Annotated in this window: 41 protein-coding genes and 1 other annotated feature; of the genes, 7 read left to right on the top strand and 34 right to left on the bottom strand. The window is 47.2% G+C overall.

Annotated elements, in window-relative coordinates:
• Positions 1–464: 464 nt before the first annotated feature.
• The 9 genes from ACIFQM_RS05110 to ACIFQM_RS05070 all read right to left on the bottom strand — a co-directional run bounded on the left by ACIFQM_RS05110 (position 465) and on the right by ACIFQM_RS05070 (position 11,611).
• A complete protein-coding gene (locus ACIFQM_RS05110) occupies positions 465–1,274 on the bottom strand; it encodes an SDR family oxidoreductase (protein ID WP_430065089.1) in 810 nt (269 codons plus the stop codon).
• Positions 1,275–1,523: 249 nt separating this feature from the next.
• The gene (locus tag ACIFQM_RS05105) at positions 1,524–2,360 is read right to left on the bottom strand and encodes a hypothetical protein (protein ID WP_430044406.1); all 837 of its coding nucleotides are present in this window, start codon (positions 2,358–2,360) and stop codon (positions 1,524–1,526) included.
• A 12-nt stretch (positions 2,361–2,372) separates the two neighbouring features.
• Positions 2,373–3,125, bottom strand: coding sequence for a vWA domain-containing protein (locus ACIFQM_RS05100; RefSeq protein WP_430044405.1), 753 nt, complete (start codon positions 3,123–3,125; stop codon positions 2,373–2,375).
• Positions 3,126–3,199: 74 nt separating this feature from the next.
• Positions 3,200–5,224: a hypothetical protein gene (locus tag ACIFQM_RS05095; protein ID WP_430044404.1), complete on the bottom strand. Its 2,025-nt coding sequence runs from the start codon at positions 5,222–5,224 to the stop codon at positions 3,200–3,202.
• 208 nt (positions 5,225–5,432) lie between these two features.
• On the bottom strand, positions 5,433–5,708 hold the full coding sequence (locus tag ACIFQM_RS05090) for a WXG100 family type VII secretion target (RefSeq protein WP_013309990.1): 276 nt from the start codon (positions 5,706–5,708) through the stop codon (positions 5,433–5,435).
• Between the two features lie 118 nt (positions 5,709–5,826).
• The gene (locus tag ACIFQM_RS05085; protein ID WP_430044402.1) at positions 5,827–6,363 is read right to left on the bottom strand and encodes a WXG100 family type VII secretion target; all 537 of its coding nucleotides are present in this window, start codon (positions 6,361–6,363) and stop codon (positions 5,827–5,829) included.
• Between the two features lie 5 nt (positions 6,364–6,368).
• The gene (locus ACIFQM_RS05080; protein WP_430044400.1) at positions 6,369–7,211 is read right to left on the bottom strand and encodes a hypothetical protein; all 843 of its coding nucleotides are present in this window, start codon (positions 7,209–7,211) and stop codon (positions 6,369–6,371) included.
• Between the two features lie 16 nt (positions 7,212–7,227).
• Positions 7,228–11,223: a type VII secretion protein EssC gene (gene essC, locus ACIFQM_RS05075; protein ID WP_430044399.1), complete on the bottom strand. Its 3,996-nt coding sequence runs from the start codon at positions 11,221–11,223 to the stop codon at positions 7,228–7,230.
• Positions 11,224–11,290: 67 nt separating this feature from the next.
• Positions 11,291–11,611: a hypothetical protein gene (locus ACIFQM_RS05070; RefSeq protein ID WP_430044398.1), complete on the bottom strand. Its 321-nt coding sequence runs from the start codon at positions 11,609–11,611 to the stop codon at positions 11,291–11,293.
• 393 nt (positions 11,612–12,004) lie between these two features.
• Here ACIFQM_RS05070 and ACIFQM_RS05065 point away from each other — a divergent pair, with 393 nt between their 5' ends.
• A complete protein-coding gene (locus tag ACIFQM_RS05065) occupies positions 12,005–12,244 on the top strand; it encodes a hypothetical protein (RefSeq protein WP_081473730.1) in 240 nt (79 codons plus the stop codon).
• Positions 12,245–12,356: 112 nt separating this feature from the next.
• Here ACIFQM_RS05065 and ACIFQM_RS05060 read toward each other — a convergent pair whose 3' ends face one another.
• The 4 genes from ACIFQM_RS05060 to ACIFQM_RS05045 form a co-directional block, all read right to left on the bottom strand.
• The gene (locus tag ACIFQM_RS05060) at positions 12,357–12,524 is read right to left on the bottom strand and encodes a hypothetical protein (protein WP_430044396.1); all 168 of its coding nucleotides are present in this window, start codon (positions 12,522–12,524) and stop codon (positions 12,357–12,359) included.
• 383 nt (positions 12,525–12,907) lie between these two features.
• On the bottom strand, positions 12,908–13,246 hold the full coding sequence (locus tag ACIFQM_RS05055; RefSeq protein ID WP_430065087.1) for a L,D-transpeptidase: 339 nt from the start codon (positions 13,244–13,246) through the stop codon (positions 12,908–12,910).
• A gap of 86 nt (positions 13,247–13,332) precedes the next feature.
• Positions 13,333–14,430, bottom strand: coding sequence for a ribosome small subunit-dependent GTPase A (gene rsgA / locus ACIFQM_RS05050; RefSeq protein WP_430044392.1), 1,098 nt, complete (start codon positions 14,428–14,430; stop codon positions 13,333–13,335).
• Between the two features lie 446 nt (positions 14,431–14,876).
• The gene (locus ACIFQM_RS05045) at positions 14,877–15,473 is read right to left on the bottom strand and encodes a metalloregulator ArsR/SmtB family transcription factor (RefSeq protein ID WP_430044389.1); all 597 of its coding nucleotides are present in this window, start codon (positions 15,471–15,473) and stop codon (positions 14,877–14,879) included.
• A gap of 320 nt (positions 15,474–15,793) precedes the next feature.
• Here ACIFQM_RS05045 and ACIFQM_RS05040 point away from each other — a divergent pair, with 320 nt between their 5' ends.
• From ACIFQM_RS05040 to ACIFQM_RS05030, 3 genes are all read left to right on the top strand, one after another.
• A complete protein-coding gene (locus ACIFQM_RS05040) occupies positions 15,794–16,765 on the top strand; it encodes a YpdA family putative bacillithiol disulfide reductase (protein WP_430065085.1) in 972 nt (323 codons plus the stop codon).
• Positions 16,766–16,787: 22 nt separating this feature from the next.
• Complete coding sequence (locus tag ACIFQM_RS05035) at positions 16,788–17,231, top strand: DUF441 domain-containing protein (RefSeq protein WP_430044385.1); 444 nt, start codon at positions 16,788–16,790, stop codon at positions 17,229–17,231.
• A 204-nt stretch (positions 17,232–17,435) separates the two neighbouring features.
• Complete coding sequence (locus ACIFQM_RS05030) at positions 17,436–17,948, top strand: ADP-heptose synthase (protein WP_430044383.1); 513 nt, start codon at positions 17,436–17,438, stop codon at positions 17,946–17,948.
• A 133-nt stretch (positions 17,949–18,081) separates the two neighbouring features.
• Here ACIFQM_RS05030 and ACIFQM_RS05025 read toward each other — a convergent pair whose 3' ends face one another.
• Positions 18,082–18,384, bottom strand: coding sequence for a HesB/YadR/YfhF family protein (locus ACIFQM_RS05025; protein ID WP_014281172.1), 303 nt, complete (start codon positions 18,382–18,384; stop codon positions 18,082–18,084).
• A gap of 590 nt (positions 18,385–18,974) precedes the next feature.
• On the opposite strand from ACIFQM_RS05025, the gene ACIFQM_RS05020 reads away from it, so the two are divergent.
• Together ACIFQM_RS05020 and ACIFQM_RS05015 are read left to right on the top strand one after the other, a co-directional pair.
• Entirely contained in the window at positions 18,975–20,732 is a 1,758-nt protein-coding gene (locus ACIFQM_RS05020; protein ID WP_430044381.1) for an ABC transporter ATP-binding protein, read from the top strand.
• Entirely contained in the window at positions 20,732–22,924 is a 2,193-nt protein-coding gene (locus ACIFQM_RS05015; RefSeq protein WP_430044380.1) for an ABC transporter ATP-binding protein, read from the top strand. The genes ACIFQM_RS05020 and ACIFQM_RS05015 overlap by 1 nt, the downstream gene beginning before the upstream one ends.
• A gap of 110 nt (positions 22,925–23,034) precedes the next feature.
• Here the strand turns inward: ACIFQM_RS05015 and ACIFQM_RS05010 are convergent, their stop codons facing one another.
• From ACIFQM_RS05010 to ACIFQM_RS05000, 3 genes are all read right to left on the bottom strand, one after another.
• Positions 23,035–24,003, bottom strand: coding sequence for an S-layer homology domain-containing protein (locus ACIFQM_RS05010; RefSeq protein WP_430044378.1), 969 nt, complete (start codon positions 24,001–24,003; stop codon positions 23,035–23,037).
• Positions 24,004–24,108: 105 nt separating this feature from the next.
• Entirely contained in the window at positions 24,109–25,833 is a 1,725-nt protein-coding gene (argS, locus tag ACIFQM_RS05005; protein ID WP_430044377.1) for an arginine--tRNA ligase, read from the bottom strand.
• A gap of 60 nt (positions 25,834–25,893) precedes the next feature.
• Positions 25,894–26,148, bottom strand: a binding site (T-box leader).
• Between the two features lie 78 nt (positions 26,149–26,226).
• On the bottom strand, positions 26,227–26,556 hold the full coding sequence (locus tag ACIFQM_RS05000) for a four-helix bundle copper-binding protein (RefSeq protein ID WP_283655681.1): 330 nt from the start codon (positions 26,554–26,556) through the stop codon (positions 26,227–26,229).
• A gap of 261 nt (positions 26,557–26,817) precedes the next feature.
• On the opposite strand from ACIFQM_RS05000, the gene ACIFQM_RS04995 reads away from it, so the two are divergent.
• Entirely contained in the window at positions 26,818–27,333 is a 516-nt protein-coding gene (locus ACIFQM_RS04995; RefSeq protein WP_430044375.1) for a MogA/MoaB family molybdenum cofactor biosynthesis protein, read from the top strand.
• Between the two features lie 70 nt (positions 27,334–27,403).
• On the opposite strand, the gene ACIFQM_RS04990 is transcribed toward ACIFQM_RS04995, so the two are convergent.
• From ACIFQM_RS04990 to ACIFQM_RS04910, 17 genes are all read right to left on the bottom strand, one after another.
• Positions 27,404–28,867 carry a nicotinate phosphoribosyltransferase gene (locus ACIFQM_RS04990; protein ID WP_430044414.1) on the bottom strand — a complete coding sequence of 488 codons (1,464 nt, stop codon included), beginning with the start codon at positions 28,865–28,867 and terminating at the stop codon, positions 27,404–27,406.
• A gap of 119 nt (positions 28,868–28,986) precedes the next feature.
• The gene (locus ACIFQM_RS04985; RefSeq protein ID WP_430044373.1) at positions 28,987–29,553 is read right to left on the bottom strand and encodes a cysteine hydrolase family protein; all 567 of its coding nucleotides are present in this window, start codon (positions 29,551–29,553) and stop codon (positions 28,987–28,989) included.
• 67 nt (positions 29,554–29,620) lie between these two features.
• Complete coding sequence (locus ACIFQM_RS04980; protein WP_430044372.1) at positions 29,621–30,409, bottom strand: NUDIX domain-containing protein; 789 nt, start codon at positions 30,407–30,409, stop codon at positions 29,621–29,623.
• A 65-nt stretch (positions 30,410–30,474) separates the two neighbouring features.
• On the bottom strand, positions 30,475–30,897 hold the full coding sequence (locus tag ACIFQM_RS04975) for a PaaI family thioesterase (protein ID WP_430044412.1): 423 nt from the start codon (positions 30,895–30,897) through the stop codon (positions 30,475–30,477).
• Between the two features lie 123 nt (positions 30,898–31,020).
• Entirely contained in the window at positions 31,021–31,473 is a 453-nt protein-coding gene (locus tag ACIFQM_RS04970) for a RicAFT regulatory complex protein RicA family protein (protein ID WP_044644809.1), read from the bottom strand.
• 83 nt (positions 31,474–31,556) lie between these two features.
• The gene (gene miaB, locus ACIFQM_RS04965) at positions 31,557–33,110 is read right to left on the bottom strand and encodes a tRNA (N6-isopentenyl adenosine(37)-C2)-methylthiotransferase MiaB (protein ID WP_430044370.1); all 1,554 of its coding nucleotides are present in this window, start codon (positions 33,108–33,110) and stop codon (positions 31,557–31,559) included.
• 295 nt (positions 33,111–33,405) lie between these two features.
• The gene (gene pduL / locus ACIFQM_RS04960; RefSeq protein ID WP_013309962.1) at positions 33,406–33,978 is read right to left on the bottom strand and encodes a phosphate propanoyltransferase; all 573 of its coding nucleotides are present in this window, start codon (positions 33,976–33,978) and stop codon (positions 33,406–33,408) included.
• Positions 33,979–34,089: 111 nt separating this feature from the next.
• On the bottom strand, positions 34,090–35,193 hold the full coding sequence (locus tag ACIFQM_RS04955) for a low temperature requirement protein A (RefSeq protein WP_430044368.1): 1,104 nt from the start codon (positions 35,191–35,193) through the stop codon (positions 34,090–34,092).
• 254 nt (positions 35,194–35,447) lie between these two features.
• Complete coding sequence (locus ACIFQM_RS04950) at positions 35,448–36,461, bottom strand: dipeptidase (protein ID WP_430044366.1); 1,014 nt, start codon at positions 36,459–36,461, stop codon at positions 35,448–35,450.
• 126 nt (positions 36,462–36,587) lie between these two features.
• Positions 36,588–36,848, bottom strand: coding sequence for a stage V sporulation protein S (locus tag ACIFQM_RS04945; RefSeq protein ID WP_007430104.1), 261 nt, complete (start codon positions 36,846–36,848; stop codon positions 36,588–36,590).
• Between the two features lie 130 nt (positions 36,849–36,978).
• Positions 36,979–37,773 carry a TIGR00282 family metallophosphoesterase gene (locus ACIFQM_RS04940; protein ID WP_043922434.1) on the bottom strand — a complete coding sequence of 265 codons (795 nt, stop codon included), beginning with the start codon at positions 37,771–37,773 and terminating at the stop codon, positions 36,979–36,981.
• A 76-nt stretch (positions 37,774–37,849) separates the two neighbouring features.
• Entirely contained in the window at positions 37,850–39,394 is a 1,545-nt protein-coding gene (gene rny, locus ACIFQM_RS04935; protein ID WP_430044410.1) for a ribonuclease Y, read from the bottom strand.
• 377 nt (positions 39,395–39,771) lie between these two features.
• Positions 39,772–40,521, bottom strand: a complete 750-nt coding sequence (locus tag ACIFQM_RS04930) for a regulatory protein RecX (protein WP_430044364.1) — start codon at positions 40,519–40,521, stop codon at positions 39,772–39,774.
• Between the two features lie 195 nt (positions 40,522–40,716).
• Positions 40,717–41,778: a recombinase RecA gene (gene recA, locus ACIFQM_RS04925; RefSeq protein WP_430044408.1), complete on the bottom strand. Its 1,062-nt coding sequence runs from the start codon at positions 41,776–41,778 to the stop codon at positions 40,717–40,719.
• Between the two features lie 246 nt (positions 41,779–42,024).
• Positions 42,025–43,293 (bottom strand): competence/damage-inducible protein A, encoded by a 1,269-nt coding sequence (locus tag ACIFQM_RS04920; RefSeq protein ID WP_430044362.1) that lies wholly within the window; start codon positions 43,291–43,293, stop codon positions 42,025–42,027.
• A 95-nt stretch (positions 43,294–43,388) separates the two neighbouring features.
• On the bottom strand, positions 43,389–43,976 hold the full coding sequence (gene pgsA / locus ACIFQM_RS04915; RefSeq protein ID WP_430044360.1) for a CDP-diacylglycerol--glycerol-3-phosphate 3-phosphatidyltransferase: 588 nt from the start codon (positions 43,974–43,976) through the stop codon (positions 43,389–43,391).
• Positions 43,977–44,184: 208 nt separating this feature from the next.
• Entirely contained in the window at positions 44,185–44,676 is a 492-nt protein-coding gene (locus ACIFQM_RS04910) for a YajQ family cyclic di-GMP-binding protein (RefSeq protein WP_430044357.1), read from the bottom strand.
• Positions 44,677–44,839: the final 163 nt, after the last annotated feature.

Below are 44,839 nucleotides of genomic sequence, written 5' to 3'. Positions count from 1 at the left end.
ACTCATATAGAGTGCGACGTACTGCTGTTTCGGGACTATCAGGCCAAGACAGCAGAGATTTCAATCCACGCACTCATATAGAGTGCGACGGAGACTCGCCAATGTCCTCCGGCTCGTCTGGACATTTCAATCCACGCACTCATATAGAGTGCGACTTTTATGTTATAATTAATAATAAAATTAGAAAAATTTCAATCCACGCACTCATATAGAGTGCGACAGCGAAAATACAGCAATTGATACTCTAATGATATCAATTCCATACATTTTAGCAAAAAACGATGCCAAAAAAGCTTGAATCAACCATTGACTTCTACCGAAGTAAGCTGGTTGAATACTTTTCGACAAATTTCGAGGTGCGAAGGACCCGGGGTTTTTATGTGAGCTTCACATTCGCACCTTAACCAAGACGTTACACTCAGGATACCACAAAATATTTTTCCCTCACAGAGAATTCTTTAGTGCTAAAACAATAAGGACTCTGCCCCATCAATCACAATTTGTGCACCGGTGATATGACGCGAATGATCGGAGGCCAGGAACGTTACCAAATCAGCTACCTGCTCGGGTTGCCCGGGACCATCAGCCAGCGGCTGCCCTCCTTCGGGAAACTGAACAGGGATGGTAATCTGCTTTAGCCTTTCGGATTTCTCCGTCGTTTCGTCAATATTGGTCGAGATAGCCCCCGGATAGATGACATTGACACGGATACGGAACTTGGCCAGCTCCAGCGCAGCCATTTTAGCAAATCCGGTTTGACCTGCCTTGGACGTACTGTAGGCTGACATTCCAAAGCTGGTAAAACGCTGATTTCCATTAATAGAGCTGGTAATGATAATGCTGCCGCCACCGTTTTTTTTCAAATGCGGTACGGTATACTTCACCGTCAGAAAAGTACCATCCAGATTCGTAGACAGCGTCTGCCGCCAATCCTCAATGCTCAAATCCTCAATCGGTCCGACAACCCCGTTAATCCCCGCATTGGCAAAAATGATATGCAGCCCGCCAAACAACTCAACCGCTTCCAAGACCGCTTTTTCCACACGCACCGGATCGGCAATATCCACGTCAAAAGCCCGAGCAGCCCCTTCACGTATAGCATTAATCTCTCTCTCCGTCTCTGCAATCCGTTCATTACTGACATCAAAAAGTGCGACATTCGCTCCCTCTCTGGCCATTTGAATAGCCGTTGCCTTGCCAATACCAGAACCAGCCCCCGTGATCAGAGCCGTTTTGCCTTCAAAGCGTGCGCCTCCTGCCAGTGTATAGCTCATATGATCGCTCCCTTTCAGTATCCTGTATAATCACAAGATTACCCAAAAAGGGTTACTTTATAATCACCACTTTTGCGCATTTTTTTGTTATTCCTTTGCGATATTTGAGAAAAAGACTAATAAAACATCAATTATCGCAGTATTTCTTCTGCTTTCTTGCTGACCGTTAGTTTCTTTCTATAGTATTCATCCAAAAAGGACGTTTTACAACCATCAGTATGGATGCATAACGTCCTTGTCTTTTTCCGTTTACCACTGCAATTCAATAAATGCAGCATCATCATCAAGCCCTCCGGTATGGGAGGCATCCAGCAAAACCTGTACCTGCTCATCTGGGACAGGCTCACGAATAGGGTCCAAATCGGATAATCCGTCACTATATACCTGTAATCTCATCGGCATATCTGCGGGTATGCTTCTTTCGTACCAATGAGGCTTACCTCCAATCGGCCCACGGCTTGTGGACCAGCGTTCCGCTGTGGAAAAGGTATGATTAAATAATTCGCTGATCTCCTCCGTCCCGTTCCACAGCCGCAATCGTGAATCTCCTTGCCAGGCAAGTCTGAGACGCCCACGGGTGCCGCGCTTTGGCAGTTCGATTTTACCGCAAATATACATCGACTGGCTTCCCTGACGACGTTTATCCTCCAACACCGAACGCATCAAGCCCGATTCATGCTGCAAAGGCTGCCGATCCAGTTCCTCCGCAGCTGTGCCTGCCAACCGTTCGAGGTATAGCCCCAGTTTATCCGCAGACAGCTCCTGCCCCTGTTCCATCCAATCCAGCAAAGAGGAACCCAAATAGCGGGCTGCAAAATCTCCCTGGTAACTAAGTCCGACACCATCACACAGAACAAAACAACAGACAGATTTATGAATACGCACTGCGGCGAAATCCTGTCCGCTTTCACCCATACTGGCAGATTCGGCAGATCTCCCGTAACCGTAACGGCACATAAAACGGCTATGATGAGTCGATAGTGGCTGATCACCCGTCTGAGAGCTGATGTAGGCAAAACGCTGCGCCAGCCGTGCATTTATTCCCTTCCTTTTGCTCGTGGGGAGCAGAGACAGCAGTGGATTCATGCGTTTTCCTCCTTACCGTACAGGCGTTGCGGCCGACATTTGAAAACCGATGGACACCAGTTCCGGACAGGTTCCAGGCAGCATCATAACTGCTCCCTCACCTAGCTGATAATCTGCCTCATACAGCATTTCCCGATAGCTTTCAGGAAGTACAGAAGACATATTACGCAATTTCACAGCATGTTCATCCTGTAACGGCGTATTATGCGTAAGACCTTTCCAGCGGCGGGGGTCCTGAATAGGCGTTTCCAGTAGTCTGTCCGATAAAAATATGTTTTCCACCAGTACATTGCCGTCCGGTACGCTCATACTCATAATACGCTTGGCAATCGGTTCTGGATCATCACCTGTAGAAACACCATCCGTCATATGACAAACCAAAGGCGCAGGGCAATCCTGCATCCCCGGCAGCTCCGTTTGTAAAATACGCTCGGCTTGCAAGAAAGCCTTTGCCGAATCTGAAAACCGTTTGGGCGTCAAATCGGGCAACGAACCCAGCGCCGCAATTTCATCAATCCCCTTCACACCGTTGAGCAGATCATATACGTCGTCACTATAAGCCAAAATCGCAATCCGATAGCGTGCAGTCAGCCGGTTCCCCTTAGTCGAACGGAAAACCATCTGCCGAATCGCCAGTGATATGGCTTCGTAGACGACATCAATTCGCCGCCGCCCGTCCATAAGCATGTTCATTGACGCGCTAATGTCAATCAGGTAAATGATCAGGGCGGGGGTACGCTGTGAAGCCTGTATGGTATAATTCATCGTTTGCACACGCTCCCCTCAGTTAGCTTCTATCAAACTTCTGCCATTCAATCCATATCTTAAATTATGAATAATTAAATTTTAGGTAGTCTGAAATTCGTATCGCCTAAAAAGTTATAGATAGAGGAAGCGCGATACCCGACTTCGCCTACCGAACGATAATAGGATGGATTACTATCATATAATGCTCTAAAACGATTGGCAAAACCCTTCGCCTTCGCCGTGCTCCCGCCCTCCTGAGAGGCATATGCCTTGTTATACAGGGAAATAAGCTGGAGAACATTTTGTTTGTTACTTGCATGAATGGATGTTTTTTGCTTTTTCTTCGCCTCTGCCGCCGCCTTACGTGCTGTCTCTTCCTGCGCTGCTCGGGCAGCCTGACCCTTTTTCCAAGCCAAATATTTTTCGTACTTTGCCTGCTGATCATACGCTTTTTGCTTTGCCAGTTTGGCGCTTGTCTGCTTGTTTTGTTCCTTTTGAGCGAGGTAGGCTTCATATTTTACCTGCTGAGCTACAAGGGCCTGTTGTTTTTTCTGCTCTTCCTGCTGCTTTTGGGCAGTAAGAGCCTGCTGTTTGGCCTGATGTTCAGCTTCCTGCCGTTGCTTCTCCGTCAGTGCCTTTTGAGCAGCCTCCTGTTCAGCAGCCAGCCTCGCTTCCGCCGCCTTTGCGGCTTCTTCCTGTTTGACTGCCTCGATTTGTCGCTGATTGGACTGATCCGCCAGAATATTCACGGCTGGAATGCCAACGGCCAACAGAACGACAGCCGCCGCCGTTGTGACAATGAACGTTTTGGAGCGAAACCAGGCTGCTGATTTTTCCGGCTGCTCAGGCGGCTTGGGGTTCAACTGCTCCTCCAGCCCCATAATGGCAGCCGATACCTCCACATGCAGAGGGCTGTCGTCTTCTACAAAATGATACAACGACCGATATACCTCCAGGGCCGCAGCAGGCTTGTTTTGCTTCTCCAGTTCACGCGCCTGCCGGAACAGCTTGTCCGTCACCCCACGCTCACCTTGCTCCTGGGCCACCTGGTTCAGTATCGCAGCTTGTTCCGCTTGGAGTGGTGCAACCAAGGAGGCTGCAGCTTCCCCGGACTCACCAGTAGCTAATGCTGCTGCCTCTGTCGCCTTGGTTTCCACCGTGTCTACTTCAACAGGAATCTCTTGCTCGGTAAGTGCATTGAGTACGACCAGCCATTCACCAAAGGTAGGGCAACTGCTCAAATCCTGACTGTCCCAGGCACGGCTAAACAGCTCCACCAGCTTGCTTCCCCAGCGTGATTCCAGCGACTTGCGCAAAATATAATAACGTTCGCAAGGCGTCTGCATTTCATGCTGGTCAAAATAACTTTCGCCCCACGCTTTATCGACCACCACACGGTCTGACCATCCCAGCATTTCACCGATAATAACGGCCCCTGCAAAACGATCCGCATACGCGCTCCATAACCCGCTGTGAACGGTACGGTGCGCAGCATACCCCGGCGATCCTGCTAATAGAGCATCCGGACGATCCATTTTGGTACTGTACATTTGCTCCACATCGACCCATTCTACAGCTGATGTGCCTTCAGGCAGTTCCACTTCAGAAAAAAACGGAAGCATGACATTCGGCGCAGATAAATCACAGTGCGCCAATCCTTTTTGCTCCATAGCTGAGCCGATCCCTGCCAGCGCTCTGGCCAAAGCCAGACTATCGGAAGCCTCAAGCTGCTGCTGAGCTATGAGGCAATCGAACCATGTTGTCCCATGAATCCATGGCATCAGCACTGCATATAGCAAATCAGGCTGCTCGGCGATCAGACTTCCGTTTCTTTCTGGAGTGAGCACAACACGCTTGCATACCTGCAACCCGGGGATATCCCCGTACGCTTCCATATGCTCTGATTGATAAACCATAGCCGGGATACGGAACTTTGGAAAAAACACTTTAAGGGCTTTAGCCTCATGTGGCACTCCGCTTTTAGCATTCAGCTGGTATACGATCCCCTGCCGCCCTGCTTGAGCATAAGCCAAACCGGGTGCAGCAGGATGCCGCCCAACCACATAGGCTGTGCCGTTTATGATCAATTCGTCTCCCGGATTCGGTTGAAAAGACATGGAACATCCCTCTCCTTACATCGTTCAGTATGCTAGTTTCCTCACCTTATTATATGCAATCTGTGGATGGCAAGAAAACCGGGTGTCCGAAGATCGCCCGGTTTTTTCCTGATAACCACTATACCAAATGTACAAACCACAAGAAATGGTTCATATATATTGCTTCTTCATGGAGTGGTATATTATAAGGTGATGCTTATCTCGCATCTTACTTCGTTTGGTCAACCGTACGGAATTTATTAGCGATAGCCGTCAGTTCTTGGCTGATGCTGTTCAAAGTCGTTACGAAAGCTTGCATTTGTTTGCTGGCTTCCTGAAACTCTTGAAAGAAGCGTTGTTTGGTCATACCTTCCCATTGACCTTCCATGCCTGAGATGGATTGTGTCAAGCTGGAAACGATCTGCTGGCTTTGTTCACCGCTTTGTTTAAATTGATTGGCTACCTGATCGACCTGTTCCGGGGTAATTAAAATACGTCCTGCCATATCATAAGTCCTCCTTGATGATAATAAATGTTTTGTTTAACTGGTTCAAATTGTACTATGTTTATTTAATTTTCCACAAAAGGCGAAGGTCCTAATTATAATAAGTCCCGAGAATCTACTAAGCGACAGGCTGATCCCTAACTATAGCCGGGTCAACAAAATACCATTCCTGCGGATTGCTGGAAGACGCCTGCTTCAAAATATCCTGATTCAGCGTAACTGCATCCGACGACTGTACACCAGCAATGGCATGCACGACAGACTGCGGGTCCGAAATCGGACCGCTTCCTTCTGAAGGTTGCCCGGGCAAAATAGACGGCGACTGCTGATTCGACCAATCCAGCATTGTGACGGGTCGTCCTAATGGCTGGCTCGCAAATGACAGAATTGTATGATGGTTGTGGTCAACAGACTGGAACTGTTCTGCCTTTTGGTTCAATTGTGCACCTGATGTATGGAGGTAAGCATGTATCTGCTCCGACATTCGCTTGGCCTGCATCCAATGATTCAAGACCGTCTCACGTGTAGATACATCCCAATCCATGGATTGTAACGCCTGCTCCAACCCTGCTGTTAACTGTTGAATTTGCTCCGCCGCATGCTGTAGCTGCCCGCTAAGCCCCCGAAGCACATCCGGTTCAACTCGAATGCGCATATCCATCACCCTTCTTCTGTCGCTTCTTCAGTTACTGCTGACTGTCGCAGCCAATTTAATAATAAATCCACAAACTGATCTCTTGATGCCATGGCTGCAATAAGCCAATCTCCGTTCCCATTAGAGCTCATACGAAATATCCAGTTCATCGTTGGACACAGGACAAACGCAACCCGCTGTGATTCCCACTCCCTGCCGTTCCAGACCAGCAATTGCAGTTCTCCTTCAGCTATACGGGAACTCAATGACTGGGCAAGTCTCACAGACCCCTCTGCATCTCCGCTCGCCTTGGTCAGTTTGCTTTTAATCTGAGCAACACTGTCTTCTGCAGATTGCTTGTAAATTTCATGAAATGCCTGCTTGGAGAACATAAGCGCGGGAGATTCAGGCACGAGCCGATCTCCCCAGCCCATTTTATCAATCACTGTCTCGCAAGCCTTCTCCACATTACCCAGATCATACAGGCGGTACTCATCGGGTTCATCAACGGATTTTACTAGCTCCACGACACGCTCGTTTGTGCAATGGAGGTAACCTTCGAACTGCTTACCGCCCCGCGAATAGCGTATATGGCAAGCCCGGTTAGATAATCCCGCGATAGCAACCCTCGAAAAAACGGTAGGGGGCATGGCCAACTCAGTTCCCTCGTCTACCCGCTTTAAATAACCCTTTTCCAGAAGAGAAGCTTTTACCTGCTCCCACTCTTCTGCCAACTCTTCTGCCAGATAGCCCTTAAACGGATCTTCCACCCCAAGCAGTCTGTCAGAACCCAGAACGCCTGCCAGGAAAAACAGTTCCTTCGACTTGAGGGTTATTAACTTCTGCTTGGAAGCTTGAAACGTTAACATTATGAGCCACCTCCCTTCAAACTACAACATGCCATCGGTCACGAATTTCCGTTATCCAATCCTCACAGTTCACTTGCTCTGAGAAGGGAATTGCCGCTTTTATCCTGGTAAATTTGCGTCGTACGTAGTATCCCTGCCCAGGGGGTAGGACTTTTAGGCCACCAGCGGTGGTATTCGCTTCTGAATAGGGGATACGAAAGAACGATAAATCATTCGAATCCAGTGTTCCGAAAAGCATACCGCTTTGACTCGCCTTAACATCATTAAACCAGTCTACGCCAAAGGTTGGGAAATCAGATGGCACGCCCGACAGCACGACATGCACATTGCGATCACGCCCCAACCGTACAATGGCGGAGAGCTGATCCTTTATCGTAAAATCGTTCAATTGCTTGCTTAGCATATCCGCATCATCAATGACCAGCAGCAATTCGGGATCATTCCCCTCCTTGTTCCGCTGTTGAACGATATCATACATTTGCTGTACCAATGGACCAAGCTCTTCCTCGCTTTCAGCAGCAGCCTTGACATGAGGAAGATGCCGCAATCGTGATAGTCCCCCGCCTCCGTAGCGGGTATCGACCGTATAGACTTCCAATTGACTTGGCGATGTGTAATAAGCCAGCGATATGATCCAGCTCATCAGGAAAGAGGTTTTCCCTCCTTCCATAGGACTACCGACGATAAAATTAGGACCTTCCTTGAGATTCAGTAAGAAAGGCTCCAGATCGTCACTCTGTAGCCCTACAGGCACCTCATAAGGAAGCGCGCCCGAAGGCCCGCTCGTCCGGTCCCATTGCTGAAGCAGTTCCGCCAACGGGATTCGCTCGGGCAACGGAAGAATGGCTGGAGCGTTTTTGCCCTTCCATTCCTGTACGATACCAGCTATGTTGCGGCGCAACATAGCTGAACGCTCCGTTTCATCTTCTCCGGGTGAAGGCAACGCCGTCTGGAACTCCAGCGGCGGGATATGCCCTTTGACCAAAGCCCGACCCGGAATTAAAGGCCCCAGTGTTTTGGCTGGTCGTCCTACTGCATAATAATAATCACTCGGGTCAGACATTTCAAAAGAAACAGCGTTCGCAATATTACTGCGGAACTTCTCAAACACATCGGTAATCCGATTCGCTGTAATGATAAATGTAATACCGAGACTGCCACCTTCACGCAAAAGAGATTCCAGCAGCTCATTTTCATCTGGATAAGCATTACGGAAATTAAGGTAGCCATCAATGACTACGATAATTTGTGGCACATCCTCCACAGCAGAACGTCGATAAGAGCTTATTGTTTTGACACCAGTTTCGGAAATCATTTCCATACGTACAGCCACCTGCTTGAACAGATAACGGAACAACCGCTTGATCCGGTCGTCCTCCTCTGCCATCATAACAGCACCGATCTGGGGAAGTTCCCCAAAGTCGCGCATCGTTCGCCCCATATCAATGATGTAACCGTTCCAACGGTTCGCATGAAAGCGCTGAGCCACCGACATTAGCATTGTTTGCAAAAAGGTCGTTTTACCCATTCCCGGCATACCATACACTGCCCAATGACCATGATCCAGTGATGCATAAATCGGCTCCTGTCGCTGGTTCGGCAAATCATCAACCAGACCCATGACCGCCTTCAGCTCTTGAGGCGATGTTGGACTGTCCGTTTCTGCGCATGGAGACAAGTCAGTTAAATCCAGCAATTCAGGCAGCGGTGGAAGCCACGGTCCCTGAAGCCGTTTGATCCCTGCCTTGACAGCTTCTTCTGCAATATAATCAATGAATATCTGAAGCTGTTTGGGAGCTTCTTCCCCTTTTAAGCCTGAGTTTGCCCGTTCGCCGCCAGTCAGCAGCGCTTCACGCTTGCCGTTCAGTCTCACCTCATGAACGGGCAGTGCGGAAGAAATATCACTGTTGCCTACATACGGGGCACCACTCCAGGCAAACTGCATTTCTTCAAACACCTCATCACTGCCGACCTGAAAATACCCTCGTCCCGGCTTCGTGATCCATGCAGCATTCGGTATTTTCAACATATCACGGCTGTCGCCTTCGCTCTGCACCCGTAAGCAGATACGGAACCTAGAGTTACTCCAGATTTTATCGTCCACAACACCAGCAGGCTTTTGGGTCGCCAAAATCAGATGGACACCCAATGTCCGTCCAATGGCGGCAATACTGATTAGCTCATCCATGAACTCGGGTTGATCCCGTTTTAATTGTGCAAATTCATCAATAATAATAACCAGATGAGGCAGCGGTTGTGCGTGCCGCTGCCGGAGCAATCTGTAATATTCATCAATATGCTGCAAATTGCCCGCATCGTTTAATATTTTTTGTCGGCGGACCAGTTCTGCTTTTAGTGATATTTTGGCGCGTTCGATCAGGTTATTGTCCAAATTCGTAATCGTGCCCACCACATGCGGCAAATTGACGAACGTATTGGACATGCCGCCACCCTTGTAGTCAATCAGCATAAACGCAAGATCATGCGGGTGAAACTCAGCAGCAAGGGAAGCTACGATGGACTGAATAACCTCACTCTTCCCTGAACCTGTCGTACCGGCGATCAAACCGTGCGGACCGTGTCCCTGGCGCTCGATTTTATCATGCAGATTAATCATGATCTTCTTGCCGCCTGCCCGCACACCCATAGGTACAGGTAATGTATCAGGATAGCGGTTGCGCCGCCACCGTTCTGACACGTCCAGTTCTTCCACACCCGCTACGCTCATCATATCGAACAGTGGCAGCACAGAGGGAATATCCGAAGCCGAGGAACGCTTCAAGCGAATAGGAGCCATATACCGCGCCAATGCATCTGCTTCCTCTCTCGACAGACGATCAGGTTTAAAACTTTGCTGTTCAACCTCCGGTGACTCCGATTTGCGAGCATATACGCCCTGCTCCTTGGAAGCCTCCACGATAAGCTGACATTGCATCGGCAAAGCTTCCTTTCGGGAAGCCAGAACGATGGTACACGCATCAATTGCCCGTCCGTCCTCCAACAGCAACGGGAGCAGCGGTTCTTCTTCAATGAGCTGGCTATCTGATAAAACAACCACATAACAAGGGACCTCCATCCCTTTTCCATGACGTTCGTTGCGGTTGTTTTTACGGCGGTTCAATCTGGCAAACAGAAAGTCGGCCAATTGATGGGCGCTACTGCTGCGGTCTGACATCATCCGCCCAGTTCTGTCATCGTCCCACACATGCGGAAGCCAACGCATCCAATTCCATTCACTTTCCTCACGCTCATCATAAAAAGAAGCGATTTTCACTTCATCTGGTGAGTGACGGACAGTCACCTGTGCCAGAATCACTCTTAATGCTGCAAGAGTATGCTCTCGCTCTCCAACCAGTCCAACTACCTTGGATTGAAACAGCGGCAAGGCAATGGAAGCAGCATCCACCAGACGAAACTCTTCCCCCAATTCATCCGCAGCTCCCAGCAACGGGTCTCGGTCATAGCCGTCCGGGCGTGGGATTTGCAGCTTGATATGAAACGGAACTTGTCCGGTTCCAATACGCACTTGCAAAAAATCCTCATCTTCCGGCGAACGCTCCCAGAGAGAGCTGCTACGGTTTTTTACGATTTGAGCGCAGATTTGCGGGTCACCGTGAATTTCATATAGCGTGCGAATCTGCTCTTCGCGCTTCAATTCAAGCTCTTCCCGATGCTTCTGGAGCTGTTCCCGATACATCCGGTCACGTTCCTCCAGCTTGCGCTTATACTCCTTCTTATTGCTCAAATACACAAAAAAAGGAATGGTATAGGATGTAAGCATCATGACCACAGTAACCATCTGGAACATCAGGTAGTTACTGTTGCCCATCTTGCCTGTTTTGCTCATATATACGTAAAAACCAATCGTTACCAACGTCATCATTAACGGAATAAGTATAGATATAATGGAAAAAGACGGCTTACTCGGCTCAGCCGGAGGCCGTAAAATCTCCAGCTTCTCCTCTCGGAGCGCCGGTCTTAATCTCGGGGAGCGCTGGTATAATACATTCAAGACAAAAGTCCCCCTTTTTGCTTACTATTTCATTTTACCAAGGTTTCATATAATTTCATGTGTGTATTTACCCATTTTTTTCACTTTGAAACAACGAACGCCGTCCATATACAGGAGCTTCGTCCCGGGTTGTCGAAAAAGCACGCTGAATACGCACCGTACAGCCTTCCCGCAGACCCGCTCCGATCAGCAGTTGGTCGTCATCCACTCTGAACCAAAGCCCCTCCGGGAATTTTGCTTCCATAATATATTGCATTCCTTCTGCCGGAGACTCACCAAAAATACGCACACCCAGCATCAGCTTCAAATGATCTACCGAGTATTCATCAGCCACCTCGATGTCAAACCACTCTGTTTCCTGTCGTCCCGAAAGCACGGTCAGGATCATCTGTCATCCCTCCCGATCCTTAATATAAACAGTAAAGCTCACACAAAGAGCCTATTTTCTATGAAAACATGGCTATCGTAACTGTAGCATCCACCTATTAGACTGTCAATTTGTTACAAAATACCCACTCGCACTATAAAATCATGACTTTAGTTGTATTTTTATATCTTAAAAGAGTCATATGAATCAATAAACTATATTTTCAGAGTTTTGTAGAATTCGCATATACGTCATTTTGTCGATGGGTTAAACCAAATTCGATTGTTTACCAGAGTATTGTGAACACTTTGTAAATTTTTCAGACCTTTATGTTTTTATAAGGTGTTTTTAAGGTAATTTTAAGAAACGGGCTCTACAATAAAGCCATGAAATAACTCAAGCGAGGTGATTTTTGTGAGAACATTAATTACATTTCAAAACAAACGTATTCCCGTATACTTCAACCAAGAAAACAAACAACCTGTACAAAAAACATTAAAACTTCTTAGCAACACTTTGGAGAACAAAATCTCCAGAGGCAAGCGTGCCCTTCAAAAATGTCTTAACTCTTTGATCAGTATAGAAATTGTTGGTTGTGAAGCCATCCTGCATAGCGTTAGTGAAAATGATTCATTGGCACTGTCCCTCTACTAAGAGGGACTTTTTTTTGTTCCGAAATCATAGCAAAAAAGAGAGAGTGACTTTGCACCCTCTCTGTATCAGCGGCTTTGAATCATGATACATGTAACTAGCCGAACCTATCTTTTTATAGCAATCTGCTTATAGTTTTCTTTTGCGATAACCTTTTTTTGCTGCCTCGTTCCAACTGCTGCGCCTTCTCAATTCGTATTCTAAACAGCTCCACTAAATTAGCGCGTGTATGCTCTTCCCGGCAGTTGTCCAGCTTTTTCAGGATAAAACGGTCAATGGACATATGACTCAGGCTCCTTTACAACATGCTACCCCTGCATTTCAAGGGAATGATCAGACTATCCATTTTTAACCATTCCGCTTGTGGTTTAAACATGTAAGCAACCTGTTGGATAAAGTAGGCTGGAACCTTTTATACACTTTGTTGTTGCTGACAATTCTGTCTGCATGCAGCAGAGAAAAAGCCTCTACCCGCAGTATAGCCCAACATGAGGCTGAGGCCCGCGCCTACACTTACCGGCAACCCGAACCAGAATATGTCCTCCCTGGATGAGCGAGCTGCCAATCGCACCCCTGTACATCTACAAAGCGACAGTTATGTCGAAATAACAGGCAATGAAATATAGACAGAAAAACCGTAAAGGTCACAGAGCGGCTTGTCGGTCACTAAGGCTGTATGGTGACCGGCGTGCCAATGCTCACCTTTTCCTGAAGCTCCAGCACATCCTTGTTCTGCATACGTATGCAACCATGCGACACCAGCTTGCCAATGGACCAAGGCTCATTGGTGCCGTGGATGCCATAATGCGGCTTGGACAGCCCCATCCAGAACGCTCCGAAGGGGCCGCCAGGATTGGGCTGTTTGTTGATGATGGTAAATTGTCCATACGGCGTCTGTGTAGCAATTTTACCAATACCGACCGGATAACTAAGTACAGTCCAATCTCCATCTTTTAAATACAGACGACGATCCGACAAACTCACCACAATACTATAATTCGGCATATACTCACCCCTCTACAGGATATGCCGACCACACCGCAGATTCTCTTGTGATTTTTACAAATAACCTTTCTTCATCTCATCTCATCTCACCACTCCACATCACGTCTCCAGCCACTTCGATTACCGACTCGGCCCTGATTTGTGCTTGAACGTTGATCCTTTTTCCGCCGATCTGCTTCTTTACGTGCCTGATACTCCAGCTCCCGCTGCATTTTGCGATAGCTGTTCACCCTGGATTCAGATAGCTCACCACGCTGCACAGCTTCCTCTACCGCACATCCCACTTCTCCCTGATGCTTGCAGTCTGCAAAACGGCATTTTTGTGCCATTTCCGTAATATCCGCGAAGGTATTAGCAACCCCAGTGGAATCATCCCACAGATTCAGTTCACGCATTCCCGGCGTATCCAGCAGAACGGCTTGCTTTAATATGGGGAACAACTGTCGGTGGGTTGTCGTATGGCGCCCCCGACTGTCCTCTTCCCTCACATCCTGTGTAAGCTGAACTTCGGCCCCGGACAGCCAGTTCACAATTGTTGATTTGCCGCTGCCGGATGAGCCTGTCAAGGCAACTGTGCGTCCGGGTTGAAGAAACGCCTCCAACTGCTCTCTCCCTTCGTTCTGCAAAGCGGAAATAACGATGACAGGCACACCAGGCGCAACCCCCTCCGCTTCTGCCACCCGTTCTTCCACATCGAAACAAAGATCGCTTTTGCTCAACACAACGACCGGATCAACCCCACTGTTCCACGCCATAATTAGATACCGCTCCAGCCTGCGCACATTAAAATCGTGATTCAGTGCATTGACGAGAAAGAGGGTATCTACATTAGTCGCAATCAGCTGCTCCTTCGTCTCAAGGCCCGCAGCCTGCCGAGATATCCGGCTTTTACGTGGCAGCACGGCATGAATCACTGCGTCCGAGACTCCATCAGGCAAAGTGACAGCTACCCAATCCCCTACAGCCGGCATTTCCGCCGGATCGACAATAGCATGTCTCAGCTTGCCGGAAACAGCTCCCCAGCGTTCTCCATCCATAGTCATAAGCTTTACTTTTTGACCGTAATCGGCAATCAGACGGGCAGGGCGTACCTGTGTATTTTCTGCGTGTTCTCCAAAGCTTTGCTTCCATTGATCCCAAAAACCGTTCCAGTAATCAGACCAACCGTATTCATGTATGCTCATTGTTCTCCTCCTGTGAATCATCGTTTATTGCTGATGTTAAAAGTTGATGCTTTTTTATTTTCGTGTTACTCGGTGCTTGTAAATGTTCTCTCCCGCGAGCAAAAAACGCAAAAAATCCGCAGGGAAAACCCCTGCGGAGGGTGTATAATTCAAGCCAAGGCTATCCCAAGACCCTAATCATAAAAAAATCCGCAGGGAATCACTCCCTGCGGATTTCATCGGTCTACTGCTCAACCGAATGCCGTGTAAAAACTATACTTATTCCATATAGTCTTCTACTGTGCATCATCCGTGCGGGAGACAACGTCATACTGCTGCTGAACCCATCCATTCATGTTCGTACGCATATAACATCGCCTCCTCCTAAAATTTTTTTAATCATATAAGTCCACAATTCGTCTGTCAAGTATGCCGCAAACCTTTTTTTTAATCCTTTCAAGTTTCTTTTAGCGCACTTGATCCCAGCGTGTCCACATCTCATGTGGATTCAATTCATACATTTCACGTTCCCTGTACATAAACTGATGCATAATCAGCTCACGCCGAATTGTCGCAAAATCCTCATGATACTGCTTAATCCACTCGTTTAGCTCACGTTCAGGATACACGCGGCCCGGCTCCAGCTTTTCTGCCAGCATTTGAAGCACGATCAGCTTTTTCTTGTATTGGAAGGGAATTTGACGCAGCTTGCCGTCCTTGGAAAAAAAATTACGCGAGACTGTCGCTTCCAGCGTTTCATTAACCTCTGACATCTCTTCCTCACCCTCTCCTTTTTCAAAAATAAACCGCACTGTCGCCTCGGCATGCTGCCGGATCAGTTCAGGATTCAGTGTGAAATATAACGTATTCTTATCACGTCGCTCCTTGATTAGCCCCGCCTCACGAAGCTTGGAAGCATGATGCGTGACAGTCGGTTGGGATAAATTCAGTTTTTCCGCCAACGCCTGACCATGCATCTCTCCACGTGACAAGAGCAGCAATATACGCATACGCGTAGGATCGGCAAGCGCTTTATGATAATTTACCATTTTATCCAGTTGCATCGTTAACCCCTCTTTTCATCACTACATATTTTCCGTATGTTTACCGTAAAAATAAAATAAACACATCATAATAGATATATATCTAATTATATGTTTATTAAAAATGTATGTCAATCATATCAATCTTTTACTTCTTTCTGAAAACGGCTGGATATTGTGTACGCATTGCGGTAGGATGATATTACTTGACTTTTGTGCAGAGATTGCATATATTAAATCGTTCCACCTTTTCAATTTTTTTGTGAATTAGCGCTTTGAAACTTCTTACATACTACTGCAAAACTGGCGCTACAGACCAATACAACGGGAGGTTCATCGAGATGCACGACGTAGTCATTATCGGAGGCGGGCCTTGCGGGCTGTCCGCTGCAATCGAATGCAGTCGCAAAGGCTTGCAAACCGTCATTATCGAAAAAAGTAACATTGTTCACTCCATTTTTCTGTACCCGACGAACATGCAGTTTTTCAGCACGGCTGAGCTGCTGGAAATTGGCGATGTCCCGTTTAGTACGCCTAATGACAAGCCTTACCGTCATGAAGCACTGTCGTATTACCGCAAGGTAGCGACACATTATAACCTGAGCGTCCGTCATTACGAGGAAGCAAAAACGATCACACGACAGGATGATGGTACATTTACTGTACATACGGTGAGCAAGCAGGGAATAGCCAAAACGTATTCGTCACGCTATGTCGTCGTGGCTACAGGATATTTTGATCACCCGAACTATTTGGGCATTCCCGGGGAACAATTAGATAAAGTTACTCATTATTTCAGTGAAGCCCATCCCTACACCGGCACGCGGGTCGCAATCATCGGCGGCAGCAATTCTGCGGTGGATGCAGCGATGGAACTCGTACGTGTCGGGGCTTCCATTGACATGGTGTATCGCCGAACCGAGCTGTCTGAATACATTAAGCCGTGGGTTCGTCCACTGTTTGACAGTATGGTGCAAAAAGGGAAAATCACGCTCCATCTGGGCGCCCGCATCACTGAGATTCATCCGGATCATGTAGTGGTCACCCCGTTGGAGAAAGCAGCTTTCCGACTCGAAAATGATTTTGTACTGGCACTCACCGGGTTTCACCCGGAACGGAAGCTGCTAGAGTCTGTCGGTGTCCACATGGCTGAGGATCTGGACAAACCGGAATATGATCCTTCCACGATGGAGACCAATATACCGGGTATATATGTGGCGGGTGTCATCGCTTCCGGCAGCAATGCCAACGAGGTGTTCATCGAAACAGGCCGCTGGCACGGTCGCCAAATTGCTGAGCATATTCAAAGCTAAATGAACTAAGGAGAACACATATATGGATTACAGTTCACTCATCCTGCTGGTACTGGCTGGTCTTGGAATTATCAGCGGCAACTCCACCGTCACCATTGCCATGGTCATACTACTGCTACTTCGGGTAACCCATTTTCATACTGCTTTCCCCTGGCTTGAAAAGTATGGATTGACGATCGGGATCATCATTCTAACCATTGGTGTGATGACCCCTCTGGCCAGCGGTAAAATCAGTATTAGCCAGGTGATGGAGTCCTTCCTGCACTGGAAGTCGCTGCTCGCTATTGCCATTGGCATCCTGGTAGCCTACCTTGGCGGCCGCGGAGTAACCCTGATGTCTGGACAGCCCATCATTGTGACCGGTTTGCTTATTGGAACTGTAATTGGTGTCGCCTTCTTCAAAGGCGTTCCTGTGGGGCCACTCATCGCCGCTGGGCTGCTGTCGCTGTTAATTGGACGCACTTAGGCTTCCCAGCGTATCCTTTGTCTGGCCGCTGGCAGATGCTATCCATAAAAAAACGTATTTGACCAGCGGCAGACATAAGATCGAAAAAGACAGTCAACGTAAAAAACGAATGAACCGGAGCAATCTGCATGAAGGACTGAATTTCAGTCCCACTTTGTGTTATACTCTTATCGCATAATTTGGTAAATGCAGGAGGCCTGACCGATGTCCCGACAATTTGTAACGGAAGCTGTAATGGTTGCCATATATGGCCAACTGCTTACAACTCCCGCCCCTGTGGAATATATAGTGCCTTACACATCGTTGCTGGAGCTATACGAATTTCAGGATAGCACGGAACCGCTCATGGATAATCCTGCGGACGATCAGCATGTGAAGCGAAAGGTAAGCGAACTGATCAGCTATTTTGAGGAACCTTTGAATCAGAAAAAAATCCGGCGTGCGCTTCAGATGCCCTGGGCCAAAAGCTTGCCCATCCTGTTCGACGCCAACACCTCGCTGATCGTCATTAATGCCGTCGATACTGCGCATTACGGAGAATATTTTGATCCAATCGAGACTGAATTGGTGCTAACAGCCCAGCGTGAGGAATTACCTATTTTGACTGATCAACTGGACTGGATTCACCGAATTATTGAAGCTTCCGTTCCTGTACATGTGTACGACATAGATGATTTTGATTTTGCGGTGGATGGTCCGATGCTTAACAACCCTTAACATGCAGCACGCGCGCCCCAAGGACAACAAAGCGGCGGAGTATCACACAGGTTAAACCCCTGTAATGCGATACCCCGCCGCTTTTTCATGTCCCTAAACGGTTAACCTACACGCTATTTCTAACGTTAGAGCTTTAAGACTGCTCTTCCTCGGCATACGTGTAAATAATGTCGTCATGTTCCTCCAGATACTTCACTTCCAGATGATGCCCCTTCAAGTACCAGTAATCCTGATCCTCCATATAAAACGTAATGCCAGCCGCTTCATGTTGTAATACGGGGTGCTGCGGAGGCTCTACGGCAATTCCCAGAGAAAAGCCCGGATGTAACCCGCCGCCCGAACTATAGCGGGCAAAAAAACGGATCGTATCTCCACGGTTCAGACCAAGCTCCTTGATGTACCACTGTGCCGCTGGTTCAGTTACCTGTATGCTCATGCGTTAGCTCATCTCCTTGTACAATTACATCCTGTTAACTATATCATAGCATGATTTAGAATGACCACCAACCACCCCTTACTCAAGTGAAAATCTCCAGCGAGCGATATACATTTTTTTGAAAAAGGTTTGACAATTCACAAAAGACGGTGTTAAGATTCAACCATACGAGATCCATTTTGAAATTAATTACCAAATTGAACGATTACTCAAATGTTCAGAATGAATCCAATTCAAAGAAGAAAGGAGTGCTACCGATGCTAAACATTCATCTCGCCTTTTACCCAACTCTACAAACACAACAACTTCATACCGGAGCATCTCCCCTGACACATCCTTCTGAATTGGGCCATTCACGTTGTATGGTTTAATACGAGTGGCTGCCTGCGTTTGAGCAGTTTTTCAGCGGTGAGTGTGCTGAATATACCTGCGCGCCATATGATATTGAGATTTAAGGCATATCGTCTGCGGACGGTATGCCTTTTTTGCGCCTGTTACCGGATTGAAGCTAGTGGTAGCAAGCCTTATTGTTTATTCAAAATGGTACAACAACTCTCGCATGAGCTTTACATGAAAGGATGGGATTCCTCTTGTTTTCGGTACTCAAAAATTTAAGCTGGTTTTTTAAAAGAGAACGAAGCCGGTACTCGATTGGGCTGTTTATGCTGATCGCCGTTGGCGTTTTGGAGCTGGCTCCTCCTTGGCTGCTAGGCAACGCTATTGATGAGATCGTACGCGGTTCAATTTCATGGTCCTCGCTCTGGCGTTATATTTTTTTCATTTTTGGCATTATTGCCGTCATCTACTACATTACGTACATATGGATGCACAAGCTGTTTGGGGGTGCAAATCTGGTGGAGCGCCTGTTGCGCACACGCTTTATGAATCATCTGCTGCGGATGACACCTCCATTTTTTGAGCGCAATCGTACGGGTGACCTGATGGCTCGTGCTACGAACGACCTTCGCTCCGTCGCTAGTACTGCGGGCTTTGGCATGCTGACGCTAACGGACTCCACAGTTTACCTGAGCGTCGTGCTAGTCGCCATGGGTACCCTGATTAGCTGGAAGCTGACACTGGCGGCGGTCCTGCCGCTGCCATTCATCGCACTGGCAATGAGCATTTACGGCAAAGCCGTTCACGAGCGCTACACGCTGGCACAGGATGCATTTGGCGATATGAACGACCAGGTGCTGGAATCCGTGGCAGGTATCCGGGTTATCCGCGCCTATGTACAGGAACGGATGGATGAAAAACGGTTCGCCGATATTACCGATGACGTATTTCGCAAAAATCTAGCGGTCGCCCGAATGGACGCTCTCTTCGAACCAACGATCCGCTTATGCGTAGGGCTTAGCTATGTGATCGGACTTGGCTATGGTATTTATTTGGTATTTCATAACGATATTACACTGGGCGAGCTGGTATCCTTTAACATGTATCTGGGGATGATGATTTGGCCGATGTTTGCCATTGGCGAACTGATCAACATTATGCAGCGCGGTAGCGCTTCCCTCGATCGGGTGAACGAAACTCTCCATATGGAGCCGGACGTACAGAATGCAGCTCAGCCTGTAACGGTTAACCACCCCGAGTCCATTACGATGAAAGATGTTACCTTCCGCTATCCAACCTCATCTGTTGACAATCTGTTACATGTGAATTTGGAGCTGAAACGTGGGGAAACACTGGGTGTCGTCGGCCGAACAGGCAGCGGGAAATCCACCCTGCTCAAACAGCTACTGCATGAATACCCGACGGGCAGCGGTGACATTTTAATCTCTGGCACTCGGCTGGAGGACATTGCTGTTGAACAACTGCACAGCTGGATCGGCTACGTGCCACAGGAGCAAATTCTGTTTTCCAAATCAGTGCGTGAGAACATTCAGTTCGGTAAACCGCGTGCAGATGATGACGATATCATGGAAGCGATCCGTACCGCAGCCTTTGATCAGGATTTAGGCACCCTGTCCGATGGACTGGACACACTCGTCGGAGAAAAAGGCATAGCCCTGTCCGGCGGGCAGAAGCAACGCGTTTCGCTGGCACGCGCCTTTATCGGCGATCCCGATATTCTGGTGCTAGACGATGCATTGTCCGCGGTTGATGCTCGAACAGAAGCACGTATTATTGACAATATCCGGCGTAAGCGCTCGGGTAAAACAACTCTGATCTCCACTCACCGTCTCTCGGCTGTAGAACATGCAGACCGGATCGTCGTGCTGGAGCAAGGACGCATTATTGAGGAAGGAACCCACAGCGAGCTGCTTCAGGCAGATGGATGGTACCGTCAACAGTATGAACGGCAGCAAGTGGAATCTGTTCTGACCTCAGGGGAGGTTTCCTAATGAAATCCAATATCGGCAAAAGGCTATTCCAGTATGCCCTGACGAGCAAAGCTGGCTTTATCGCGGCACTCATCGCATTGACTATCGGGGTAGCCGCCGAGCTGGCCGGACCCTTCATCGCCAAAACGATGATCGACGACCATATGCTCGCTATTGAAAAACCATTTTACGAGACAACTAGCGTGGACAGCACCGTAAGCTATGCCGGAACCCATTTCAAGCGTGAAGACCGCTTTGAGACCGGGGAGGCCAAAGGGCGTGAAGCGAGGATTTTACAAGTCGGCAAATCCTTCGTATTTATTGATGGCTCGGTGCAGGTGGCTGACGGTAACCGCTCCTTTGCGAACGGCACGCTGACGGTGACACGCGGCTCCGGCACCTTTCGCTATGATGCCAAGGCTTTGACAGCCGATGAGCTGTATAGCTTTTACAAACCGGAAATGCCCGGTATCTTTCAACTGATTGGCTGGTATTGCTTCTTTCTGGTCATTTCGATCTTTGCCGAATTTGGCAAAACGTACTGGCTGCAATCCTCGGCCAACAAGGTCATTCAAAAGCTTCGGCTTGACCTCTACGCACACATTCAACGGTTGCCAGTTTACTTTTTTGACAATCTGCCCGCAGGTAAGGTCGTATCCCGTGTTACGAATGACACAGAAGCGGTAAAAGATTTATTCGTGGCCGTACTGTCGAACTTCACTTCAGGTATTGTCACGATGGCCGGTGTATATGTCGCACTCTTTTTGCTGGACTTCAGACTGGGTCTGATCTCTCTGTTCATTGTACCGCTGCTGATCTTGTGGATTGTGCTGTACCGCAAGGTCGCCACCCGCTTTAATACGATCATTCGGTCCCGGCTCAGTGAGATTAATGCGATTATCAATGAATCTATTCAAGGGATGTCCATTATTCGCGTGTTCCGGCACCAGAAACAAACGCAACATGAGTTTGAAGAACTGAACGATGATTATATGAAGCATCAGAATAAAATGCTGAATTTGAACGCCTTCACTTCACACAATCTGGTTAATGTGCTGAGAAATCTTGCCTTTGCCGTCGTGTTGTGGTATTTCGGAGCCGAGGCGCTTGGCACGACTGGCAGTGCTGTATCACTAGGCGTACTATACGCCTTCGTCGATGTACTGGGACGACTGTTCCAACCGATGACTGGTATGGTCAACCAGCTTGCGGTGCTGGATGCTTCAATCGTATCCTCGGGACGGGTATTTGAACTGATGGATGAAACCGGAGAACTGGTAACAGACGGTACGATGCCGCGTTACAAAGGTCTGGTGGAGTTCGACGACGTAACCTTTGCCTACAAAAAGGATGCTGTCCTTAAGCATATTTCCTTTACTGCACATCCCGGCCAAACGGTTGCTCTCGTCGGACATACCGGATCAGGCAAAAGCTCGATTATTAACCTGCTGTTCCGGTTTTATGATCCGCAAAAAGGAACGATCACCATTGACGGAACCTCTGTCAAGGACATTCCGAAGCAGTGGCTACGCCATCATATGGGAATCGTTCTTCAAGATCCATATTTGTTTACAGGTACAGTAGCCTCCAATGTCAGTCTGGGAGACAGCCGGATTACCAGAGAACAGGTGAACAAAGCACTGTGTGATGTCGGGGCTGACAAACTGTTGGCCCACTTGCCGCAAGGCTTTGACGAGCCAGTGATCGAAAAAGGAAGTACTTTATCAGCCGGGCAGCGTCAGCTCATTTCCTTCGCCCGCGCGTTGGCCTTTGATCCGGCTATTCTGATTCTCGATGAAGCTACCGCCAATATTGATACCGAAACTGAGGCGCTTATCCAATCTGCGCTGGAGGTGCTCAAGAAGGGACGTACTACCTTCATCATTGCTCACCGCCTGTCGACCATCCGCAGTGCGGACCAAATTCTGGTACTGCATCGGGGTGAGATTGTCGAGCGAGGCAACCATGACGAGCTTATGGCTCAGGGTGGTCGCTACTTCCAGATGTATCAGCTCCAGTCAGGAACGGCGGGAACAGATACAAATGCATCCTCTAGTGCATCGTCGGAACAAGAAGCTTTACTTGCAGAGCAAACTGCTGTACCAGCAGGAGCTGCCACTTCTGGAAAAGCCGGTACCCGAGCAGGTACCAGCTCCTTGCAGAAACCGGGCACAGGTCAAAACGAACCCGGCTTGGCTGGCGGAAGCGCATAAAGTAAGCACACAAAGCATGCATAAAAAAACAGCAAGTCTCCGGATCAATACAAAGGAGGCTTGCTGTTTTGCTATTTCTAAATAGTTGTTTCGTGTGTACGCTACAAGTATTATTGGGCTACCGAGGTGCCTGATCCTGTAGGAGGAAACACAGTTCCCTCTACCGCCTTAATCGTAACTTTATACTTGCTGTCCACCAGTGTACTTGTATGGGTATCCGTAATGACCTGGATATTCATTTCCCCCGGCTTTGGACTTGTAAATTTATAGTAAATTACTGCATTGGCGTCATCTACGTAGTCGATATGATCCACTTCAATGCCGTAACCGGGATTGGGTGCCTGCAAACGGGTTAATGTTACCTTGTTCTGCTGGTCATTCACCTTCTCTACACTCATACTAATCCCATTTTGCTGGCCCGGATCTGAAGGCTCAGCCGGATTTTCTGGAGTGGATTCAATCGGTTTATGATTTTGCACAAATTCGGATGCATGATAGACCATCTCTGCTGCCTCCATTCGGGTTACTTTACGTTCCGGATTAAAGTTGCTCTTTTCATCTAATTTAGCAATTTTGGTCAACAGCAGGAACTGAACCGCTTCGCTTGAATCTTGGTCCAGCTTCTTGCCATCCGCCACATTAATGTACATGCGTACTGTTGGATATTCTCCGGTTGCACTAACCGCTTTGTACAGTATATTCGCGAATTGTTCTCTTGTCATCTGAGTGCTTGGATCAATATCCGGTGATAACGGAATTTGGTGTTGAGCCGCAATCCGGTAAGACTTGGCATACCATGCCGAAGACGGAATATTTGCGAATGAACCCGTCGTGAAATCCGGCATAACCTGAAGATCCATCGCATTAACGACCATATGCACCCCTTGTGCATACGTAAGTGATTGATCAGGCGCAAACTTATCCTTCGTGATGCCCTGAATAATACCTTTGTTCTGAAGCGAACTTACAATCTTCTGCTGCTCTGTTCCTTTTATATCACGAAATGCCGAAGCTGACGTAGCCACTGCCAACGAACAGATCACCAGCAAAGCTGCTGTCACGCTTTTTTTTTTTTTCATGAGATGCACCTCCATATTTACTATGTTTCTTCTATACTTATCGACGCAATACTATCAACAAATGTTTCAGATACTCAGAAATTGATTGTAAAAGGGTATATTGGGCTACATCCGACAGGGTGCTTTCAGGCCAAGAAGATGCAGCGTATGTGCCAAAATATCAGCAGTTTGTTCAGCCAACTGAATGCGCCACGCCCCACCATCGACAATCCGTTCCTTGGCGTAAAAGCGGTTGAACGCCTGCGCCGTATCCAGCGCAAACCTCGCGATAACCGAAGGTTCCAGTTGTCGAGCCGCACGTACCAGTTGTCCCTGATAACGAACCAGTTGCTTAAGCAGAGCCCAGCCTGCATCCCCCAGCATTTCAGCCAGTGCATAGGTTGGATCAGGTGCATGACCGTCCCTTGTAGGAACGTCGATACCAGAACCAACCACCGTTCCAGCACCAGCATGCGCTTTTTCCAAAAGACTGCGTATACGTGCATATGTGTATTGTACATAAGGCCCTGTCTCACCTTCAAAGGTTAATGCATCCTCCAGTGAGAAATCCACTTCGTTCAGGCGGTTATTTTTTAAGTCACCAAAAATGATCGCCCCGATGCCGACGTCCTCGGCTATTTCCTGTTGATCCTGTAAATCGGGATTCTTCTGAGTGATGATAGTTAGAGCGCGGGCCACCGCTTCATCCAGCACCTCCTCCAGCTTCACGACCTTGCCGCGTCTTGTGGACATTTTTTTACCTGCAAAACGCATCAGACCAAACGGTACGTGCTCACACTGCTCCGCCCACGTCTCCCCTGCACGCTTTAGCACCTCAAACACCTGCCGGAAATGCAACTGCTGCTCTCCACCTACCACGTACAGCAACCGATCAGCTTTCATCACCTCATGACGGTAGATCGCCGTAGCCAAGTCACGTGTCGGATAGATGGTAGTCCCATCCTTTTTCAAAATCAGACAAGGCGGCAGCCCTTCATCCTCCAGACGCACCACAAGCGCACCGTCACTTTCTTCCAGCAAACCTTTCGTCTTTAATTGTTCAACAACCGCCTGCATTTTATTATTGTAAAAGCTCTCTCCCAGTACATGGTCGAATGTAATGTTCAGACGCTGGTACATGCGATCAAATTCTCGCAGGCTGACTTCAACAAAAAACTCCCATAGCCGCTGAGCCTCAGTATCTCCATGCTCCAGACGACGGAACCATTCTCGACCTTCGTCCTCCAAAGACGGGTCATGCTCGGCTTCCTCATGAAAACGCACATACAGCTTAAGTGACTCTCCAATCGGATCTTGCTGTAGCTGCCCCTCATTTCCCCATCTTTTATAAGCCGCAATTTGCTTACCAAACTGTGTTCCCCAATCCCCCAAATGATTCACACTAACTGGAACATACCCCGTTTCCCCGAGAATGCGGTACAGTGCAGCACCGATGACAGTAGAACGAAGATGGCCGATACCAAACGGTTTGGCAATATTGGGCGAAGACATATCAATCACTACCCGCTGTCCGTGTCCGAGATCTGGCTTGAAAAATTCGGGTTTGCTCAATTCAGCCAGCATCAGTGGAATATGAATGGAACGCCCCAGTGTTATATTGACATAGGCTCCTGATGCCGAAGCAGTCAGTCCTTCCTTACGGGTTATGGCCTCCGCCAGTTCCAACGCAATTTGCTGCGGAGCCTTCCTAAACTTTTTAGCCAGCAAAAAACAGGGAAACGCTACATCCCCCCATTCCGGTTGTGGCGGTACCTCCAATAAAGAGGAAATCTCCTTTTCCTCCAAGCCCGTATGGGCAGAAATAGCCTGAGTAGCGATCGATAACAGCATGGCTTTCTCTCCTTTTTTTCATTAGAATCTAACAAAAAAAGCTCCCGCCTCTTGAATTATTCAAGAGACGAGAACTTCAATATCCCCGCGGTACCACTCTTCGTAAATCGGATTGTGCAATGAACTATGCATAATCGCCGATTTCACTCCAATGACAAATAACGGTGTCTGCCGGGCTGAACTACTAACGGAACTCCGTGTTGGAACAACCGTCTCCCGGGTGCGCTTCACGTTGGGCCTCATACCGGCTTCCACCTTTTCCGGCTCGCTGTAATGATATGGCTCCCCTGCTACTCTCCCGTTCCAAGACGTTAATTCCCATCATTATACAAACCTATCCTGTAGAAAGCAATGTTTTATTTTCTGTTCAGGCGCTGGCTCGATTATATGTAATTACACAGCCACCATTTGGCGGCATGCCTGAACACAACGGCGGCAGGCTGCTGCACATTGCTTGCAATGCTCATGAGCGTGCTTACCGCATTCAGCAGCACATACTTCACAGGCTTTGGCACACAGCTCACAAATTTGCTCGGCAAATTCCGTTCCGCGTTCCAACATTTGAGCAGCAAACCCGCATATTTCTGCACATTCCCGGCTCACTCGAATACACTCGCGCAGCATAGCCAAATCATATTCCTTCAAGCTCGCCACGTAACAGACGTTGCAAGCGTTCATACATTCCAGGCAAGCATCCACGCATTGTTGGTATGAATGTTTCATAATACATTACCTCCCTGTTGTTGACCCTGCTGTATTATTACCCGTCGACAATTGAGATTAATCAACCGTTGTTCACGCTTTCAACTTGACCAAACAAAAAATCCCGGCTTATGTAAGGAAGTGTACTATATTCCATCCCATCCGTGCAAGGGGATAAATCACACAACTCCCTAATGCCTGCTCCTGACTTGCACACCGACAATCATTCCTCTATTGTAAAAAGAGTATGTCTAACCATAGATCGAGGAGTGAGCATTGCAAATGAATATATCTTCTGTAGAGGAGCATCGACGGGAGGCCCCACAGCAGGTTAGCTGCATGGTTGTAACCGTCTCCGACACCCGCACCGTGGAAACAGATACCGGAGGACGTCTACTGGTGGATCTGTTGGAAACGAACGGCTATCAGGTGGCCCGATATGTTATCGTCAAAGACGACTATGATGGCATCCGGCAACTGGTATCCGAAGCAGCGGAACGCGATGACATTGAGGCTGTTCTTCTGACAGGCGGCACCGGTATTTCCCCGCGTGATACAACGTATGAAGCCGTATCCTCTCTGCTGGATAAGGAACTGCCCGGATTTGGGGAAATCATCCGTTATTTAAGCTTTGCCGAGGATATTGGTTCTGCAGCGATATTGAGTCGTGCTGTAGCTGGCACTGTCGACCGGACAGCCGTGTTTTCTATGCCAGGCTCACGTGGAGCCGTCCGTTTGGCGATGGAGCGCATTATTATACCTGAGCTGCGGCATGTCATGAGGGAAATTTACAAATAACACACAGATTTTCCTCTTATGCTCTGAAACACAAAGAGGCACCCCATTATTTGCAGGGTGCCTCTTAAAACTATTCCTTTTCTTCCACTTCTGGCTGCATATAGCTGTCGATCAGCTTTTGTTTCAGCCCCCATACCTTTTCACTGAGATTTACACGGTAAATTTCCGGGTTCATTTTCCGCAAATATTCCGGCCAAAACAGTTGCAGCTGGGAAGTATGGTATGCGCGAATTTCATCCAGCCCGGGAAGTTCATACACTTTCTGCCCATTTACGAAAATAGGCTCCAGCATCGGAACTGCCTCGTAATTTTCCACATACTTCTTCATATACGGATGCAACGGGTTAAAGAGTTTCAGCCGCTTTCCATTGCGCGGACGGTCTTCGTCTGGAAAAGAAATATAATCGGCGACAGCTCTCCCTTTCTTCTTATCTATAATACGATATACATCCTTCTTACCCGGTGTGGATACCTTTTCTGGATTGCCTGAAATTTTAATCGTCGGCAGCATTTCGCCTTCTACTTCCCGTTCGACCAGCTTGTAAACCCCGCCCAATGAAGGTTGATCCGAAGCTGTAATGAGTTGCGTCCCCACACCCCATACATCGATACACGCGCCTTGGGCCTTTAAGTTGAAAATTGTATTTTCATCCAAATCATTGGAGGCTACAATTTGTACGTAATCCAGCCCTTCAGCATCCAGCATTTCCCGAGCCTGAATGGATAAATAAGCCAAGTCGCCACTATCCAGCCGGATCGAATTCATCCGTTTACCCTGACTCTCCAGCATCTTCGCTGTTCGAATCGCATGGGGAACGCCACTCTCCAGCGTATCAAAGGTATCCACCAGCAGTGTGACCTGATCCGGTAAAACCTTCGCATACACGTCAAAAGCCTCCTGCTCGCTCATAAAGGTCTGCACCCAGGAATGAGCATGTGTTCCCTTGGTCGGAATACCAAAGTGCTCACCTGCCAGCATATTAGAAGTTGCGTCAAAGCCCGCTACATAAGCTGCCCGTGCTCCCCAAATCGCCGCATCTGCTTCCTGCGCCCGCCGTGTGCCAAATTCCAGCAGCGTATCTCCGCTTGCAACCTGCTTGATGCGCGACGCCTTCGTCGCAATCAGCGTTTGGTAGTTCATAAAATTCAACAACGCTGTCTCAACCAGCTGTGTTTCCATAATCGTTCCTTCGACGCGTACCAGAGGCTCATTCGGGAAAACAAGTGCCCCTTCTTTCATCGAATGAACGGTTCCGCCAAACCTAAACTGGCGCAATGCCTCCAGAAACATAGGATCATACTTCTCCTCTTGCTCTGAAAGGTAACGGATATCCTCTTCTGTAAAGCGCAGATTTGCAATATAATTCACAATGCGTTCCAGACCTGCAAACACCGCATATCCGTTGCCAAAAGGCAGCTTGCGAAAATATGCCTCAAACACAGCTTTGCGTTTGTGACTTCCGTTCACCCAATGGGCGTACATCATATTAATCTGATATTTATCTGTATGTAATGCGAGGCTCGTTGACTGCATCGTAATCATCCTCTCTGACTGTCCCCGGTTTTGCAACGGCGTAACGCCTTGTCCATCCATATTCAGCAATATCCGACTCCATTCTGTTATCGGATATAGATACACAATCGTTAAGTAATTTACTTCTTCTGGCGTAAAATCGTATCCTCAGCCGACCAAACGGCGGCTCCGAGACTTCCCTGAAAATGACCCAAAGCCCAATCATGTCCAGCCTGATTAAAGCTCGCCACAGCGTCCTTGTACACCGTAATCGCAAATCCTTTGTTATAAGCGTCTACAGCCGTATGCAGTACACATATATCCGTACACACACCGATCAAATGAACTTCCGTAATACCACGTTCACGCAGCCTGAGCTCCAGATCCGTGCCAGCGAAGGCGCTGTATCGTGTTTTATCCATCCAATAGATGGAATCACTCTGTGTGGCATAGAGGTTATGGAGCTTGCCATACAAATCTCGTCCCCCGGTTTCACGAATATTATGTGGAGGAAACAGCTTGCTTTCCGGGTGATAAAGATCATCTTCTTCATGCAGGTCCACTGCCATTACGACAAATTCCCCTTGATCCACATACGCCTGCGTAATGGCTGCCATCCGTTCATCCAGTTCTATTGCTGGTGCTCCAACAGGTAGACTGCCATCCACAAAATCATTCGTGTAATCAATAACAATCAATGCCTTCATCGTTCAGTCAGCTCCTTCATCCTCAAATTGGGGAGTATGCATTCTTTACGTGACCTACTAACATACATTAGGTGTAGATAGACAATCGCGGCACCCTGTCACTAAAACGATAAAGCTGTGCCGGTCTCTGTGAATACTGGTTGGAGCTGAGCGGTTTGCCATTCTCGTCCCGTACCTCTTCCAATATTCCCTGTCTGCTACGAGTCGACGTTATTTTGCGAATAAAGTTCGGTTCTTCAAAATCCGGTACGACACTTTGAATGACCTGATACAGCTCGCCCAATGTAAAATGCTGAGGCAAAAACTGCTTGGCTATCGTCGTCTGGAGCATTTGCAACTGGATCTTCCGGTAGGCGTCCACAATAATGTCCCGATGGTCAAACGCCAGCTCTAATTCCTCCAGCGCTTCACGGATCGTGAACAGCCCAACCTCGGAAGCATCATCCGCCGCTTGCCGCTGCTCCAGCATCCATTCCTCTACCAGTGCAAAAAATGCATGCGATATAATCCACCCACGCGGATCGCGCCCAGGTCCACTATACACACCTAGATACTCCAGATGACCGCCATCCACGCCGGTTTCCTCTAACAGCTCGCGCTTGGCAGCTCCGTAAATGGATTCATCTTCCTGACAAAAGCCCCCAGGCAACGCCCAACGTCCAGCAAACGGCCAACTACGACGCTTGATAAGCATTACCTTCAGCTCACGGATTGGCAACGTCTTTGTCACCGTCTTGCGCTCCCGCTTGGTTAAGGTGAACATGACGATATCTGCTGGAGCACCATCGGGGGTGCGGTATTTCTTAATGTTATATGACGCTTTCTGCGTCTCTTCGTTTATACGTTCGTTATCCATTGGCATCACCACATTATATCATTTTGATAAATTCATTATGACATAATAAAAACTTTTGTCAAGAGTTAGGCATTACCCAATTGATCTGACTGTTTACGAAAGACTCGGAATGTCGCTGTAGCTATGCAGCCGAGTATCCCTTCACTATCCTTTACTTCCGCCTCAGTCGTTATGGTACGCCCCCCTTGATGGAGAATTCGTGCCTTAACCTCCAATCGCCCTTGTTTCATCGCAGACAGAAAATGAACGTTCAGATTCGTCGTCACACATAATTCCATATTGCGTGAAACCATACTAACCATCCCCATCGCCTGATCCATCAATGTTGTGAGTACGCCACCGTGAACAATACCCACCACGTTGGTATGCTGTGGTCCAGCTTGTAAAGCGATATGTACCTCTTTTGCATCAGCTTCGATCAATTCACAGCCCAAATACTCCCAAAATGTATTTACTTCACCCTCTACCAAACTACGCAAAATATCCATTCCCTTGTTTTCATCCTTTCTATGATACCCCATTTCCTCTTGAGGTCCGATACAATATGTTATGATTACAAGTTGCTCCTGAAAAAAAGGCGTGGAAGCTGAGCCTCCACACCATACATTATTCTAGTCACTGCAATTGGAGGAGGAAGTGCTTTTTCCCTCTTCCACATTCACCTTTTCGGCAACCGTATCACGAATCGCCATGATAACCATTTGCAGAAGCTCGTTAATTTCCACCTGACTTTGCTGAAACTCCGTTACAATCGGAATGCCGTCAAGTTCTTCCTGAAGCTCCTGAAGCTCAGCCTCTATTTTGGCAATCATGGTTTGATTCTTCAAGGATTCGAAGGCCACAATTTCCTTTTGCTTTTTCTTCATTGCTGCAATCAGTTGCTGGATGCGCTGATGATCACGGATTTTATCCTCTGCTTTACGAAATACCTGTACTTCCTCACTGTTGCCCAAAATACCCGCCAACTCTTGGGCTTTCGCCAATATCATATCGCGATTGACCAAATGATCATGCTGGCGCGCCGCCGGTTGATGCTCTGACTGTTGCAACCGCTCCTCTGTCACTGTCCATCGCTCCTTTTCTCACTTATACAGTCGTACATGCAATTCATATTTGATCCACATGCAAACCTTGCTGTGCTACTTTGTTAACCGTTGACCGCCACGGCAGTTTGAACCAAATCACCCTTGATGTAAAAGGTCATAGGCTCCGTAATTTTCACCTGCACAAAGGTCCCGATCAGATCCTTGGAGCCTTCAAAATGCACCAGCTTATTGGAACGGGTCCGACCGGCAAGCACTTCACTGTTATTTTTGCTCTCGCCTTCTACCAGCACTTCAACCACCTCGCCACGCAGTCTACCGTTAAAACGAAGGCTGTTTTGGTTCACCACATTGTTCAGACGCTGTAGACGCTCTTTTTTGACCGACATAGGAACATTGTCTTCCATGGACGCGGCTGGTGTACCTTCACGTGGCGAATAAATAAAGGTGTAGGCAAAGTCGTAGCCGACCTCGCGCACGAGAGAAATGGTATCTTCAAACTGTTCGTCCGTTTCGCCCGGAAAACCTACGATAATATCCGTTGTCAGCGAAGCATGCGGAACAGCCGCTTTGATCTTCGCCGCCAGCTCCAGAACGCGCTCACGTGTATATTTTCGGTTCATTTTCTTCAATATATCCGTATTGCCGGATTGAACAGGCAGATGGATATGCTCCACCAAATTGCCGCCCTTACCGAGCACTTCAACCAAATGGTCATCAAAATCACGCGGATGTGATGTTGTAAAACGTACACGTGGGATATTAATCTTACGCATATCGTCCATCAGATCCCCGAATCTGTAATTCATATCCTTTAAATCCTTGCCATAGGCGTTGACATTCTGACCCAGCAAAGTAATTTCCTTAAAGCCCTGACGTGCCAAATCCCGTACCTCAGCAATAACATCCTCGGGACGACGACTTCTTTCCTTACCGCGTGTGAATGGAACAATGCAATAGGTGCAAAATTTATCGCAGCCGTACATAATGTTCACCCAAGCCCGCATACCCTCACGCTTCTTAGGCAGGTTCTCGATAATGTCGCCTTCCTTGGACCACACCTCGACCACCATTTCTTTGCTGAAGAGTGCTTCCTTGACGAGCTGCGGCAGGCGGTGGATATTATGGGTACCAAAAATCATGTCGACAAAACCGTGCTTTTGCAAAATCCGGTTGACGACACTCTCTTCCTGCGACATACAACCACATACGCCGAGCAGCATACCTGGCTTCTCTGTTTTGAGATGCTTGAGGTGACCCAGCTCACCAAATACTTTGTCCTCCGCATTTTCACGGATCGCACATGTATTCAGCAAAATGATGTCCGCTTCCTTACGATCCTCTGTCGCCTGATAACCCATTTGCTCCAGCAATCCTTTAATCGTTTCGGAATCATGCTCGTTCATCTGGCAACCGAATGTGTACACGATGTAATGCTTTCCCTCACCGATATGCTTCAGCTCATCCGGAACTGCATTATCGTACAATACCTGTACATCCTCTTTACCGCGTTGCTTTTCTTTTCTATGATTCGGCTCCGCCATAATATTGATTTCACGTCCGCGAATGCGGATCTTCTTGCTATGCTCATCCTGAGAAATGATCTTTGCATCCGAGAAATCAAAATATTTGGAGTAATCTTTCGTTTCCTTGTCCATTCCTTTGGTCGCTCCTTACACCATCTATTTCACGCCAATTACGCTTTTACTGTATCTTTGCATATGGATAGATCTCTTTTAAGCCCGTAAAAACTCCTTTGAAAAACGCATTACACTAAATTATAGCATGATTTATAAGCCATCGCCATATATCCCCGTGAACGCATAATGGGTACGCTGAGAATCTAATGTCCATATTTTTATGGATGACCATTTTGAGAATCCTTAGTATGTAAAAAAGCCCGACTCTTTAGCAAGAATCAGACCCTTTGCCTTTCGGCATTATATACGTATATTAGTCTACGATTTCAGCGTTGTCACCGTTTTTCACGCCGGCTCCGTTCGCTTCATCTGTATCAATGTGCATATCCAAAGCAAAAGAATCGGACACACGCGCAAGAACATTTTCGAATACAAGACCACGTTCGCCGCCGACACGTACTTTAAGCAACTGCTTGTCCTTAATGTCCCATTTCGCTGCATCAGACGTATGGAAATGAATATGACGGGCAGCTACGATTACGCCCTCTTGCAGTTCCACTTCTCCAGCTGGTCCTTTTACTGTGATTCCTGGTGTTCCGTCAATGCTGCCAGATTCGCGTACAGGCGCTTTTACACCGATAGCAAAGGAATCTGTGCGAGAGATTTCAAGCTGGGAAGCCGGACGAGCTGGTCCCAAAATACGAACCTTATCAAATTGGCCCTTAGAACCAATTACGGCTACCGTTTCATTTGCAGCAAATTGTCCTGGCTGGGATAATGGTTTAAATTCCGTCAGTTGATATCCTGCTCCGAACAAAATTTCAATATGCTCTTGAGTCAGGTGAATATGGCGTGCGGAAACGCCGACAGGTACGATTTTACTCATCGTATGGTCACTCCTTTTCTCTATACAATACTTTACACATCTATGCTATTATACGCCTACTTTGCCAAGAAAGAAAAGGAAAGCGGGACAAAGTTCCGTTTTTCGCCCTATTCAGCCTTTAATATCGTGAACTGTCATTTTAGCGAACAGAATAAAGAACAGCATGATTTCAGCTACGATGAGATGAGAGGGAACAACAATAAATATGTTAAGAATAAACAAGACACAGAGGACCCCAGTTAAGAAAAAAATGACTCTAAGACTTGGTTTAAGATGACTTAATCTGTAGCGATGGAATACCAGCAAAACCGACAAAAAGTAAATAAGTACAGAAGCAAAGGTAAAGCAAAGTACAAAGATATAAGCTACTTGTCCCAAAAACAAGAGCTGTATCGAAGCTGCTAGCATGCTAAGTGAAAGATAAATAAACAAATGACCATACATAATCGTCTGCCCTGCTGTTTGTTTTGATTTATCTACGTGCTTCTCCATATTCTCAAAATATTGCCACCAGATTGCGATGACTAATACAAAAGCCAAGGCAGCAAATACAACGGAAGAGACTGTGAAATGATCAGATTGTAAAACAGAAAGCATACTGATTACCGATTCGCCAAGCAGGATTAAGGTGAATTGTGCAAAGCGCTCTAATAGATGCTCCGTATGGATAGGTGTGATCACCAATTTTTTACGACCCATCAAAGGAACCAGGATATCAACAGCAATGCCGACATATAAAATCAAATATCGAACCCAGGATTCAAAAAAGAGGGAGAAACTGGAGATGACTATTCCGATCCAAAAATAGGTACCGAAAAAACGAGCTGTTTCCTGTTTATGACCCGTTTCTTTGGGTGCCGATAGTAAATATTGAACGGCAGTCAAGCCTCTTAAACCAATATAGCCAACAAAAAAAGATACATAATACGCGTCAAAATCTATATTCAGGCTGGCGGTCATAATTAACACGAAAAACAATTGCAGGATCATAAAGATTCGATGCGTCATACTGTCTTGACCAAAACGGTTGTTGTAGACCGTTTGCCCCACCCAAGCCCACCATATCGGAATAAAAATCAAAATAAACTTTGCCAGATGCTCCAAAGAAATACTACCATGTTCAACGTGTAGTAAAACATGAGTGGCCTTGGAGACAGCGGCTACAAACAATAAGTCATAGAAGAGTTCAAGCCAGGTAACCTTTTTTATCAACATTATGTAATGGAGCTCCCCTCTGACAAGGCGGTACAGCATGGTGACTCGTCAGGCTCATCCCAAGGTATGTCATATTTCAGCAAGCGTTGTTTTAGCACCATGCAATACTAGGATGCTCCAATTATTTCGTAATATAACTCACATTGTCAAGGGTATTAAGCAACCAAATGTATATTACATATAGACAAATAATCCATTTTTATCTATATGTACTCTTGATTAAAGCTACTGAGGGTATTATGAAATTGATTCATTTAAGAAGGCATTTTGGAAGGCAGATTTGTTTGTAAATATTCCAGCGCATGTCCTCCCAGCCACCCCTTGACCAGCTCCTCAGAATAATGCTTCAGCAGCAGTTCTGCAAAACCCGGATATTTCCCCGGATGCTCCAGCCCTTGCACATGATACTCAATACCGTCAAAATCAGATCCGAACATCAAATGACGTTCGCCGCCTAGTGAACAAATATGTTCAATGTGTGGCAACAAATCCTCAGCGGTCACCGTACCCTGCTCTTTGAGAAACATTGTGACGAAAGTCAAACCAATCTGTCCGTTACGCGCGATCAACGCACGAATCTGTTCATCCCGAAGATTACGTGTGTGAGGACATACAGCGAAGGCGTTGGAGTGCGAAGCAATCGGCGGTTGAGCTGCCTCCTCCAGCACCTCCCAGAAGCCTTGTACAGACAAATGCGATACATCCAGTAGCAAACCTAATTCATTACAGCGCTTGACCAACTCATGCCCCTTGCGAGTCAGTCCGCCACCCCTCTGCTCCATAATGCCGTCAGCAGCCCAATTTGCATAATTCCACGTCAACCCGATCAATCGGATTCCCAAGGCATAGCACAGTTCAGCATAAAACGGATTTCCTTCCAGCGCTTCCACTCCCTCCAGCGATAGCAGAGCCCACGGTGATCCTTGATGTTGTTTTATTTCATTTCCTTCCGGATGTCCCACTGATGTATCCTTACGTTCTTCCAAGTCTTCCCTCCACAATAGCGGCTTCAACCCGACAGATGGGGATATTATATGCTGTCTGAACAGTTCAACCTGACGAATTATATGCTCAAATCTTGGCGTACCCAGCACCTGGGAAATATATATAGCGAATGTCTGCAAGTTCACATGGCCTTCTAACAAACGCTCTCTTGTAACATCAAGCGAGGGATGACTGAAATCCACCTGCGGGTTAAGCTGCATCTTACACAACACATCACAATGCAAATCGGCAACCGACCATTTCGTGTGTGGTTTACTGTTCATGCATCTTACCTCCATTCATAGATTACAGCGTGATGAAGTTATCTTACAATCTATGTAATAAAGGGCGACTTCCATGCAAAAAAGCCCGTTTACACCATCGTAAACAGGCTCAACAACTAACATTTATTATCTTGGCTCTACAATCAGCTTGATTGCAGTCCGGTCTTCTCCGTCAATAACAATATCCGTAAAAGCAGGAATACAAATCAAATCCACTCCGCTTGGTGCGACAAATCCCCGGGCAATGGCTACAGCTTTAATGGCTTGGTTCAGTGCACCCGCTCCAATCGCCTGCAATTCGGCATTTCCGCGTTCACGCAGTACTCCTGCGAGTGCGCCTGCAACTGAATTAGGATTGGATTTTGCTGATACTTTTAATACATCCATAGTAAGTACCTCCCCTGGGAATGATGATGGTTTGATTCCACTATTAGATGTTATTCGAGGGTCAGCAAAAAATTCCTGCTTTTTGGTGACAGTTTTTCTTATTCTTTCCTTAAGCAGTTTTCAAAAAAGGTTAATCCATCCGCCATTCATCTTCTTTGAGTCTAATTTTCTGAATTTTACGTGCCATACCGTCGTTGTCATTCAACTCTACGCTAACTGCGTGAAAATGCCATTTTCCGTTGTCCGGTTGAAAACGTACCGGAAGCTGAGTCTGAAACTTCTGCAACACGGCGTCTCTCTGCATGCCAAGTACTCCTTCATAGGGACCTACCATGCCTACATCTGTCTGGTACGCAGTTCCTTGCGGTAAAATCGTATCATCGTTGCTCTGCACATGGGTGTGTGTACCAACAACAATTGAAGCACGGCCATCTAGATGCCAACCCATAGCGATTTTTTCCGACGTCGCTTCCGCATGAAAATCAACCAAAATGTGCTTATGCTTCTTGCGCAATTCATCTACGATCTCATCTGCTGCGCGGAACGGGCAATCAATGGGTGGCAGAAAGGTTCTGCCCTGCAAGTTAACGATCGCCAGCTCCTTGCCTCCACCTTTCACCACGGTGTAGCCTCGCCCCGGCGTTCCTGGCGGAAAGTTTGCCGGACGTATGATACGCGGCTCATCATCTATAAAATCAAATATATCCTTATTGTCCCATGTATGATTACCCATAGTAATACCATGTACGCCCCAATCAAAAAATTCTCTCGCGATGGCTGGAGTAATACCTCTTCCTGAAGCTGAATTTTCCCCGTTCACGATAATGATATGCGGGTTGTATTTTGATTTTAGCGAAGGGAGATTTTCCCTTAATGCCTTTCTGCCTACACTACCGAAAATATCTCCAATAAATAGTACGTTGATAGAAAACCCTCCCTGGTATGCCTTACATAATGAAAAGTGGCCCTACAAACAGCGGCCACTTTTCGTTAAATTGCTTTTATTTTGCGTATTCTACCGCGCGGGTCTCGCGAATGACGGTAACCTTGATATGCCCTGGGTAATCCAGTTCATTTTCAATCGTTTTCGTTATATCACGAGCCAGTCGGAATGCTTCCGCATCATCAATTTTCTCTGGCTGCACCATGACGCGAACTTCGCGTCCAGCTTGAATGGCGTACGATTTTTCCACGCCTTCAAAAGACTCGGAAATGCGTTCCAGCTTCTCAAGACGACGGATGTACGTCTCCAGTGTTTCACGCCGCGCTCCCGGTCTTGCTGCCGACAGGGCATCTGCCGCCCCAACCAGCATAGCAATCACTGAAGTCGCTTCGCAGTCGCCGTGATGTGAAGCAATACTGTTGATGACGACCGGGTGTTCCTTGTACTTCTTCGCCAGTTCCACGCCAATTTCAACGTGTGATCCTTCCACTTCGTGATCCAGCGCCTTCCCGATGTCATGCAGCAACCCTGCTCGTCTTGCCAGTGTAATGTCCTCGCCCAGTTCTCCGGCCATCAGACCTGTCAAGTATGCAACTTCCATCGAGTGCTTCAATACGTTCTGTCCGTAGCTTGTACGGAACTTGAGACGTCCCAGGATCTTGATTAAATCCGGATGCAGGCTATGCACACCCACCTCGAAGGTGGCCTGTTCGCCATACTCGCGGATTCGTTCATCCACTTCTTTACGAGATTTTTCCACCATTTCTTCAATACGAGCCGGATGTATCCGTCCGTCCGCTACGAGCTTCTCAAGCGCAGTACGCGCAATCTCTCTGCGAATCGGATCAAATCCGGACAAAATAACTGCTTCCGGCGTATCATCAATAATGAGGTCAATTCCCGTAAGGGTTTCAAGCGCACGGATATTACGGCCTTCACGTCCGATAATCCGGCCTTTCATTTCTTCGTTCGGCAACGTGACCACGGAAACCGTCGTTTCCGCCACATGGTCCGCCGCACAGCGTTGGATGGCCAGTGTGATGATTTCACGAGACTTTTTGTCCGCTTCCTCTTTGGCCTGTTGCTCAATTTCCTTAATCATCTGAGCGGTTTCATGACGAACTTCCTGTTCTACGTTGGACAGAATAATACCTCTCGCATCTTCCGTCGTCAGATTGGAAATACGCTCCAGCTCAGTTACCTGACTCTTGTAAATCAAATCAATCTGCTGCTGGGTTTCATCGATTCGTTTCTCTTTGTTGGCCACTTGTTCTTCTTTACGTTCCAGCGATTCCAATTTTTTATCCAGCGATTCTTCTTTTTGCAGCAATCTTCGTTCCTGTCGTTGAATTTCATTCCGACGCTCACGAGTTTCTTTTTCAGCTTCGGCACGGATGCGGTGAATTTCATCTTTCGCTTCCAATACCGTTTCCTTCTTCAGTGCTTCTGCCTCTTTTTTCGCGTTCTCCACGATTTGCGCGGCAGCTTCTTCCGCACTGGAGATTTTAGCTTCTGCAATAGATTTGCGAATAAAATAACCAATCCCGAACCCAAAGAATAACGCGGCTACAGCAACGAGAACGAACCAGATCGCAGTCATCATCATACTGTTCACCTCCTCGTTGGTTCCTCCAAGGCATTCCTTGGGACTTTTTGCAATTGTCACATTAGCTTTGATCGTCAAACTAAGATAACGGCATGCGGCCGTTTCATTTCATATGCACATGCTTTCACATGTACAATTCCGCTTGGCATAGCGGCATCACTTGTTATTTGGCGATGAGAACGTACCCGTGGACTCCACTTTTTTGGAAGGAAAAAGGGTGTTCCACAAGCATCGTTTCATATATATTTTATTATTTGACAAATGGCATTGTCAAGGGAATGCAAACTTTAGTAGATTACCATGTGGCTTTCCATGTGATAACCAGCTTATCCTATTCGCTTATTCCAGCTAATGGATGCCCGGCTGTTTAACAGCTATTCATCCCACAGCGATAATTCCTCGTCATCGGAAGCCCCGTCTTGCTCGGCCATCGTAAGATGATTGACTACGCGGCGTGTCATTTCCCCCGAATATCCGCGTCTCATGAGAAAGGGGTACGTTTTCCGTTTCTTCTCCATTATATCTCCACGCACCTGATTCCATTTTTTGCGTCCGACTATCAAAGCGCTCTCCCATTCCTCTTGATCGCTGACCTCACCTAAAGCTTCCCCGATAGAGGCTTTAGAGATGCCCTTTTGACGCAGTTCCTGTCTTACCCACATCTTCCCCTTCCGCTGGCTCGTTACGCGCTGCCTTGCCCACTGACGAGCGTACAGATCGTCATCCACAAGTTGCTCCCGCTCCAAACGGTTCAATACTTCATCAATAACAGCTTGACCCATTTCCTTTTGCGTCAAACGCTGCTCAATCTCCTTACGTGTACGTGGCTTTCGTCCCAAATAACGAAGCGCGTGCACGTATGCCTGTTGCTTTTCGTCCGCCAGAACGATTTCTTCCAGTTCCTTTTTGACGAAAGTCGTCCCTTTGAACATATTGTACTTGATCATTACATCTTCCAGTACAGACAATGAATACAGGCCAAAATGAATCGTGTATCTTCCGCGTTTCCTCCCCTGCCCCTGTTCCACCCTCGTAACCATCAATTCCTCATGATCAGGAAAAAGGGAAATTCCTTGCTGCTCATTTTCCTTCGAAGTGTGTTCACCTTCAGCTTCCAATTGCAATGTGTTTCCCCCACTTTGATATACACGAAAGCAAGCTGAGAACGCCCGCCACGCTAAAGTAAAATGTAGCTGACACCGCAGGCCACATTCGATGCAAAAATGCCCTGCACAACTGTGCAGGGCATCAGAATCATGCTATTCAAACGGCTGTGTCATACCCCTGGCTCCAGTTCACAAACCAGGATTCACCAAGATTTACTCGAGCTCCAGCAATTCCTGTTCTTCCTTGGCTTGCTGTGCCAATTCTTCTTCTGTCGGCGGAGCTACCGTCGCAATCAAATTGCTGGCCACCCGAATTTTTTGTTCGATCGTACTAGCAATGTTCGGATTTTCCTTCAAAAATTGCTTCGCATTTTCACGTCCCTGACCTAGTCGTTCACCTTCATAGGAATACCAGGCTCCGCTCTTATCGACAATGTCATACTCCGTACCAATGTCGATCAAACTGCCTTCCTTGGAGATACCTTCACCGTACATAATATCCACTTCCGCCTGACGGAAAGGAGGTGCGACTTTGTTCTTCACCACTTTAATACGTGTGCGGTTACCTACAATGTCATTACCACTTTTCAAGCTTTCAATGCGGCGAACATCCAAACGAACTGTAGAATAAAATTTCAGAGCTCGTCCACCTGGTGTCGTCTCAGGGTTACCAAACATAACACCTATTTTTTCACGTAATTGGTTAATAAAGATAGCAATGGTATTCGACTTGTTAATAGCACCGGACAGCTTACGCAATGCCTGCGACATTAAACGGGCTTGAAGACCAACATGGGAATCTCCCATTTCACCTTCAATCTCCGCTTTTGGCACAAGTGCCGCTACAGAGTCAACAACAACAATGTCTACCGCTCCACTACGTACAAGCGCTTCGGCAATCTCAAGTGCTTGCTCTCCTGTATCTGGCTGCGATAGCAACAACTCATCAATATTGACACCCAACTTGCTAGCATACGACGGATCAAGCGCATGCTCGGCGTCGATAAAAGCGGCTTGTCCGCCTGCTTTTTGTACCTCTGCTATAGCGTGAAGAGCTACTGTTGTTTTACCAGATGATTCTGGTCCATATACTTCAATAATTCGGCCTCTCGGGAAGCCACCCGTTCCTAACGCAATATCCAAAGCAATCGAACCACTGGGAATTGTTTCCACTTGCATGTGGGTGGACTCACCCAACTTCATAATGGAACCTTTACCGAATTGCTTTTCTATTTGACGGAGCGCCATATCCAGCGCAGCACGACGATCTGACAATAAACTCACATCCTTCGTTGTTTGTACTTTAATAATACCTTGTTTTGACACGCTTGCCAAGCATTTTTTCGAACATACATTCGTTTTTTTGTTTACGCAGTTCTCTTCTATACTTCCATCTGTCTCTTAAATCAAAAAAGAACCGCAGGCAAAAAGGCTTTTGCAACGGTTCTTCCGATAGTATGATTATATCATTAATCGTTTACCTAAAACAACTCTATGAAAACTCGTGTCGGATACAGATCATTAAGAGAGCTTCTCATTTTCCACCAGTCTGCGCCATAATCTGTACAGGATTGCTTTAACAGACCGCAGACGAATCGTTTCACGGTTCCCACTCAGCTTCAGCTCGTATACCTCAGTCTCCTTATCACGCTCAGCAATACCGATATAAACCAGACCAACCGGCTTCTGCTCAGAATATCCGGGTCCAGCTACACCTGTAACCGAGAGTCCGAAATCAGTGTTCATGACCAATCTTGCCTGTTCAGAAAGCACAAGGGCTACTTCCTCGCTTACTGCGCCGGGCGCATTGTCCCCCTCCAAATAATCATGAGGCACGTTGAGCAGCTTTTTCTTCAATTCATTGGAATAACACACGATACCGCCCTGAAACATAACTGAGCTGCCCGGAACGGAAGTGATGTGCTCCATCAGCATTCCACCTGTGCAGCTTTCTGCCGCGCTGACAGTCAGTCCGCGATTGGACATCAAATCCACAATAACCTTCTCCAGCGTGACGTCCTCGCTCGCATACATGTATTCCGAAAGGCGCCGCTGAATTTCTGCTTCTGTAGCCCCTAGCTTGACCAATGCCTCGCTCTCGTTGGCCGCCTTGGTGGATATACGGATTGTGACCTCTCCCTCCTTGGCATAAGGAGCAATGGTCGGGTCTGTCTGTGATTTGATCAGATCCAATAAGCGGGTTTCGAGAGCTGACTCGCCGATTCCTGCAAACTTTAGCATTTTCGAATAAATCGGCAGTTCCTCACCACTCAGTGCTTGCTGGAGCAACCAAGGTTTCGCCTGATTCTTAAACATCGGTTTGAGTTCCTTCGGCGGTCCAGGCAAAACCACATAATATTTACCATCCTGTGCAATCGCATCGCCAACAGCCAGACCTGTCTCATTTTCAAGAGGGGTAGCCCCTTCAATGGAAAGCGCCTGACGCCGATTATTTTCGGTCATTTCCACCCCGCGATTACGGAAAAACTGTTCCAGCTTATCCATAGCGAGACGGTCTATATGCAATTTACGCCCCAGCACAGCGGCGATTGCATCTTTCGTCAAATCATCCTGAGTCGGTCCCAAACCGCCCGAGAACAAAATAATATCCGCACGCTTCTGAGCCAGACGCACCGCTTCCTGAAGTCGATCCATGTTATCGCCAACAACCGTCTGAAAATATACATCAATCCCAATCGTAGCCAACTCTTGCGACAAATATTGGGCATTTGTGTTCACAATTTGTCCGAGCAATAATTCAGTTCCTACTGCGATGATTTCAGCTTTCATCGTTTCTGCCTCCTGTAGAGCGAATGTTGTGGGAATTATGCAAAGAAACAGCAATAAGCAAACTCCCTATCGCTGTTCCCATGAAACTTATCCTATTAGACCTTGGAGGAGCGGAGTAAATGACTGTTCTTTACAAAATAGTCAATTCCCGAGTAAATAGTAATAAACGCAGCCGCCCATATCGTTATTAAATCAAACGGAATACCCAGAAAGACAAACGGAAAATTATTAATGAGCAACGCTACAATGGCAACAATCTGGATAATGGTCTTTAATTTGCCCCAGTTGCTTGCAGCGACCACAGAGCCATCCAATAAAGCAATTTGACGCAGACCAGTAACCGCAAACTCACGGCTAACAATGACAACAACAATCCACGAATCAATCTTGCCCATTTCCACCAAAGAAACCAAAATAGCAGTTACCAGAAGCTTATCCGCAAGAGGGTCCAGTAATTTCCCCAAGTTGGTGACCATGTTATTTTTACGGGCCAAGTATCCGTCAAGACCATCCGTGCTGGCGGCTACGAGGAAAATGATAGCCGCCATCAACTGATTATACGGCAGCTCGAAAGCTCCGATCTCAATCGGCGGCGGATAGAAACCAAAATCCACCAGCAAGGCCAGCATCATCACCGGGATGAGGCAAATCCGCGTTATTGTAATTCTGTTGGGTAAATTCACAACACACTCTCCCCTGATTATCGTACTTGATTAAAAATGGCAGTTTTCGGATTGAATTCAATCCTATGTAAATCGTTTTGACTACCGCTATACACCTGATCATCTGCATTTTCGTTACAAGTATAATATGGTGCAAAACGCATGTCAAAATAACCTGCCGCGCATCAAGCATCATTTATTCTTACAATATGCATGAGGGAAAACGGCTTTATTTCATATTCGTAAATTGAAGTTCCAATGGTAAATCAGCTTTGCGCAATAACTGAATGACTGCTTGTAAATCATCCTTGTTTTTTCCGGTCACGCGGATCTGATCGCCTTGAATCTGACTTTTCACTTTCAGCTTGGAGTCCCGGATAAGAATGTTAATTTTTTTGGCATTATCCTGATCAATCCCCTGCTTGAGTGTAAGACGCTGGCGTACTGAACCCAAAGAAGCTGGCTCCAGCTTCCCGTACTCCACGTTTTTAAGGGATATACCGCGCTTGGCCATTTTAGATTGCAAAATATCAATTACCGCATTGAGCTTGTATTCGTCTTCCGATGCAATTGTAAGTGCTTCCTTTTCAAGCTTAAGGCTGCTTTTGCTCCCCTTAAAATCAAATCTTGTTTCAATTTCACGCTCCGTCTGATGAACCGCATTGGTCAATTCCTGCATATCCATTTTGGAGACGATATCAAATGAATTTTCTGAAGCCATCGTTTCACTTTCCTTTCCACAACAAAGTTCAATAACTAATTATAGGCTAGTCATTTACAAAAATCCAATAATCCTATCACTAAAAAGACGCCCTTGCCATTTAATGACAAAAACGCCTTTATTTTATTCCACGGTCAACATATCTATATAAGTTGAACTAAAG

This window comes from Paenibacillus sp. NRS-1782 (assembly GCF_050467685.1).
Lineage (GTDB): Bacteria > Bacillota > Bacilli > Paenibacillales > Paenibacillaceae > Paenibacillus > Paenibacillus terrae_A.
The sequence above is the reverse complement of the archived record's forward strand: the minus strand, read 5'-3'. Positions and strand labels throughout refer to the sequence as shown.

What these genes read in the sequence shown, in the direction of transcription:
- ACIFQM_RS04920 (WP_430044362.1), bottom strand. Translation starts at nt 43,293, where the DNA reads ATGAAAGCTGAAATCATCGCAGTAGGAACTGAATTATTGCTCGGACAA.
- miaB (WP_430044370.1), bottom strand. Translation starts at nt 33,110, where the DNA reads ATGGACAAGGAAACGAAAGATTACTCCAAATATTTTGATTTCTCGGAT.
- ACIFQM_RS04910 (WP_430044357.1), bottom strand. Translation starts at nt 44,676, where the DNA reads ATGGCTTCAGAAAATTCATTTGATATCGTCTCCAAAATGGATATGCAG.
- ACIFQM_RS05080 (WP_430044400.1), bottom strand. Translation starts at nt 7,211, where the DNA reads ATGTTAACGTTTCAAGCTTCCAAGCAGAAGTTAATAACCCTCAAGTCG.
- rsgA (WP_430044392.1), bottom strand. Translation starts at nt 14,430, where the DNA reads ATGAGCATACATGAATACGGTTGGTCTGATTACTGGAACGGTTTTTGG.
- ACIFQM_RS05100 (WP_430044405.1), bottom strand. Translation starts at nt 3,125, where the DNA reads ATGAATTATACCATACAGGCTTCACAGCGTACCCCCGCCCTGATCATT.
- ACIFQM_RS05010 (WP_430044378.1), bottom strand. Translation starts at nt 24,003, where the DNA reads ATGAAAAAAAAAAAAAGCGTGACAGCAGCTTTGCTGGTGATCTGTTCG.
- ACIFQM_RS05055 (WP_430065087.1), bottom strand. Translation starts at nt 13,246, where the DNA reads ATGCCGAATTATAGTATTGTGGTGAGTTTGTCGGATCGTCGTCTGTAT.
- ACIFQM_RS05105 (WP_430044406.1), bottom strand. Translation starts at nt 2,360, where the DNA reads ATGAATCCACTGCTGTCTCTGCTCCCCACGAGCAAAAGGAAGGGAATA.
- ACIFQM_RS05025 (WP_014281172.1), bottom strand. Translation starts at nt 18,384, where the DNA reads ATGAGCATACAGGTAACTGAACCAGCGGCACAGTGGTACATCAAGGAG.
- ACIFQM_RS04990 (WP_430044414.1), bottom strand. Translation starts at nt 28,867, where the DNA reads ATGCAGTCAACGAGCCTCGCATTACATACAGATAAATATCAGATTAAT.
- ACIFQM_RS05015 (WP_430044380.1), top strand. Translation starts at nt 20,732, where the DNA reads ATGAAATCCAATATCGGCAAAAGGCTATTCCAGTATGCCCTGACGAGC.
- ACIFQM_RS05045 (WP_430044389.1), bottom strand. Translation starts at nt 15,473, where the DNA reads ATGCAACTGGATAAAATGGTAAATTATCATAAAGCGCTTGCCGATCCT.
- ACIFQM_RS05000 (WP_283655681.1), bottom strand. Translation starts at nt 26,556, where the DNA reads ATGAAACATTCATACCAACAATGCGTGGATGCTTGCCTGGAATGTATG.
- ACIFQM_RS05035 (WP_430044385.1), top strand. Translation starts at nt 16,788, where the DNA reads ATGGATTACAGTTCACTCATCCTGCTGGTACTGGCTGGTCTTGGAATT.
- ACIFQM_RS05030 (WP_430044383.1), top strand. Translation starts at nt 17,436, where the DNA reads ATGTCCCGACAATTTGTAACGGAAGCTGTAATGGTTGCCATATATGGC.
- ACIFQM_RS05070 (WP_430044398.1), bottom strand. Translation starts at nt 11,611, where the DNA reads ATGATCCTGACCGTGCTTTCGGGACGACAGGAAACAGAGTGGTTTGAC.
- ACIFQM_RS04995 (WP_430044375.1), top strand. Translation starts at nt 26,818, where the DNA reads ATGAATATATCTTCTGTAGAGGAGCATCGACGGGAGGCCCCACAGCAG.
- ACIFQM_RS04950 (WP_430044366.1), bottom strand. Translation starts at nt 36,461, where the DNA reads ATGAACAGTAAACCACACACGAAATGGTCGGTTGCCGATTTGCATTGT.
- rny (WP_430044410.1), bottom strand. Translation starts at nt 39,394, where the DNA reads ATGATGACTGCGATCTGGTTCGTTCTCGTTGCTGTAGCCGCGTTATTC.
- ACIFQM_RS05060 (WP_430044396.1), bottom strand. Translation starts at nt 12,524, where the DNA reads ATGTCCATTGACCGTTTTATCCTGAAAAAGCTGGACAACTGCCGGGAA.
- pduL (WP_013309962.1), bottom strand. Translation starts at nt 33,978, where the DNA reads ATGAGTAAAATCGTACCTGTCGGCGTTTCCGCACGCCATATTCACCTG.
- ACIFQM_RS05040 (WP_430065085.1), top strand. Translation starts at nt 15,794, where the DNA reads ATGCACGACGTAGTCATTATCGGAGGCGGGCCTTGCGGGCTGTCCGCT.
- ACIFQM_RS04955 (WP_430044368.1), bottom strand. Translation starts at nt 35,193, where the DNA reads ATGTTGATAAAAAAGGTTACCTGGCTTGAACTCTTCTATGACTTATTG.
- ACIFQM_RS05110 (WP_430065089.1), bottom strand. Translation starts at nt 1,274, where the DNA reads ATGAGCTATACACTGGCAGGAGGCGCACGCTTTGAAGGCAAAACGGCT.
- argS (WP_430044377.1), bottom strand. Translation starts at nt 25,833, where the DNA reads ATGCTGTTATCGATCGCTACTCAGGCTATTTCTGCCCATACGGGCTTG.
- ACIFQM_RS05090 (WP_013309990.1), bottom strand. Translation starts at nt 5,708, where the DNA reads ATGGCAGGACGTATTTTAATTACCCCGGAACAGGTCGATCAGGTAGCC.
- ACIFQM_RS05095 (WP_430044404.1), bottom strand. Translation starts at nt 5,224, where the DNA reads ATGTCTTTTCAACCGAATCCGGGAGACGAATTGATCATAAACGGCACA.
- ACIFQM_RS04945 (WP_007430104.1), bottom strand. Translation starts at nt 36,848, where the DNA reads ATGGATGTATTAAAAGTATCAGCAAAATCCAATCCTAATTCAGTTGCA.
- ACIFQM_RS04980 (WP_430044372.1), bottom strand. Translation starts at nt 30,409, where the DNA reads ATGGATAACGAACGTATAAACGAAGAGACGCAGAAAGCGTCATATAAC.
- ACIFQM_RS04985 (WP_430044373.1), bottom strand. Translation starts at nt 29,553, where the DNA reads ATGAAGGCATTGATTGTTATTGATTACACGAATGATTTTGTGGATGGC.
- ACIFQM_RS05085 (WP_430044402.1), bottom strand. Translation starts at nt 6,363, where the DNA reads ATGCGCATTCGAGTTGAACCGGATGTGCTTCGGGGGCTTAGCGGGCAG.
- ACIFQM_RS04975 (WP_430044412.1), bottom strand. Translation starts at nt 30,897, where the DNA reads ATGGATATTTTGCGTAGTTTGGTAGAGGGTGAAGTAAATACATTTTGG.